This is a genomic window from Pseudomonas sp. GD03862, from assembly GCF_029840855.1.
Lineage (GTDB): Bacteria > Pseudomonadota > Gammaproteobacteria > Pseudomonadales > Pseudomonadaceae > Aquipseudomonas > Aquipseudomonas alloputida.
The window spans coordinates 1-56599 of the sequence record NZ_JAOCDI010000025.1 but is presented as its reverse complement, the minus strand read 5'-3'; the positions used below and the strand labels follow the sequence as shown (position 1 = coordinate 56599).

The window sequence follows — 56599 nt, the reverse complement described above, 5'->3', positions numbered from 1 at the left end:
GCGCCTGACGCAACTGCCCCTGCACATCCTGTTGCAGGTCATCCGCCACGATGCCTGCCGTTTCAAACAGGCCCCTGTAACTGACCGCCAGTGACATCCGCGCGCTTGATCCGTAGCGAGTGATCATCGAGGTGCCCTCCCCCTCAACCCATCTGGTTGAAGCAGACGACTTTGGGTTGGGTCATGTCCTCGTAGGCGAACCGCACCCCCTCACGCCCAAGACTCCCATACTTGGCACCACCAAATGGCATGGCATCGAAGCGGTAGTCGGAAGAGTCGTTGATCATTACACCGCCGGCCTCGATACGCCGGGCCAGGCTCAACGCCAGCGACAGGTCACGGGTGAACACACCGGCATGCAAGCTGTACTCCGGGGCATTGGCCAGCGCTATCGCCTGCTCGACAGTCTCGAAGGGCGCCAGCATCACCACCGGTGCAAAAACCTCCTCGAGCCACAGCCGGCTGACGGGGTCAACGCTTTCGAGCACTGTCGGCGCATAGACCGCCCCCTGACGCTGGTGGCCGCAGAGCAGGCGGGCACCGCCCTCAAGCGCCTGGTTGACGCGTGCTTCGATCTGCCGTGCAGCCGCTTCGGTGATCATCGGCCCCATATCGGTTTCGCGCCGGCCCGGATCGCCCCAGACCATCGCCTGGGTCAATGCCACAAAGCGTGCACGAAACGCCTCGTAGATCGAGGCATCCACGAGAATGCGCTGGGTGCCGATGCAGTTCTGCCCGGCGGCCCAGAACGCGCCCGACACACACGACTCGACCGTGGCTTCAAGGTCGCAGTCCTTGAGCACCAGCACCGGGGCGTTGCCGCCAAGGTCCATGGCAAGTTTTTTCAAGCCAGCCCCGTGCGCAATCTGTTCGCCCGTCGCGAAACCGCCCGTAAAGGAAACCATGCGCACCTCACGCACAGCCACCAGCGCCTTGCCCAGTTCGGCGCCCCCTGTGGCTACGGTGACGACGGCTTCCGGCAACCCCGCATCAACCAGGTACTGCACCAGTTTCAGGGCAGAAAGAGGGGCCAGTTCCGAGGGTTTCAGAATGACCGCATTGCCCCCTGCAAGTGCTGGCCCCAGCTTGTGCGCCACCAGGTTGAGCGGGTCGTTGTACGGGGTAATGGCCAGGATCAACCCCAACGGCTCGCGGGTGAACCAGCCCTGACGCGATTCGGAGCCTTCATAGGCATCGAAAGGCACCACCTCACCGGCGTTGCGCCGCGCCTCTTCGGCAGACAGCTTGAGCGTGTTGATGCAGCGTTTGACCTCTTTTTCGGCCTGGCGCAGGGTCTTGCCCGCTTCATCGACGATCAGGCCGGCAAAGTCTGCCGCATCCCGTTCAATGAGCTGAGCGGCGTGTTCCAGAATAGCGGCCCGGCGGTGCCGGGGCAGCGCCGCACTTTCACGCACCCCCTGATGGGCACGGGCGAGCAAGGCAGGCACCGCTTCTGCGCCGAGGTTGTCGACGCTGCCAACCAGGCTGCCATCGAAGGGGTTGTACACATCGATCAAGGCGGGTTGCTGAACAAGCACCCGGGAAACGGAAGTCAGGCTCATGAACGTTGCTCCTCAGGCCGAATGGCCGGCCGCGTGAATGGCGACAATGTCCGACAGCAGGGCAAAAGCCGTTTCGATGCGCCCCGCCCCCGGGCCGGACACGGTTACAGCCCCCAGCAACTCCGTGTCGAACGCCAGCGCATTGGTGGCGCCCGAAATACCTGCCAAGGGGTGATGGCCAGGCAGCAGCTTCGCTTCGACGCTGGCACGCACCGAGCCATCGGCTTCACGGCGGGCGCAGCCGATCAGCTTCCAGCGCTCGCCCGCCGCCCGGGCCCGCTCGATAGCCGCGCTGTCGATGGCACTGATACCGCTGCAGGCCACATCACCCACCTGCAGACAGGCGCCGAGCAACTCATTGGCGAGGATCACCACCTTCAGGCGTACGTCATGGCCTTCCACATCGGCGGTCGGGTCAGCCTCGGCAAAGCCAAGCGCTTGTGCCTGGGCCACTGCCTCGTTGAAGCCAAGCCCTTCCTCCATGCGCGTGAGCACATAGTTCGAGGTCCCGTTGAGAATGCCCTCGAAACCCACCAGGCCCGCGCCCGCCAGGGTCTGGCGCGCCATGCGCAGCACCGGTGTACCGCTCATCACGGCGCCTTCGTATTCGAACGACACATCGTTGGCCTTGGCCAAGGCCTTGAGCGCCTGGGCATGCAAGGCAATCGGCCCCTTGTTGGTGGTGACCACGTGCTTGCCCGCCTCCAGCGCCCAGCGGCAGAAGGTTGCCGCCGGCTCACCGTCCTTGGGGTTGGTGAATGTGGCCTCGGCGATGATGTCGGCACCTGATTGCTTGATCACCGCCTCATTGAACGCCTCGGCCGAACCTTGAGGGATTTGCGCCAGCGCGCCCTTCTGGGCCGGCAGCGTGGCCAGCATGGCGGCATCCAGGCCGTCGCGGTCGATCACCGACCCCAGGAACAAGTCGGTGACACCAACGATTTTCAGGCCAAAGCCCAACTCTTGCTGCCAGCGCGCATTGCGTTCGGCGATCAGTTGGGCAAGCGCGCGGTTAACGCCACCAAAGCCAACGAGTGCAATTTTGTATTCGGTCATGGTTTGCTGTCCTGTCCAGGCAGTGGGTCGATGAGGACTAGCGTAAGAGCCGTGCACTGCCAGTTGAATATGGCAATCCGCTGTATTTATTGGCCAATCTGGCCAGTGCAAAGCGCGCACCTGCGCCGGGGCAAAACGCACAACGCCGCCTGGGCGCGAACCCAGGCGGCGTTGTGCTAGCCAATGCAAAGACGCGGTTCAGACCACCGAGGCCAGGACGAACGAAGTCACCGTGTTCTCCACCCCGGGCATGGCAGCGATTTCCTTCCACACATGGTGCACCCGCTCCGGGCTGGAGGCCTCGACGCGCAACATCAGGTCGAACTCGCCGCTGAGCACTTCACACTGGATCACCTCGGGGATCTGGCGCAGCGCATCGAGTACCGCGTCACCGCGCATGCGGTCATAGCGGTAGACGAAGATCACCGCGTTGATCAACGACGCCGGCCGTCTGCCCTCACCGATGCGCAGGGTATAACCCTGAATGGCGCCGTCGCGCTCCAGGCGCTCGATGCGCTGGCGTACCGCATTGCGCGACAGGTTCACCTTCAACCCCAATTCGGCGTGGGCGATACGCGCATTGGCGGTGAGCTCGGCGAGAATGCGCTCGTCCAGGGGGTCGAGGATGCGCTTCATCGCCCAGCCTGCAACCGAGTCAACAAGGCATGAACACCGGCCAGGTCGTCAGCTGCCAACAGCGGCCCATCGCCCGCTGTGCCGACCGCGCCGGCGGGCACCTCACCGTGCCAGGCCCCCAGCTCCGCCAGCAGCTCGGCAGACTTTTCGGGGGCAAACTGCCCCAGCGTGACGATGGGCGCACCGATGTTGCGCCGGTGCAGGCGCCCGGCGAATACCCCTGTCGCGGCATGAGGGTCTACTGCGCTGCCCGTTTCGTGGAACAGCGTGACAATTTCTTCGCGAATCAGCGCGTCGTCCACGGCATAGGAGTCGAACAGCATGCGCGCATGCAACCACTGGCGGTTGCCGATGCTCAGCTCGCCGCACGCCTCGAAGTGCTCCATCAGTGCCCGGGTCGCCCCACCATCGCGGTCATACAGTTCCCAGACGAAGCGCTCCAGGTTGGAGAACAGCGAAAAGTCCATGACCGGTGACAAGGTCTGGCTGGTTGAGCCACGGCTGTAGCGGTTGCAGTGGATGAACCGGTGCAAGGCATCGTTGCGGTTGGTGGAGACGATGATCTGGTTGATCGGCAGGCCCATTTTCTGGGCAATGAACCCCGCGTAGATCTCGGCAAAACTGGCCGTGGGGATGCTGAACCCGACCGGGCGTATGCCGCCACCGAGCTGCAGCGCCGCATGGAAATAGAACACGATCTGCGCCAGCACACCGACCCAGTTGGTGGAGTTGAAGCTGACCGGAATCAGCCCGGGGCATGGCCAGTCACGCAGCAGCGCCGACACCAGCGACTGGCAATCGTCAAAGCTGCCATCCACGGCCACGCAGCTCACGCTGTCTGACGCGGCACTGCGCATCACTGCCGCGCGGTCGGCGGGCGTGCCTGCGCTGGGGTATAGCGCCAGCAAGCCTGCTGCCGGGCAATGCCGCAACGCTTCGATAGCCGCTACTGCGGTATCGCCGTTGCTGGCACCGACCAGCATGACCCGCTCGCACTCCGCCCCCAGAAAGTGCCGGACAAAGCGCGCCTGCAACTGCGCGGCAAAGTCCTTGGAGGACCGGGTAGGCCCATGGAAAAGCTGCAGGATCCACTCGTTATGGCCAAGCTGCTGCAACGGCGCAATGCCGCGGTGGCGGAACCCGCGATAGCTGTCGCTGACCAGCGCCCTGAGAGTAGGCTCGTCGAGGGTATCGCCAACAAACGGTGCCATTACCCGCCAGGCCAGTTCGTCGAAGGGCAACCACGACCAGCTGGCAATTTCCTGTGGGCTGAACACCGGCACCGAGGTGGGCACATAAAGCCCACCGTCGTCTGCCAGGCCAGAAAGCAATGCCGTGCGGAAATCGACCCGTATCTCGTTGCCGCGCGTGGATGTGTACTGCATCGGTGCTCCAGATAGCTACGTAAATTAACGATGCGCCATGGCCACCAGCCAATGGCTGAACGCCTGGGCATCGGGGGACAACGCTTCACCCAGGCCGCGTACCAGGAAAAACGACTCGCTTGCTTCGATGCGCTGGGTAAAGGGAGCAACCAGCCGCCCTTCCTGCAGCAGGTCCTCTACCAGCGACGAGCGTGCCAGCGCCACCCCCAGCCCCAGCTCCGCCATGCGCATGGTCGACACCAGCGTGTCGAACTGCAGGCCGCTGGAAGAATCGACCTGATCTGCGCCGACCCGCTCCAGCCAGTAGCCCCACCCCTCCTCGTAACCCAGCACATGCAGCAACGGCACACGGGCCAGGTCGCGCGGGTCGCGCAGCGGGCAACCGGCCAGCAGCGCGGGTGCGCACACCGGCACCAGCACGTCGCGGGTCAGGCGCTGCGCCTCTACGCCGGGCCACTGCCCGCTGCCCCAGCGGATTTCCAGATCATCTTCGGCATCCAGCTCCTTGACCCACAGGTTGCTGATGTAGCGGATGTCCACCTGCGGGTGCGAACGCCGAAAGTCGGCCAGCCGGGGTGCCAGCCAGAAGTGCAGGAACGACAGGCTGCCCCGTACCTTAAGGGGCCGACGCTGGCGTTGCCCGAAGATTTCATTGGTGCCGACGGCAAGGCGGCTGATGGCGTCCTGCACCACCGGCAGGTAGGACTGCCCTTCTTCGGTCAGCCCCAGCCCGCGCGGCAGGCGCTTGAACAACGCCACACCCAATTGGCTTTCCAGGTGGCGAATCTGCTGGCTCACGGCCCCTTGGGTAAGGTGCAGCTCTTCTGCCGCATGGGTGAAGTTCAAGTAACGCGCCGACACTTCGAAGGCTCTCAGCCAGTTCAGGGGGGGCAGGGTTTTCTGAGTCATCGGCGGCTTCTCGTGGCTAGGTTCCGGTGGCCTAGTATCACCTGCTCAGGCGGCCTCGGAACCTGGGGCGACAATTTCCACCGGGCCCGTACGGCGGCTGCGGTACTTGCACGTCAGCCAATAGGCCAGGTAGCACCAGGCAATGAAGGGCAAGCCGAAGTACAGGGCAACCCGCTGAGCTGGGTCGAAGGCAATGCCGACGCAGGCCAGTACGCAGCAGAAAATGGCCCCCAGTGGTACGAACGGGTAGCCACGCACCCGGAACTTGAGGTCCTCGAGCTTGCCGCCGCTGGCGATGTAATGACGGCGGAATGCGATCTGGCTGGCCGCGATGCTGATCCACACCACCACCACGGCCAACCCTGAAATCGACACCAGCGCCAGGTAGATGGTGTCGGGGGCAAACACACTGCTCAACAGCGAAGCCATGCCGCCAGCCATGCTCAGCACGATCGCATTGAAGGGAGTGCCGCGGCGCGACAGCGTGGCGTAACGGCGGGGCATGTTGCCTTGGTCGCTGAGGGTCCAGAGCATGCGCGAAGCGGCGTAGAGGCCGGAGTTGGCGGCAGACAGCAGCGCGGTGATGATGACGAAGTTCATGATATCGGCCGCATACGGGATACCAATCATCGCAAAGACCATCACGAACGGGCTTTCAATAACCCCGGCCTGTTCACGCGGCAGCAAGGTGGCCAGTACAAAGATGGTGCCGATGAAGAACAGCGCCAGGCGCAGGACCGTGGTGCGAATGGCCTTGGGCACGTTCTTTTCCGGGTCTTTGGTTTCGCCGGCAGCGATGCCGATCAGCTCGGTACCCGAGAACGCGAAGGCCACTGCCAGCAGGGTCATTGCAATGGACCAGAAACCGGTGGGGAACAACCCTTCACGGGTGAAATTGCCCAGCCCTGCACTGTGCGCCTGCTGGATCTCGAAGCCACCCAGAATAGCCCCGCCGCCCACCACCAGAAAGGCGATGACGGCCAACACCTTGACCAGTGACAACCAGAATTCGGTTTCGGCGAACGATCGCACCGAAATGATATTGCTGATGAACACCGCGGCGCCGAACAGCGCACTCCACATCCATACCGGCGTGTCGGGGAACCAGCGCACCATCAGGATGCCCGCGGCGGTGAATTCGGAGCCGATGGCCACCGTCCAGGTCAGCCAGTACATCCAGGCCACCATGTAACCGGTGCCCGGGCCGAGGTAACGCGTGGCGTAACTGCTGAACGAGCCGACTTCCGGCATGTGTACCGCCAGCTCACCCAGGCACATCATGACCAGGTACACCATGATTGCGCCGAGTATGTAGGCGATGACCGCGCCCAACGGGCCAGCCTGGTTAACGGTGTAGCCCGACGTGAGAAACAGGCCGGTGCCTATCACACCGCCCAGTGCCAGCATGACGATGTGGCGGGTTTGCATATCCTGCTTGAAGGTATGCGCCGAGGCATTTCTAGTTGTGGTTGTCTGCACGGACATTGTGGGTTACTCATGAAAGTTGGCGGGCAAGGACGTAACAACGACCTCGTCTTGGCAGAGCGAATCGAGTTGCCTTGCATATTGTTTTTGTTCGACTTCATGAAGTGGCACCCACCACACGGGTGGGTGCTACGCGCCAGCCTCAGGCCTGCACCGGGCTCTGGCAGGCGTCTGCGTCAGCGTGCACTTCCTTTGCGACGGCCAGTTCCTCACGCACCGATGCACAGGCCTGTGCCAGGTCCGCCAGCAGGTCATCGGTTTCCTCGATGCCCACTGAAATGCGCACCAGCCCTTCGGAAATGCCCAGCGCCAGGCGCTCTTCCAAAGTGTTCTCGACATGGCTGGTGGTGCGCGCCGGGCCATAGATGGTCTCTACCGCGCCGAGGTTGCCGGCCCGGTGGGCATACTTCAGCCGCGGCAGCAAACGGGCCACGGTCGGCATGCCGCCCTTCAGCACGAAGCTGACAATGGCGCCAAACCCGCGCATTTGCGCCTTGGCAATGGCATGCCCGGCATGCGCCGGCAAACCTGGGTAGTTCACCGCTTCAACCAGCGGCTCGGTGCTCAGGTAAAGGGCCAACGCCATGGCACTGGCTTGCTGCTGGCGCAGGCGCACTGCCAGGGTCTTGATACCGCGGATGATCAGGTAGGCCGAGAACGGGTCCAGCGCCGCACCGTTGATTTCCCGGTAGTGCCGCACCTGGGCCATCAACGCCTCCGCACCGCACACCACCCCACCCAGCACGTCACCATGCCCGGACAGAAACTTGGTTGCGCTGTGCACCACTACATCAACGCCCAGCGCCAGCGGGTTCTGGTTCAGTGGCGTGGCAAAGGTGTTGTCGGCCACCACCAGCGCCCCCACCTTGTGCGCAGCGGCGCTCAGCCGACGAATGTCCAGCACCTTCAGCGTCGGGTTGGTGGGAGTTTCCAGGTACAGCAGGTCGCAACCGGCGGCAATCTCGCGCTCCAGCGCTTCAGTGTCCAAGGTATCGCACAGGCACACTTGCACCCCCATGCGCGGCAGGAACTCTTCGAAGATCTTGTTGGTGCCGCCATAGCTGTCGCGGGTCGACACCACGCGTTTGCCGTTGGACAGGAAGGTGTGCAGCACGGCACTGATGGCCGCCATGCCGCTGCTGAAGGCGACTGCCGACTCGGCTTGCTCCAGCTCGGCCAGTTTTGCTTCCAGCGTGGCGACCGTGGGGTTGCTCATGCGGCTGTAGATGAAGCCAGGCTGCTTGCCCTGCGCCACGTCGTACCAGGCATCGATATCGTTGTAGCCATAAGCGGCGCTGACCACGATCGGGGTCTGCGTGGCGTTGTACGGGTGCTGTACCTGCTCCCCGCTCCACACGACCCGCGTCCCCACACCGGCCGCAGCATTGCCCTCGAATTTTTCGTTGTTGTTCATATCCGGTTCCCGCCCAGCTGAGTTGTGTACACCGATGCAGCATCGGCCTTCAGCGGACTATAGGGAGATGGCGGGGGCCTGAAAAACGATGGAATCCGGGTCTGACTGGCGTTTTTTTTAATGGCTGCGGGCCGGGCGCTGCAAAAGCCGCCCGGCCACGTGGGCACTTAGGCCAGGTTACGCTTCAGCTCGGCGATGTGCTCCGGGCCGATGCCACAGCAACCGCCGACCATGCTGGCACCACGCGCACGCCAGTCCTTGGCCCATGTCAGGTAACCCGGCGGATCGAGGTCTTCGCGCAGTTCGTCCAGGCCATCGTTGGCAGTGGCTTCTTTGGGCTGCGGCGGGAAGGCGTTGGCATAGGCACCGATGGCAATCTCGGCGTTGTGTCGCTCGATGACCGAGCGCGCGACATCAATGGCGGCGCCGATCACTTCCGGCTGGCTGCAGTTGAACAACACCGCAGCCACGCCCAGGGTGACTGCGGCCTCGATGGCTTCGGCCACCGGTTCACCGGAACGCAGGCGCGGAACCTCGTCGACGTCCTCGTCCTGCAGGGTGAAGGACACCCAGAACGGCCTGCCGTCTGCCGGCAAATGGCTATGAATGGCTCGCACTTCGGCCACGGAACTCTGGGTTTCGGCCAGCCACAGGTCAACATGCGGGGCCAGGCCCTGGAGCAGCGGGGTCAGCACCTCTGCCACACGCTCGGGCTGGAACAGGTCGGGCCGGTAGGACCCGAACAGCGGCGGCAGCGAACCGGCCACCCTGACCGGGTGCGCGCCGCTATCTGCCGCGTGCCGCGCAAGCTGGCCTGCGATATGGGCCAGCTGCCGCCCTTCGGCGGCAAAGCGTTCTTCACCGATGTGGAACGGCACTACCGCATAGCTGTTGCTGGTGATGACCTGCGCACCCGCATCGATGAAGGCTGCGTGCACGCCCACGACCGCCTCCGGCGCCTCGCTCAGCGCCAGCGCCGACCACTCGGGCTGGCGAAACGGTGCACCGCTGCGCTGCAGCTCTCGGCCCATGCCACCGTCCAGAATTACCATCGTTCGCTCTGCCATATAACTTCTCTGAAGGTTCTTATGAATAAAATTCATTATGGGGATTAGGTTTATAACTATTAAATACCCTATCACCCATTTGCCCAACATATCAGGTATGTACATGCGATTTTCTTCTCTGCTGGGTGCGGGCCTTGTACTGCTCGCAACTGCCACCCAAGCCTTTGCTGGCGCCACGTTGGAGCGGGTTGAATCGCGCAAGGAAATGGTCAACGTGCTGATGGAAAGCTACCCGCCGTTTTCCTTCCTCAATGACCACAACCAGCTCGACGGTTACGACGTGGACGTGGCCAAGGCAGTGGCCGACAAGCTCGGCGTCAAACTGCGCCTGGAAACACCGTCCTGGGACGTGATTGCCGCTGGCCGCTGGAGCGGGCGCTACGACATCTGCATTTGCTCGATGACCCCGAGCAAGGCGCGCGCCGAGGTGTTCGACTTCCCCGTGGAGTACTACGCATCGCCCGCCGTGATCGTGGTCAATGCCTCGGATGAGCGCATCCATGGCGCCAAAGACCTGGAAGGCCGCAAGGTGGGTTCGATCAGTGCATCGAGCTACGAAAGCTACCTGAACAAGAACCTGGTCATTGAAGGCAAGGAAGACCAGAAGATCGACTACCCGTTCGACTTCGTGCAGGCTGCGCCCTACGACACTGAAAACGTCGCCTTCCAGGACTTGGGCCTGGGCACTGGCGTGCGCCTGGACGCCATCATCACCAACCTGGTGACCGCGCAGCCGCGCCTGCAGCAAGACAAGCGCTTCAAGCTGGCCGGTGCGCCGCTGTATGAAGAGCCCAACGCGGTAGCCATCGAAAAAGGCGACCCTGAGTGGGATGCCAAGGTACGCCAGGTGTTCGCCGAGCTGAAGGCTGATGGCACCCTGGCCAAGCTGTCGCAGAAATGGATTGGCGCCGACATCAGCAAATGAGCACCTTCCCTCCCTCCCCCAAGCCCGTGGCAAAGCCTGCGGGCGCCGGCCTGTTCGGCTTTCGCACCCGGTTACTGCTGACCTGGCTGGCGCTGTTCGGGCTGTTTGTCGCCTTCTTCCTCAGCTTTGACCTGAAGTTCGCCATCATTCTGGAGAAGTTTCCCAACCTGGCCGGTTTCAAGCTGGGGCCCAATGGTTTTCTGCAAGGCGCCGCACTGACCCTGTTCCTGTGCCTGTGCTCGATGGTGGTATCCGTGCTGCTCGGCTTTGCCGCCGCGCTGGCACGGTTATCCAACAGCGCGGTGCTGGTGGGTGTGGCCAGCTTCTACACCTCGTTCTTCCGTGGCACGCCGCTGCTGATCCAGATTCTGCTGATCTACCTGGGGCTGCCGCAGGTGGGCCTGGTACCCGGCGCCATCAGCGCCGGCATCATTGCCTTGTCGCTGAACTACGGGGCCTACCTGAGCGAGATTTTCCGCGCCGGCATCCTCGGCGTGGCCCGTGGGCAACGTGAAGCAGCATTGGCGCTGGGCATGCGCACGCCGCAGATCTTCTGCCACATCATCCTGCCCCAGGCCATGCGGGTGATCATTCCGCCCACCGCCAACCAGTTCATTTCGATGCTCAAGGACTCGTCGCTGATTTCCGTGATGGGGGTTTGGGAGGTGATGTTTCTGGCGCAGTCGTATGGGCGTTCGAGCTATCGCTACCTGGAAATGCTGACCACCGCAGCCGTGATCTACTGGGTGCTGTCGATACTGCTGGAGCTGCTGCAGGCGCGCCTGGAACGGCATTTTGGCAAGGCTTATCAGCGCTGAGGGCTGCACGGCTCGTGCAAAACCGACAGGCCTGACCGCGCCCCATGCAGGAGCGGCCAGGCTACGCGTAAGTGAAAATAATCAGCGCGGTTGCCAGCAGGATGTGAATGACCAACAGACTCACCAGCAGTCGTCTCATGCTTGAGGGGAAACGTTTGACTTCATCGAAGTCAATCACCCCCCTGCGCACGAAGAGGCTCGGTATAGCCAGCACCATGGAGATCAAACCCGTACGCATAACCTTGCCCAGAAGGCCTGCATGTTGAAACGTGATTTTATTGCCGGTCACGAAGCTACAGCGCGTTAGCAACGACTCGTAGTACTCAGTGTATTTGTGTGCGATGAAACACTGTACGACCATCGCCAGCATCATGGGGGCAAGAATCAGAATCGCAATTAGCCCAGGCTCAACTTCATTCATTCCGATACTTCCTTGAGATGCTGGCCCGAGCATCTGGCTTCCAGCAGCTTACAACTCGCGCGGTCGAGAAACTTGGTGAACGTGAAGTTAGTCAAGGTGGTACGTCCCGATGTTGCACCGCCCATGCCTACCTCTCCTTGGTAATGGTGGGTCTGAACCCCAATGAACGGGTGTGACAGGTACGGAGGCAAAGTGTTCCCCCACTGCCCGAGCCGCCACACCCGATGCATGACGCTTCAAGCTCTACAACGCCTTCATCTCTGCAATATCCCGCGCCACCTGGTCGGCAGAGTGGTCGAACATCGCCTGTTCCTGCGCATCCAGCGGCAACTCGATAATCCGCGCAAGCCCCTTCTCTGCCAGTACACAGGGCACACCCATGGCGATATCCGTTCGCCCATACTCGCCCTCAAGAATCGCCACCGCCGGCAAAATACGGTTCCGCCCATTGGCGATCGCATCGACCATCTGCGCAATGGCCACGCCCGGTGCATCGCAGGCGCTCCCCGTCTTCTTCAACCCCAGAATCTCGCCGCCGCCCTTACGGGTGCGCTCGACAATCTGTTCGATCTGCTCGCTGGACAGGAAGTGCGACAACGGCACCGAGCCAATCTGGCAGTAGCGCATCAGTGGCACCATGCTGTCGCCATGCCCGCCCAGCACCAACGCCGTGATATCCCGTGCAGAAAACCCGGTTTGCTCGGCGATGAAGCACTTCATGCGCGCGGTATCCAGCACCCCCGCCTGCCCGAACACCTTGTCGCGCCCCTGACCGCTCACGCTCCAGGCGCGGTAGGTGAGCACATCGACCGGGTTGGACACCACCAGCACCGTCGCTGTCGGCGCGTGGTGCTTGATATCCGCCATGATGCTGTCGAGGATTGGCAGGTTGGTACTCAATACATCCTGGCGCGACTGGCCGGGCTTGCGCGGCACGCCCGCCGTGATCACCACCAGCTCGGACCCCTCCAGCATCTCGGCTTTGGCCCCGCCGTGAACATGGGTATCGGACCCTGAATCCACAGCCGCCTGCCAAACGTCCAGCGCCTTGCCCTGCGCCAGTTCACCCTGCACGTCCATCAACACCAGCTCACGGCACAACTCATCCCGGGCGATGATCTGCGCCGCCGCCTCGCCGACCAGGCCGGCACCCACAATCGTTAATTTGTTCACCAGACACCTCCCAGCGGCGCGCGCCACCAGGAACACGCCTGCGTATAGAGAGAAGTATTGCCTGCCGGGGCTAAATGGCCACCCAAGACGATGCGACGACCTTCACTTGACAGTATTCCATGGCAGCGCGAATACTTTGGCCAGATTCATATAGATGACCATACAACAAGGTGAATCAATCAGTGAACATGCTGCCCAAGCGCCCCGTCGCCACACCACCGCCCACCGGCCTCAGCGCCACGCCTCCCTGCTGCCCATCTTCCGTTACCAGGCGCCCGCCTGTGAGCGGCAGCTAGCGCAAAGCCGCGTCCCCTTCCTCGAAACCGTAGCAGCAGCCGCAACGGCAGCCACCTGGGCATGCCCCGTGGAAACGCCCGTCACGCCTTCAAACCCTGAGTGCAGCCGAGCGCCAGCCCAACCGAGATTCCTTGAATGACTCCCTTAGATATACAGCTATTACTGACAGCATTGGCCAGTGTTCTGGTGCTGGTGGCGCTCATCGTTTCGCGCCTGAAAATGCACCCGCTGCTGGCCTTGCTGGTGGTGTCCATTGGTGTGGGCTTCGCGACGCATATGGCGCCAGGCAGCATCGTCTCCCACCTGCTCACCGGCGCCGGCAAGACACTGGGCGCAGTGGGGGTGGTGATTGCGCTGGGTGCGATGCTTGGCAAGATCCTGGCTGACGCAGGCGTCACGGAGCAGGTCGCGGATGTCATCCTCAAGCGCACCTCCGACCGCATGATCCCTTGGGCCATGATGCTGGTTGCCTTCGTCATTGGCATCCCCATGTTTTTCGAAGTCGGCCTGGTGATCATGCTGCCGCTGATATTCAGCGTGGCGCGCAAACTGGAAAGCAAGGCGCGCTTCAAAGGCTCGGCGTATGTGTATGTAGGTGTGCCGGTCATTTCGGCGCTTGCCGCCATGCACGGCATGGTACCGCCGCACCCAGGCCCCCTGACCGCCATCGCCGTGCTCAAGACCTCGGTTGGGCCCACCATGCTCTATGGCTTCCTTGCTGCCATTCCGGCAATGATCCTGGGCGGCCCGCTGTACGGCATGTTCATTTCACCGCGCATGACCACGCGGCCCGATCAGGCATTGCTGGACCAGTTCACACTGGCTGAAAAAGCCGATGGCCAACCCCGCCCCGGGGTAATGGTCGGCATGCTGGCCGCATTGCTGCCGGCCATCCTGATGCTGGTGCATGCCGTCGCCGAGATGCTGCTGCCCAAAGGCAATGCGCTGCTGGAGATGGCCAGTTTCCTGGGCAACCCGCTGATCGCCATGCTGCTGGGCGTGCTGTTCGCCGGCGCCAGCCTGGTGCTCGCGCGCGGCGGCGACGCCGAACAGCTGCGCGATGCACTGGGCAAAAGCCTCAAGCCGATCGCCTCGATCATCATGATCATTGCCGGTGGCGGTGCCTTCCAGGAGATGCTGACCAGCGCCAAGGTTGGCGATGCCATTGTGCACCTGACCCAGCAATCTGCCTTCCCTCCCCTGATTCTGGGGTGGCTGATCGCGATGTTGCTCTCGGTGTCTACCGGTTCCGCCACGGTCGGTATCGTGGGTGCTGCAGGCTTGCTGGCACCGCTGGCAGGTGCAGACCCCAGCCTCAACCTGCCTTTGCTGGCCTTGTCCATCGGCTGCGGTTCGCTGTTCTTCAACTATGCGAACCATGCAGGCTTCTGGATGGTGAAAGAATCCTTTGGCATGACCATGGGCGAAGCCACCAAGACCATTTCGGTGGTGCAGTCTATTGTGGCGGTGGTCGGGCTGATGGTGGTGTTGATGTTGAATGCGGCCATCACCATAGGTTGAACTCGAGTCAACGGGGGCTGCGCAGCAGCCCCAATCTGGCCCCCCTCGAGCAACGATCTGGCCTAACGCTGCAGATCCTGCTCGCTTCGTTCCATTACCTTCCCACACTGCTCACTGGCCAGCCGGCTGATGATCCGGATCGCCTGATGGATACCGGCCGTGTTGCGAAAGCTCAGCCGCGGGTTGTGTTCGCACTCGAGCATTTCGTCGTGCTGGACCAGGGCCTCGCCTAGCAGTTCGAGGGTCCAGGCGTAGCTTTGGATGGTGGAGAGGCGTTCTTGGTCAGACATGGCGGGCCTCCGGTTGGGTGGAGACGAAGCGGGGTTGGTTGAGGGTGAAGTAGCTGAGGGCCGTAGCGGAACGGCGGGGGAGAACGGATGCGAGGATCCTGCTTGGACTTGAGATAAGCATGCATGAGGCTCCAAGTTTTAGTTGGAGCTGCCACGATCCTTCCTACGGGATTGGGTGGCAGCTGTGTGCGGGGTAGGAATACCGGGAAACTTGGAAACCCGGCCAGGCCGAAGCCTGCCCACACACAGCCGCCATGACACAGCACGGCAGACGCAAAAAAAGCGCCAGCTGTGGTGCAGGGGCGCCTAGTGCGTGCGCCAAGTTTACCAACGGGTTCCTACGCCCGGTCACGGGATTTACCGCGACGGAGAGATTTAGCCTCACATTGGTTGGTCGGGCAATAGGATAACTTGTAGGAAACGTCTACGAATGACGTATGAATCGCGCCGAATAGGATGACAACCTTTAAAAACCAATGACTTCTGCGCCTGTAGCAATGAGCTAAGGATTAATCGCTAACCTGCCAGAGCAGCCGTGGTTTCGACTTCAACGTAGCTTGACTCTCCACCTCCCTGTGCCCCCGACAACCAACCCCATACGAAATAGAGTGGGGTGCGCCCTGCATCATCCACCCCTACCCGGCCACGTGACCATCCGGCGAGAATTTCGCCGTCATGAGTGATGCAGTGGTAAAGCAGTTCGATAGTATCGAGGCCTGTTACCCGGCCTATCTGGTGGCCGGTACGGATTCGGCCACCCTGCTAGGTGCTCGTGATAGCAATACCTTCGACCTGGTAATGGAAAACCGTGCCAGTACCTGACCCTGAGTATTGTTGGCAACCGCGAAACGACGATTGTGCAGCCGGTCTTTGACTTGGGCGAAGGTGCTTTCCATGGCGGTGTATTCTCAATGTGGGATGCCGAGACTAAGACTCTTACTACCACGGCTGCAACAGAACGGCACTGGAGTGAGGTATTTGAGCCAGGAGTCGCGTCGAATATCTGCCTGACGTCCCCCCCAAAAAATAGCTGGCAGTTGCCGAATTTCAACGGAATTCCGTAATGAACAAACCACGAGAAAGCGGGTTTAAGGGGGTCTAGAGATTTTGGTCGCTCTCAGTGAACGCTGAATTGGTGCGGAGACAGACGGACGGTTGTTGGCCGTGAGGGCCCGGTTTTCGCGGGGCTGGAATATGGTGGATTTTTTGATGTACCTCATAGGGTATCTATAAAAAAATCAGCTAGTTATGGCGCTCAGTGGAATCGAATCGGGAATTGCGGAGGATCGAGTGAGAGCTACGCCCACCCGCGTCTAATGCTAGGTGACGAACGGCAGAAAACGTCCCATTGCTGCGCAAACAACCAGAACGTACGCTCGGCGTTTCGATGGAGCTAGGAGCGACTCAGTACTGGATCCGATTGAGGTAGCTATTGATGTAGATCTTCAGCAGAACTGCTGGGTAGAGTCTGGCGACCCGTTGCAGCGGGATCGACACCCGCTAAGCCGAGTTCTACCAAATCGAGTTCATAGAAAACGTTGACTACCCGAACTGGGTTTTCGTCGTTGAGATAATCGTGCACGCACTCAGGCAGCAGTGTCACCTGCGTCCGAGCCATCCTCAATGAATCGCTTCATGATCGTCCTCACCACAATTTAGACGATTAGGCAGCTAGACAACCGTAGGTGTTTTCACACAGAACAGGGCATTTTGATATCATTGCCTTTCCCGCCTAACTGAGACAACCAAATGGAAAATGGACAAAAGAAACTCAAGGATCTTTTTGACGGAAGAAAGGTATTCAGCATTCCTGACTATCAACGGGCGTATGCGTGGGACAAAACCCGCCAGCTTCCGGACTTTCTTGAAGACATAGAGAACCAGTCGCTAGGCCGCGACTATTTTTTGGGAACGATACTCTTCCAAGAAAGAGACGAAAAAATGCAGGGCTATGACGTCATCGACGTTGTGGATGGCCAGCAGCGCATCACCACGATTATCATTTTCATGAAAGCCTTGCTGGGTGCGCTTGAAAATCGACTGAGCGCTGATGAATTCGCAGACAAAGGGCTCGATCTGGTCATAGATACCTATATCAAGAGCCGTAACCGCAGCAAACTCAAAGCCATTTCTCCAGATAACGATTTTTTCCAGAAGTACGTCCTAGAAGATCAAGATGGGGCGGACTACATCACCACACCATCGCAGCGGCGGTTGTACAGCGCTAAACAATTCTTTGCCGAGGCGCTCGCGAAAAAGTCAGTCGACGAACTACTTGAGTTGAAGACTAAACTGGACTCACACACCAAAGTCCTGACTTACTCAGTAAAAGACACAGCAGAGGCAACGCTAATCTTTGAGACCACCAATGATCGTGGCAAAGGACTGACGAACCTAGAAAAGATCAAGAGCTTTCTTATGTACAAGACCTACCTCGCCACCGGAGAGGACGTGGACTCACATTTACACTCCATCCAGGAGCGTTTCACGGAAATCTATCGGGAACTTGAGCAGTTCGACGAGAAATTGTCAGAGGACTCGGCTCTTCAGTACCACTGCATCGCGTTTGAGCGATGGAGCGATAAGAGCGATTATCAACAACCCGTGAATTACATCCGCAGCAAAATCAACCCTCTCATAAATGCTAATAAAAAAGATGAAGCTCTGAGCTTCATTGATAGATTTAGCAAAGAGTTGAAGGAGAGCTTCACCATCCTCAGGTTGCTCATGCAGTCGCAGAGTGAGGGTTTTAGGGATCTGGTCTGCCTTGATCGGCTCGGCACATTCTATCCGCTGCTTATTAAAGCTTACAAACTAGACACTACGCCGAACAAGGCCAATTTTGATCTTACTTGTAGGCACCTGGAAATATATAGCTTCCGGGTCTTCTCCATTCAACAAACGCGTTCAAATACCGGCCAGCCAGCCCTATTCGGTGCGGCACGGGACTTTTCTGGCAAGTTCACCCCACTATACGGAAAGCTCTCCGATCTAATCAGGTATCATAGCCCTGATAAATTCTTTAAAGAAAATTTGCAGTACACTAATTTCTATCAGTACATGCACTCCAAGGACATGAGCTACTTGTTCTGGAAATATGAAAACCATCTCCGCCAGAGTGAGCAACCTATTTGCGCCGACATGTCTGAGCGAGAGTACAGGGACGCCACCAAACGCACTAGCCTAACAATAGAACACATCGCTTCGCAGAAGCCTGAAACGCTAGGAATTGTCCGTGATTCCTCTATTCTACCGAAATTGACCGAAGACTTTCTCGAAGATCACATACACCGGCTAGGAAACTTAACTTTCGACCCCTTATCCGCCAACTCGTCTAAAGGCAACAGTAATATTCAAGTAAAGAACTCCAATTACTTCAAGAAAGCCCCCTACAAGACTCAAAACGAATTGGACGAATTTATAATTAATGGGAAGTGGAGCGGGAAATCGATTGATGCACGCGAGAAGAAAATCATCAAATTCTGCCTACAGCGCTGGAATCCCGAATATCTTGAACTCCAATGAGTTCGTCGTCGCTTAGGGAACATCTTTTTCAAGGCAGGAATAAAATCCCTGACACTTCGTTGGCCTACTAAGTAAAGGCAACTGAAAGGATCAACTGTACGATTCTAACCGTCGCGTATGCAGCTACTTAGCCGCGCCTTACTAACGAGCGACCTGATCGACCACAAACTGCCGGCTATCATTGTAAAAGCCGGCAGTTCTTGACCATCAGCCGATCCCGGCCAATCGTAGCTATGGATCCAGGCTGTGTGAAAACCCCCGCTGCTTTTCGATGATCGCGCTCGTACGTGAAATCTGAAAAGAGATGGCGGCTCAGCAGACCCAAATTTTGCGTAGACGCGCGATTTTTAGAATGTTTTTTGAACAGCCACATCGGTCGGGAGGTTTTCACACAGCCTGGATCGAAAACAGCCGCTCGCGGTTGGCCGTTAGCGACCCAGGCTAGGGCCTGCCATGGATCGGTTAGCGCGCCTGAATATGGCTAGCCATCCTTACTCAAATCAGGAGGTACTGGTTCATATTGCCCTAACTATAAATGGTCAAGACGAAGTAACTGGAGTCACCACCCCACCAACCATTCGCAAACGCCCGCTGTTGACCAGAACAACAATTCTCTCGTCAATAACCCCAGCAATCTTCGCCGTTGCCCGTCCAAAGCCTAGAAGCGCCAGCGCTCCTGAGATAACGTCTTCCCGACTCATAGAGAATCCTAAGGTGACCGTTTCTACAAGTGCCTGATCAAGCTCTTCCGGGGCGACCCATTCCACCTTGCGTTCCGAGGATTCAAAATGGGCCCGGCTACGGGTATGGATGGCATTGTTCTCAGCTGAATACATGAAGCCACCTCGTCCGTGGAACAACCTGTGCTGCACGCCAAGACGAATAGCCTGCTCGACCGCGTTAGTAATCCTCGAACCAGCCCTTGTCACACCGAACGCCTCCATGAGCCGGCGAGTGACTTCGGTTGTGTGCACCGGAGCTTCGACCTCCACCACAGTACGAATCATCTGCATTAGGTGCTCTGGCTTTTCCTGATGCAGCTCATTCAGCGTGGCTACGGGTGCCAGGCGAGCTTTCACGTACTGCCTGCTTGCACCCGGCATAGCTTCGACAGCCGGCGCGCCCCGGAAAATCTCATGCTTCGGTTGTGGCGCTACCTGGGGAACCGCAAGCCGCCCCTCCGCGATCCTGGCACGAGCCGCTTCAATCGCTGCAACGACGCGCGTGATTTCCTGCTGAGGATTGCGGAACCAGTCCGTGCTCCAGATCCGATGGAAGTTCCAGCCCAGCCCCTCCAGAACACCTTGACGTAGGCGATCACGATCACGCGCCGATCGTGAACTGTGATAGGCAGCGCCATCGCATTCAATCGCCAGGACATAGCGCCCCAAATACTCGGGATCCTTAACGGCAATATCAATGAAGTAACCAGCAGTTCCTACCTGCGGCTCTACCACGTAGTTTCGGTCTCGCAGTGCCTCGATCACTTCAAGCTCGAACGGCGAGTCCGCTGCTTTACCGGTCTCGCATGCGACTTCCAATTCGCCTGTCTCGGCATACTTGAGGAAATTCTTCAGGGCCCTGACGCCCCGGGGAGCATTGGAGTCGAGTTCAAGCTCTTCGGCCTTGAAGTTGCAAAACACGCGCATCGCAAGTTTAGCCCGGGTGATCAGAACGTTCAGGCGGCGGTGGCCGCCCTCCCTGTTTACTGGGCCGAATTCCTTGGCGATACGGCCTGACTCATTACGCCCATACCCGATGCTGATGAATATCTTGTCACGTTCATCACCCTGAATGTTTTCCAGGTTCTTGACGAAGAATGGCTCACTCCCCTGGGCGGTAAAGAACGCTTCCGCTTCCGGCGCCTGACGACGCAGCAACTCTATTTCTACCTGGATCAGATCACGCTGCGCCCCGCTGAAGGCTGCCACTCCCAGCGACAGCTCTGGCGATCGGATCGCGTGTTCCATGACAGCTTGTGCAACAGCCTTGGCTTCCCCCTTGTTCGTGCGGGTACGGCCCCGGTCGTAGAAGGCCTCAGGCAAGTAGTCGAAGCTGATACCTGTGGCATCAGGATGCTGACCCGCAGATGGGAAGACCACCAGTTTGCTGTCGTAAAACTCGACGTTAGAAACCGCAATCAACGACTCATGTCGGCTCCTATAGTGCCAGCGCAAATAGCGCTCCTGGCTACCAGCGGCCTTAAACATGCTCAAAATACTTTCAATGTCGGCGGTAGCGCCCTCTTCGTCGTCCATCTCGACATCACGACTGAAGAAGTCGGTAGGCGGCATCTGGCGGGTGTCACCCACAACAACAACCTGCTTGCCGCGCATGATGGCGCCAAATGCATCGACGGCTTTCACCTGTGAAGCTTCGTCGAACACCACTACGTCGAACTCGACTTTGCCTGGTGGGAGGAAGTTGGCAATCGACATGGGGCTCATCATGAACACAGGTTTTATTTGCTGGATTGCCCGCCCTGTCTTCTCGATCATTTGCCGGATCGGCATATGGCGGCGCTTCTTGTTCAGCTCGGCTCGCAGTATCGCCATCTCACCAGGCTGGTTGATATTGGGCATTCCCTCCCACGTCTGTTTGGCCAGAGACGTCTGTGCGTGATTAAGGGAGGCAAGATCGAGCGACTTGAAACGCGCGATCTGATGCTCATGCTTGATCCGGTCAAACTGCTGAAGTGCCGGGCTATGGGCATACACCGATTGCACCAGGCCTGTGTACCAAGAAAGATCCAGAATGGCAGTCAGGCTTTCGTGCTGGTCGCTCCTGATGGCAATGCCAAGCAAATCGCCCAAGTTCGCGGTGAGCATCTGTCCCGCGAGCACGTTGAATCGCGAAATCTGGTAGAGCGCGGTGAGGTTGCCCTGCCATTCCTGCAGACGCGCCTCTAGGTTAGCCAGAGAGAGTTTCCTGACATCAGCCTTAGCGTTCTCCTCCTGCATGCCGGTCACTTCCAGCGAATCACGAATCGCTTTGTCCAGCCCGCTGACATGCTGCTCTACGTCAGCGACTGCATCGCCCAACCCTGTGGCATCAGCGTGTCCGGCAAGGAAGGCAATAATGCCCTGCGGAATCTGTCCATGGCCCAGGTCGTCATGCAACTGGATCACCCAGGCACTCAGGCGCTCAAGCACGGGCCAATCGGTCTTCTGCCGTTGCCACTGGGCGCCAAACAGCGCACTACCCAAGGCTTCGTGCTGGTCATACACCTTCTTGTTCTGCTGGTAGGTCAAGACCGCGTCGACCAGCTCCAGCATGCCTGCATTGCTTTTCGGCAATACCTCGCGGACAACCCCTTGCAATCGAGTACGTGACGCGCGAAAACGCCCCGAAAAGACTCTCCACCATTTGTCGCCGTAGGCCTGCAAGTTCTGGCGAACCTCTAGGAGATCCTGTTCCCAAGCCGCGTCGATCAAATATTTGTCGAACTGATCACGACAGGCAGACATCCTCTCGCCCGCCTCGAGCAATTCGCGAATGGAGTCGCGACGCGACTGCCATTCCCCCGTGGAAATCTTGATGCCCTCAAGGCGCGGGGCCTCCGCCGCACGGCGTGCAGCGCGGCAGACTACATCGACGTCTGCCAAGGAGGCCGGCTGGGTCAGCATCAGTCGGTCGGAGAGCGCGGTAGTGGCGGATTGCAAGGCTTTGAGGTGAGAGATCGCAGACTGCAACGTGTCATTGGCAGTGCTTTGTTCGATGGGAGAGAAAAAGGTCCGCTGGCTGCCCCAGAACGGGCTGCGATCCGGCCGACCCATCGCGTTTAGGTGGAGCACCAGTTCTTCGACCAACTCTCGCTGCTTTTGCTGTTGGGTGAAGCTCCAGCCGGCCATTGGCCCAAACGGGATCACAGGTAGCCCCGGATGAACTCGCTTCAGCTTTAAAAAGCGACCAAGTACATCGAGAAAGGGCAATCCACTCGCCCCGGCTGGCGCACTGACGGCTTCGCAGTAAGCATTAAGGGAGTCCTGCAGTTCTTTCAAACTGGCCAGGTCTCCCTCTGAGCCTTTGGTCATTGGCCGCCCTTGGTTCAGGGTTCGCCCCAACTCCTTGAGCACAGACTGCTTGGTGGATTTGTGGGAATGCAGCTCAAGTACCGCGTCGCCTAGATGGCTTTCATCCAAGCGGCGCTTCACCACCTCTAGGGCCGCCATCTTCTCCGCAACAAACAGGACCGTTTTCCTCTGCCCGATCAGCTCGGCAATGATGTTAGTAATTGTCTGGGACTTGCCGGTACCAGGTGGGCCCTGAATGACTAGATTGGAGCCGTCGCGCACTTCCAGGATTGCTTCGGTCTGGCTGCTGTCGGCATCCTTGACGAAACGGACTTCACCCGGCTTTATCACCGAGTCGATATTCACGCCCTCTGGATATGCCGCGCGCAGATCGCCGAAGCCCGAGCCCAGCAAGCGCTTCATCACCGGGTTAGCATCGGGTTGCTTGTCTTCTGGCCAACTTTTCGGATCGAGATCCTTGAACATCAGGAACTTGCCGAACGAGAAAAAGCCCAGTGCAATTTCGTTACTGGCGACCTTCCATCGCGATTGCTTGCTGACCACAGCAGCAACATCGCTGAAAAAGCGATCCAAGCTGTTGTCGTCAGCATCGAAGCTGTCTTCGTCAAATGCACACGAGCTCAGATCCAGGCCAAAGTCAGTCTTGAGCTTGGCGACCAGGGATAAGTTCGGCATCAGCTCGTCACCGGAGTACCTCAGTTTGAACGCATCCTTGGCCCCGCTGCGTTCAAGGGTGACAGGCAGCAGGATCAAAGGCGCCTTGCGCAGGTTTTCAGAGCTGTCGGCCTCGTACCAATGCAGGAAGCCAAGGGACAGGAACAGCGTGTTGACGCCCTGCTCCTCTATAAATCCTTTGGCCTCGGTATGGATTTTCAATAACTGAAGGAAAAGCCGATCATCTTCGATGGTGGTCTGCAAACGCGTATCGAGATGACGGCGAGCCTTGCCCGTTTCATCCTCGCCTGCGTCGCCCGTGGCGACATTCCAGTCCAGGCTATCGAGTTCATACAACAACTCCTCATCGCAGGGAGAATTACTATCTTCCTCCCCCTCCTCTGCCGACTTGGAGGCCTTAACCAGTTCCGCCAGTTTCTTGCGAGCCATTGGCGCAAAGGTCATGGCTTTTTCCTGACGATAGAGGGTCTTGAAGACCTCCTCGGACTGCTCATCGACCACCATCAGGGTTTTGGCGGTCTTGCGGAAATTGAGCATGTTGTTGCGAAGCCCGATATCCAGAAGCTCTTTGCGACTGCTCTGTAGCTTCTGGCCGATCACTGCATTCATAGGAAAACCTGCTATCTGAATTCGCACACCAACGGCTTTGGTCGTGTCTGCAGACTGGAAGGATGCTAATGGAAAACTGTTCCACGTTTGCGCCATCACCGGAGGCCTGGCGGGCAAGTCTAGTGAGCAGTCATCCGAAAGTTTGAGCCTAGTGCGTACAACTCATTGGATGCAACGATTGCTCAGCTTGGCTTGCTAGAGTCACGAGAATCAGGGAAAGGATGCCAGTGTGTGAGCCAGTCGAGTGATCACTCTGAAGCGCCTTTCACTAGGACTCTAATATCCTTTTGCTAGCAAAATATCTGCAGCATGAATACAGGTAAAGAAATAAGTGATTTGCGCTCACAGCATCAAGCTTGGTGTGGACAACTCCAGCCCTCCCGGTCAATCTGCCGCGCATCATTGATACCGGGGCCCAGTTCGGAACGGCACCACTTCACGAATGCCAACCATCGGTCACAGTGCGCGTTGACCGTGCCGTAATGGCCGCCGCCGAACATGTCTTTCAGTGCCGGCGGCCCTGCGTGACTCAATTGCCTGCCGTAACCGAAATTACGGCCATCGCGTCTACCCACTAATGCCATGTCGGTTACCTCATCTTCATTTCTCCGATCCTCGCCCCACGTCATCCCGCCAAGAATGCTGAGTGTTATCAGGGATCAAGGCCCCTGCGACCTGTGGGGAATGTCCTCTACGCGGGACTGGCGGCTCCTTACGTCCCAGGCTGTGTGAAAACCTCCCGACCGATGTGGCTGTTCAAAAAACATCCTAAAAATCGCGCGTCTACGCAAAATCTGGGTCTGCTGAGCCGCCATCTCTTTTCAGATTTCACGTACGAGCGCGCTCATCGAAAAGCAGCGGGGGTTTTCACACAGCCTGGTCCGGGAGCAAGGGCATCTCATGATCTGGCCTCCTTAACACCGTTGCCGGTGGGCGGGTGGAGGCAGTGCTGGCTGACTAAACCAGCGCCTGAAGATCCTGGGCCGGGTGAACGCAGCAATGCGATGACTGGGGCATGCCTGACTGTCAGTCAGGTGCAGTCCATTCCGTGGTCTGTGGCACCATCATCTACATGGCTGTTGCTGGTGGCATCGGCGTTTGTCACGCCGATTGTCACGAGGGGAAATGCCGCAAAGCCATGTGCGATCAGGGCCGCAGCAGTGGTAGAAGTGCCCGTCTCTTTCCACAGAAAGACACGGGAACAGGTTGGCGCAAAAGTCGGCCAAGCGGATAGGTTGCTGCAGGGCAGCGAGATACGGTCTGTTTGGTGCGCAAGCGCCTATGATCGTTACAAGCATGAAGCCGTCGTGGTTGGAACTACTGCGAGCAACCAGACTTAATACCGCAACCAATCAGAGGAAAATGGGATGAGACTTTATTTGCATCCCACATCAATCTCACTATTCCTGACTGCTTTTCCGTGCCCGTGGCGATGCCGGCCTCGACACTGCCTTCTTCGCTTTGGCTGCCGGAGGGCTTTTCCCTCGTTTCGGTCCGGCCACCACGCAGGAACTGGCCAGCGGCGCGCCCACCGCGATTGACCCACCAGCCTTCAACTGGCCGACAGTGTTGCCGACGAGCGTTGCAGTGGGCTTATCTTTGGCAGTCATCACCATACCCATCCGCACGCCAAAGAGACGCAGCACGCCCTCCAAAGTGCTGAGCTTCGGATTCGACTTCCCGCTTTCCAGTTCGTACAGGCTTTTCGTGGACATCTTGCACATGGCCGCGAAGGTCTTTTGATCAAGCCCGGTGACTTCGAGCCGCAGACGGCGGATGGATGTCCCAATTGGATCGAACCCCGCCGCGTTGCGCTTGACGATATCCTCTACGAGCTGGGCGCGCTCTTCAGGCTGTAGTTTTTTCATCGCAGTCCCCACTCCACGAGTCGTTTATCCAGGTTATTCACAGGTAGAGAGGCTGCATTGCGCATCGATTCAGGCGCATCGGTCAGCAGATCGGGCAACGCCCTGAATGCCTCAGCCGCATGCATCAACCGTTGCAGCAGGACATCGGGATCAGTGTAACCAACAAGCTCAGCGCAGTTGTCGCGCCAACTAGAAGACCCCTTGCGCTCCGCCGCCCACTTCGTCGTCCGTGTGATGCCCTCTTCATCCTGGATCATTGACGCGAGGTCATAGATTGGCGCCAAACGAAACCTCCCACCCACACGCATGATTCAGGTGTTGCGGCCGTGGTTATCGGTGTTCCCTAGAATGCGGTTCAGCAGATCGAGATGATGTAGTCGTCGTAGGCGACAAGGCAGCTTCCATCAGCAACACGCTCAGGGTTCTCAACCGAGAGTGTCGCTGCCTCGCGCCATGCACCATCGGAGAAGCCCGGAGCGTGAGTCTGAGCGGCATCGCGACACCATTAATCAGCATTTGAATGCCGATTAAACTAGTGCGCACGACTGGAATCGGCAATATTTTGCCGATTAAAAGCTTAAGCACGGGCAAAACCGGCACCACACTACCGATTATGCATTCACAGCGCGCCGGTGGGTGCTAGAGGTCGTTGCTGCGTCTGGGAAGCAGGAACTGCATGTGACTCGGTCTTTGGGTTATAGGACTATGTTTTATTGCGTTGGGTAGGTGGTGGATGGCACGGGCTTCGCCCGTGTTCGCGGGTAAACCCGCTCCTACAGGGGGGTGGAACGGCTAAGTCCGAGGTTTGCAGGCCTGATGAGAAAAGACAGGCATAAGAAAGCCCGCACTTGGAGGGCTTACATTGATGGCCCGATAGCAATAAATCACCATCGGCCAAATTGTCTGGTGCGGAGACAGACGGACGGTTGTTGGACGTGAGGGCCCGGTTTTCGCGGGGCTGGAATTTGGTGGATTTTTTGATGTACCTCATAGGGTATCTATAAACAAATCAGCTAATTAAGGATTTCAGTGGAATCGAATCGGGAATTACGCTGGATCCAATTAGAACTACGCCCACCCGGTTAAAATGCTAGGTGAGGAACGGCAGAAAACGACCCAAAGCTGCCCTTTGTGAATGGCGATCTTGGTCCAGAAGTGGGGCCCGATCGGTGCCTCGCACAATAGGGGACAGACCACGCATCATAATTTAAGGGCTCCATGGTAATAAGCCTTCAAGCCCCCTCGCTTGTATATATTCGAGGAATGGAATCGTGGCCTGCCCCCTTTCTTTTTCTGTCTTCTTGCACTCTTAGGTATCTCCAGGGTGCTCACGTTGACTGTGCGCTCACTTATTTAACTACTGAGCCGCTTTGCATCCGGCCGCCTATATTCTTATTCGAAAATCGCAACAAAATTAAGTATCACCCAAGTATTTAAATTACCCACATCCCTCCCGATACCACTACCCCATCAGGAAGCGGTCAAGAGGGATCCGCTAAGTGGGTGCTCCCATGTCAGGGAAAACTTAGAATATGGATGATCGGCAATACCTTCCGCACTGTATTCGCTCGCATAATGATTGGACATAGGCTGAAAACTATGATTGAAGCCACCTAACAACAATCCGAGCGGACAACAGCAAACGTCCGTACAATTTTAACCCGCAGGCATAATCTCTTGCTTACCCAAAGTTTCCGCAATAGAAATATCGTAAAAGCTAGCGATAATTTCGTGAAAATTACCACGCGACTGTAGGCTTTTATGAAGCTTTTTGACATACTTCGCGGTGACATCAGACTTCAGCGAAAAATCATCGTTGAAATGAGAAATCCCCAGCTTCAGCAACTCTGGAAGATTTTTTCCGTGCTGCTTGATCAACGACTCAAACGCGGAGTTTTTTCCAAGATAGGCATTTGTGGTTGCTAGGAAAAACAACTCATAAAGACTCCGGTCATCACCAGATACTTCCACCACTTCCAACACCCCCTCACCAATAGCATCTTCAAAATAGTTATAGCCATAGGTATGGCTCATCCCATGAGCCAAGAGATATATGAGCTGGACCGGAGGTAGACTTGACAGCGGATTCTTCCCCTGAAGCGCATCGTCCAGAATTCTAGCTGCAAGTCTAAAGCTGCCGCTCAACCCTTCTTGGATGACTTTATAGGGAGTCAGGTGCCCAGCCAAAAGATATTGCCCGGTTTGAAAGACTTTAACAATTTCTTGCTGCGGAGTAAGATTAGCTACCCCAAAAATTTCCCGCATCAAGTCTGGACAGTCCCGTTTCAGACCAACCAAGAAAAAGTAAACCGTACACCAATATGGATCAAAGACCCTGTCATGAACCAAAGCCGCATTCTCACGCAGCATCTTTTTGGCTGAGAAATATTCGGCAAATGTCCTATGCTTAAATGATAGCGCTAGATTTCTGTTGTTATATTTAAAAACCTCCCTCTTAGCCAGAAACTTATCAAATATAATAGCAGGATCCATTTTCAGGTTTCTCTCCGCTATGTAGCGCTCAAAGAACCCGAGAACTTCACGAGATGAAACATCGCTGAGCCCGTTCTCGATTACATATGCTCCAAGATCCATACAAACGCTATCAATCACCTCGTACTCTTTTTGGGATTGTAGTCCTTTACTCATATCCCATCGCCCTAAAACCAATTCACAATACTTAGAGTAGAGTTCAGTCATAGTAGATGGAAGCTCTGCAGGGTCCTCCTTAACTATCCTCGCCAGTAAAATCGCAGAGATGGGCGTTTTGGGCAAATGCCTGAACAAAGCGGACCTTTCCATGCCGGCAGTAAGCCGTTCGAGAGCGACCGGATTATCGCAAGCCTTTTCAATAAAGGTTAAAAGTTGCTTTGTGGTTAGAGGAATAAGCTGGAATCGAGAAAAAAATCTGTCAATTTCATTTTTTTCTTTCAGGTCTTCGATTGGGCGACTGGTAACTACTACTTTAACATTGTTTTTTGACCTAACATTTGAACTAATAGCGCGAAGGCGATCTTGGCGAGCTTCCTCGCTAAGCGGAACTTCATCAAGCCCATCGATAAAGATAACGTAAGTATGCTTTTCAGGATCAGTTTGAGACTCATCAACAACCTTGGCAATTATTTTATCAATATCGCCGTGATAAGCTTCCAGATAATCTTTGAAAGTCATACCCACTGGAATAACTTTCTCGTTATTGATTATGGCAGGCTCAGTCATGCGCTCAATTGCCCGCTTTACAAGATTGGACTTACCCGCCCCCATAAATCCTTCGAGGAAAATAGCTTTTTCGTTTTTAATAGCATCATGAATTGTAGATTGGAGGTCTTTACTTTTTCTTCCCTGATCAGGCCTTACTTTTCTTCCGACGCGAACAACCCGCTGCTCAATATTAATATCTTCCTGAAATTCCAAAATTGCCGAGTTTCTAGTTAGCCCTTCAGAAAAACTGCGAAGCTTCCTTATGTATTCCCCAAGACTGATGCTGATATCAGTCCAGTACTCAGCGTAAAACCTATCAATAAGCCCCGCAATTTTCTCTCCATCGAAGAAAATAATTTTGGTCTGCTTAAATTTATGATGAATCTTTTGCTGAGCATGCTCGGTAATGGCGTCATTTGTGATTATCCATATCTCGCTTAGAAATATCTTTTTCTTACCATTATCGAATGTGCGCTCCATGCCGCACTCATCAATTTGTCGCTCTATATCTTGAAAATCAAGTTTGATTTTCCCAATCTTAACAATGACGCCGACGTAGGTAGTGATATCTACAACATCATCGACTTTTTCCAATACAAAATCCGCCCCCTTTTCACCAGGCCCTTGGTTATATTCTAAATTCCTGATGTATGGCAACCTATGCAATAATACCCGTAGCAGCGGATGAAAATCTTGCACTTCTCGCTCAAGCTTTTTGAGCCGATTTAATTTTTGTACGTCCATGCGAAGGGGGCCTTTTTTAATGAAAATGCCTTTTACCGTGATGGCGCATTGATGGCCATATGCAATCATATCGCAACTCCGTGGCAGCTTGAAAGGCTCTCCGCACTTAACCATGACTGTATATATGTACAGCCAAAAAAACATTTCAACCTCTCCCGGCTTAATTTTAGTCGCGCCCCAAACTAAATGCTGGGGAGCGCGCACTTAACGAGTAAACAGCAGGGTTGCTGACTCAGCGCGATCACTCAGTCAATTGGCGATCCGAATACCCATGTTTTTTGCAATCGGCTAACCAGCAACCGCACGGTCAGCAAGTAGTAGTAACGCGTTGCCTCGCTGCGGTTACCGAGGCGATGATCGAGAAACCAAGCCACATGCTTTCTCTGCCAACCCCAAGGAGTTTCAAGCTGCCAGCGCTTTGTAATCTCAGCCTGGATGATTTTCGCCTGTCGCACATGACGTTGCTGGGTTGCGTGCGACCCCGTCAGCACTCCAGTCAAGTACAGTTCCATGTCGAATTGCTTACTCATGTTCGCCCTCCGACGTAGGCAGCGACCACATTGATCCGACCGTGCCCCAGCTCGTAGCTGATTTGCTTCCGGGCCTCACGATCAAGGTTCCTGTTTACCTGGCAACATTGGCCGCCGTTGATAGGCGCGCTATGTTGGGTGATTTGCTCATAGCGCTCACATGCATATGCCGCTCGTAGCTCATGGAAGCCTTTCAGGTTGTGTGCATGCAGGATGTCTCGCGCAGGGCGGATGATTTCTTGCAGGACATTCAGGTAGGCTTGGTGGGGTGCGATCAGGTTGCGGCTACCCACAGGCGACACTTGCCTTGCAAACTCAATGGCACCTCGAACATGCTCGTCCACCGCAATCCAACGTGGCGCCGAGGCGCCGGCGCGGCCGCCTTTAGTGCCGTCTTGGATATTGATCTTGTCGAAGACTTCAGCCTCACGGCTCAGCCGTGGCAAGTCGGCTAGGATCGCCTCACGCAAGCGCATGCCGGTGGCTCGCGCCAACAGAGCGATTGCAGCGGCCCGTTGCTGATGATTGCGGCAAAGCGCATTGACGATCTCATTAACCTGATCGCGGTCTTGGCCTTGCGGAGCCGATTGGCGAACTCCGGTGCGCTGCATTCCCAACGCCTTGCTCGGACTGGGCAATTTCACACACTGATCACCGCGCAGCGCCGCCATTGTCCTGTTAACGCTGGATAGGCGGTTATGTGCGGTGCTGACAGCAAGGTCACCGCGCCTTACCACGTCACGCAGGTACGCCGCATAGTCCGCCAATACCTTCCGATCAATCTGCCGCGCATCATTGATACCGGCCCCTTGTTCGGAGCGGCACCATCTGACGAATGCCTGCCACCGATCACAGTGTGCCTTCACCGTGCCGTAGTGGCCGCCGCCGAACATGTCTTTCAACGCCTGCGGCCCTGCATAGCTCAGTTGCCTGCCGTAGCCGAAATTGCGGCCATCCCGCCTACCTACCAATGCCATGTCGATCACCTCATCGCCTGTTCTCCGATCCTCGCCCCACGTCATCCCGCCAAGAATGCTGAGTGTTATCAGGGATCAAGGCCCCTGCGACCTGTGGGGATGTCCTCTAGCGCGGGACTGGCGGCTCCTTACGTCCGGGAGCAAGGGCATCTCATGATCTGGCCTCCTTAGCACCGTTACCGGTGGGCGGGTGGAGGCAGCACTGGCTGACGAGATCAGCGCCTGAAGATCCTGAGCCAGGTGCAAGCAGCAATGCGATGACCGGGGCATGCCAGACTGTCAGTCAGGTGCAGTCCATTCCTTGGTCTGCGGCACCATCGTCTACATGGCTGTTGCTGGTGACATCGGCGTTTGTCACGCCGATTGTCACGAGGGGGAATGCCGCAAAGCCTTGTACGATCAGGGCTGCAGCAGTGTTTGAAGTGCCCGTCTCTTTCCACAGAAAGAGACGGGCACAGGTTGGCGCAAAAACTCGGCCAAGCGGAATAGGTTGCTGCAGGGCAGCGAGGTACGGTGTGTCTGGCGCACGAGGGCCATATGTATAAGAGCATCCATCACCTGGGAGGTGACCGGGCGAGCTGCCGGATGCGAATCGCCTTTGGGGAGAACCACCGCGAGAGCGGCGTGGCCTTGAAGGTTCGGGCCACCTGGGGTGCTGTCATCGACAGCGCTTGCATGGCCAGTTCTACGCCTGTGGATAAACCCGGTCAAGGGTCGAAACTCCGGGCTGTTGAGGACGGGAAAAGCGGTTATTCACCGGTGGAATTCCGTGGTAAATCCCGGACATCGTCGTGGCTTATAGCTCTTCAAAGTGAGGTCCATCCAAACAGGGCGGCTTTGCAGCCCTGTTTGGATGGACCCGCGTGAAAGAGCAGCCAGCGCCGATCTTGCAGACTCACCCGCGATTGAATGCGCCATGACCATTTGGCAAGGCGGTGACGTTGTCGCCTATTGGGTGGGCAAACTCATGCGGGGTGACATGGCCCGATCTGTTGGCATCGATGTAATTGCTCCACCACGCCATGATCAATCGACGCTGCTCCAGAAATTGGGCCTTGTGGATGTAAGCAGCGCGCACGCGGTTACGCTCCTGATGGCTCATCTGCCGCTCAATCGCCGCATCCGTCCATAGCCCTGATTCGAGCAAGGCACTACAAGCCATGGTCCTGAAACCATGCCCGCACACGTCCTTGGTGGTGTCGTAGCCCATATTGCGCAGCACCTGGTTAACCGTATTCTCCGACATGGGTTTCCAGTACCTGTGGTCGCCGGGCAACACGAGTTCAGAGAAGCGATTCAAGCTGCGCAGCCGTTCAAGGATTTCGATCACTTGAGGCGACAGCGGCACTATCTGAATGTCCCCACTCATCTTGGTCCCGCGTGTGGAATAGCGGACGCCTTCAATCGGCTTACGGGTATCGGGGATCTCCCACATCGCACGTTGCAGGTCGAATTCATCCCACCGTGCAAAGCGCAGTTCGCTGGAGCGCACGAACACATGCAGCGTCAGTAGCACTGCGAGCCGGGTCAGCTCGCGACCGGTGTAGTTGTCGATTCGGCTCAACAATTCAGGAAGGCGGTTCAGCGAGAGTGCTGGACGGTGCACAGTACGGGGCGCTTGAATCGAGCCGGCCAGATCGAGCGCCGGATTTTGAGTGATCTGCCGCGCCCGCTTCGCACCCCGCATGATCGTGGAGAGATAGTTCTGCACACGCAGCGCGACATCCATGGTGCCGCGATCCTTGATCCGCTGGGTGACCTCAAGGAGATCATGGGTGTCGAGTTCAGCGATAGGCCGCTGACCAATCAGTGGAAACACATGGGTGCGCAGCCTGCTCAGTACCGTCTTGGTGTGGCCCTCGGTCCAGCGCCGGGACATTTCGGCGTGCCACTCCAAAGCGACGGTTTCAAAGAGAAGACTCGCACGCTGGGCAGCGATCTTGGCCTTCTGCTTCTCTTCCATCGGATCAAGGTTGTCGAGCAACAGGGCCTTGGCCTCATCGCGCTTGGTCCTCGCAACGGCCAACGAAACGATGGGGTACTTACCGATGATCAGCGTGCCTTCCTTGCCGCTGGGTTTGAAATACCGCAGCCGCCAAGTCTTCGAACCACTGGGTGCGACGTACAGGTACATGCCCCCGCCGTCGAACAGTTTGTAGGCCCGATCACGCGGTTTGGCCGTGCGGCATTTGAGGTCGCTGAGCGGAGTGGCTAGGCGTGGCATAGGGGTACGTTCTCCATTCAGGAAAGACGCTGTACCCCAAAAATACCCCCGGTTATTGGGGATTTAGTTGGTTCCCGACAGAGGGTCGTGGAAACGAAAAACCGGCCAGAAGGCCGGTTTAGAGGGCTTCCAAAGCATTCAGCGGAATGCAGTGGAGTTGGATGTGGTGCCGGAGACAGGAATCGAACCTGCGACCTTCGCGTTACGAGTGCGCTGCTCTACCGACTGAGCTACACCGGCGTGTAGCGCAACGTACCACTGCTCACACCCGTAACGCAAACCCCTGTTTCCGCTGGTTTATTGCCCTGCCCTCAAGCCCCCTTGCACCCTTTGGGCGCCAGGTCTTCCTCGATGTCGGTCGTGCACGCCCAGCCGCTGGCCGAACGCGTCAGGATCAGGGCCTTGCCCAGCGCGTTTGCCGGCGCATCCACCAGGGTGCATACAATGCTGCCGCTGCCATCCGCGGCCTTGCCGCTCGCCGTGATCGCACAATGCGCGGTCGCCGGCTGGCCACCCAGGGCGGCTACATCCGCCACATCCTTTCCATCATTCAGCCGCAGATCCATCGCCGTCTTCAGCGCGCTGATCTCCAGCAACCCGGCCGCGGCCTTGGAGCGTGCCTGGTGGTTGGTGTACATCGGTAAGGCGATGGTCGCCAGAATGCCGATGATCGCGACGACGATCATCAGTTCGATCAGGGTGATACCGCGTTGCCCTTTCATGAACGTAGTTCCTTTTTGATTCGCTTACACATTGAGGTCAGTTGCGCCCCAACCGGCAGCGGCGCAGTAGGCCTGAACAGACACCTTTTGTCACCCCTGCCCGCACGGGCGTCATCTTCGCTGAACTACTCTAGTGAGCATCACGGACGCATGCCCTTGCATGGACGCGGCAAGCTGTTTCCAGGCTTGTCGCCGGGGCTGAACAAGGACCTTTGCATGACTTCATCTTCACTTCTCTACCGCTGGCACGGCACCGACGCCAACGGCGCGCCGGTCAGCGGCCAAACACCCGGGCGCAGCCCGGCTTATGTGCGCGCCGGGCTGATTCGCCAGGGCATCACGGTGGCGAGTTTGCGGCCGGCCAGCGGGCTGGCGTTCAGTTTGCCAAAGCGGCGCGAAAAGGCAGACCCGGCGGGGTTCAGCCGGCAGTTGGCGACGTTGCTCAAGGCCGGCGTGCCGCTGCTGCAGGCGTTCGAGGTGATGGGCCGCAGTGGTTGCGATGCGGCGCAGGCGGCGTTGCTGGAAAGATTGAAACAGGATGTGGCCTCGGGCCTGGGGTTGGCGGATGCGTTGCAGCGTCACCCGGCATGGTTCGATGCGCTGTATTGCAACCTGGTACGGGTGGGCGAGCAGTCCGGTACGCTCGACCGGCAGCTGGAGCAGTTGGCCGGCATGCTGGAACAGCGTCGGATGCTGCACAAGAAGGTGCGCAAGGCGATGATCTACCCGCTGCTGCTGTTGCTGACCGGGCTGGGGGTGTCGGCGATCTTGTTGCTGGAGGTGATTCCGAAATTCGAGAGCATGTTCTCGGGCATGGGCGCGGCGTTGCCGGCATTTACCCAATGGGTGATCAACTTGTCCACAGGGCTGAGCCGGTTTGCGCCGCTGCTGCTGGTGATGGGCTTGGTGCTGGGTGTTGCCGTGCGCCAGCTTTACCGGCAGCACGCGCCAGCGCGCCTGTGGATATCTGGGCGGGTGCTGGGCTTGCCCGTGTTTGGCAAGTTGCTGGGGCAGGCCGCGCTGGCGCGGTTTGCGCGCAGCCTGGCAACGTCCTACGGCGCCGGGGTGCCGTTGCTGGATGCGCTGGGGACGGTGGCGCGGGTAACGGGTGGCGACCTGCACGAACAGGCGGTGTTGCGGCTGCGCCAAGGCATGGCCAATGGACAAGGGCTGAATCAGGCGATGGCCGGTGAACCGCTGTTTCCCCCCTTGCTGGTGCAGTTGACGGCCATCGGTGAATCCAGCGGCACGCTGGACCAGATGCTGGAAAAAGCCGCCAGCCATTACGAGGAACAGGTCAGCCAGGCGCTGGACCAGTTGACCAGCCTGCTGGAGCCGGCCATCGTGCTGATCCTGGGCTTGCTGGTGGGTGGCCTGGTGGTGGCGATGTACCTGCCGATCTTCCAGTTGGGTAGTTTGATCTGAACATGACTTTATGGACTTTTCTGGCTGAACAGCCAGCGTATTTCCTCACCCTTGCCACGGTGCTCGGCCTGCTGGTGGGCAGCTTTATCAACGTGCTGGTGTATCGCCTGCCGATCATGCTGGAGCGGCAATGGCAGCGTGAGGCGCAAGAGGTATTGGGGCTGCCGACCACGCAGCACCCGCGTTTCGACCTGTGCCTGCCCGCCTCCCGGTGCCCACACTGCGCGCACCGGATTCGTGCGTGGGAGAACATTCCAGTCATCAGCTACCTGGCCTTGGGCGGGCGCTGTTCGTCCTGCAAAAACCGCATCAGCCTGCGTTACCCGGTAGTGGAAGTGGCCAGCGCGCTGCTGTCGCTTGTAGTGGCCTGGCGCTTCGGCGCTTCGGTAGAGGCGTTGGTGGCTCTGCCGCTGACCTGGTGCCTGCTGGCGCTGAGCCTGATCGATGCGGACCACCAGCTGCTGCCGGATGTGCTGGTGCTGCCGACCATGTGGCTAGGGCTGATCGTCAATGCCTTTGGTATCCATGTGGCCCTGGCCGACGCACTGTGGGGCGCAGTGGCCGGGTATCTCAGCCTGTGGACTGTGTACTGGGTGTTCAGGCTGGTTACCGGCAAGGAAGGCATGGGCTATGGCGATTTCAAGCTGATGGCGCTGATCGGGGCGTGGGGGGGTTGGCAGGTGCTGCCGTTGACGCTGCTGTTGTCGTCGGTAGTCGGGGCGCTTGTTGGCCTGTGCCTGCTGCGTTTTCGCCGGCATGCCTTGGGCACGGCAATCCCGTTTGGCCCTTATCTGGCAATTGCGGGGTGGATTGCCGTGCTCTGGGGTGATGAAATATACGCCTCATACATGCAACTGCTTGGATACTGATGACCACTGCGGCCTTTACCCCCTGGATTCTCGGCCTGACCGGCGGCATTGGTAGCGGCAAAAGTGCCGCTGCCGAGCGCTTTGTCGAGCTTGGCGTGCACTTGGTCGATGCCGACCAGGCGGCGCGCTGGGTTGTCGAACCTGGCCGCCCGGCCTTGGCCAGCATCGTCGAGCGCTTCGGCCCGGCCGTGCTGCAGGGCGACGGCCAGCTCGATCGCGCCGCCCTGCGCCAGCTGATTTTCGCCGACCCGGCGCAACGCAAATGGCTGGAACAACTACTGCACCCGCTGATCGGTCAGGAGATTTTCAGCTATCTGGCTAAGGCGCAGTCGCCTTATGCAGTCTATGTGTCGCCGCTGCTGATCGAATCGGGCCAGCACCACAAGACCCAACGTGTGCTGGTGATCGATGCGCCGCAGGACCTGCAAATAGCCCGAACCCTGGCGCGGGACAACACCAGTGCAGAGCACGTGCAGGCCATTTTGCAGGCGCAGTTGGGCCGTGAGGATCGCCTGCGCCATGCCGATGATGTGGTAGTCAACGACGGCGGCCTGGCCGCGCTGCATGAGCAGATTGACCGCCTGCACCACTTTTACCTGACTTTGAAAGGAGGCCAGCCATGAGCCAGCCATTGACCGTCGATTGCCCAACTTGCGGCGCGCCTGTGGAATGGAGCGAAAAAAACGCGTTCCGGCCGTTTTGTTCGGACCGTTGCAAACTGATCGACCTGGGCGCCTGGGCGGCTGAGGAGCACAAGATTGCGGGGTCGGAAGAGTCCGAAGATGAGCTGTATTCGGGGGACCTGGAGCCGCGGCATTGAGCTGATCCACAAATACAACGCGGGCCCACAACCCGCGCGGTACCTGTGGGAGCGGGCAAGCCCGCGAAGCAGGCGCCGCAGTGGATGGCACGGGCTTCGCCCGTGTTCGCGGGCAAGCCCGCTCCCACAGTGTGAGTGCAACCGCTGAGTGCTGTGCATTACCCCCGAAGAGGCCGGCACAGCCACCACACATTCACCGCTCATCTTCCTTCCACGGCGCCTGCAGGTACCGCGTCCGGTTGAAGGTTTCCAGCCACTCGGGGCAAAACACCACCAGCGCACTGATCACCATGCCGTTGATGAACGCCTCGGGGAACATCATCAGCCACAGGTAGCCAACAAAGTCGCTGAGCCACTCCGGCAGGGCAAAACGCCCGTCCAGCCACAACACGCCTAGCGCTGCGGGGACGCAAATCAGCACAGTCAGCGCTGCCGGAAAAAAACCCGAACAAAAGATGTAAACAAACAGGTTTCGGGGCTGGGCACGCTCCACCAATAGCGCGCACACCTCGGTAATCAGCACCGGCAAGCCAACCAGCAACAAACCATTCACCCCCAGCGCCGCCAGGTCCTGACGCCCCAGCGCCAGCAAGCCGAGCTGGGCCATGAACCCACCCAGCACCGCCAGCGGCCAGTCCAGCAACAGGGTGACCGCCGTCATGCCAATAAAGTGGTACGACACCCCGGTATCAAAGTCGCGCCGCACCAGCCACAGCGCAAACAGGCAGAACACCGTGCCAAACAGCAAATGCTGGCGGCGCCGGTCGGTAAACAGTTCCACCCAGCGAACCCGGCTGACCGCCCAGATCAGCAACGGCACATAACCCAGCCAGCCAAGGGTAAGGGTGGTGCCGGATAACACCTGCGCGCTGATCACCTGAACAATACCCTTTGCGGCCATGTGGATAAAACCGAGTCTACACCCATTCTCCCATTCCTTCGGCTGCGGTAGGCTGACGCTTCCATTTGATGCAGGAAGCATTGGTCATGCTGGAAGGAACCAACCCCGCCCTGCTACTGGCAGCGGCACTCAACGCCATCATCGGCGTAATTCACCTGGCCATCATCGCCGTGGGGCCGCGTTGGTACCGTTTGTTCGGGGCCGGTGAGCGCATGGCGGTGGCCGCCGAGAAGGGCCGCTGCTACCCGGCGCTGATCACCGCTGCCATCGCCTGCGTGTTGCTCGCCTGGTCGGCCTATGCGCTGTCGGCTGCCGGGGCGATCGGGCGGCTGCCCTTGCTGCTGCCAGTCATTTGCCTGATCACCCTGGTGTACTTGCTACGCGGCCTGCTGGGGCCAGTATTGCTGGCGGGCACCGGGCGTTCGCAGCGTTTTATCGTGGTCAGCTCGCTGATCTGCCTGGGCTTTGGCGTGGTGCATCTGGTCGGGCTGGTGCAGCAGTGGCCGGTGCTGGGCTGATTCTCACGCTTAAACAGCATCTTACCGTCATCGATTAGCGGCTAAGCTTGTCTGCATGGATGACTCAGACTACCTGCGCCTGCTTACCATCCAGGCCGAACAAGCCAATGCCTTTCTCTCCAACGCCCGTAAGTGGGAGCGGGAGCGTTGGGTGTGCCAGCGCCTGTTGCAGGGGCTGAACATTCCCTACCGCAGCGAGGACTTCACTCCGGCGGGGCAGGAGCCACCAGACGTGCTGTTCCGCGACGCCGCCTTCGAGGTGTTTTTCGTGCTCGACGAGGGCCGCCGGCTGAACGATGAATGGCGCGAGGAGCTGCAGCGGCGGCGCAGTGCGTTTTCCCTGGCGCAGCTGGTACGCCGCGAAGCACGCCCACGGCGCATCAGTGCCACCGAACTGCTCGGGCGCCTGGCGCCCACCTTGCGCAAGAAGGCGCACAATTACCGGGAACGCGGGCTGGAGCTGAACGAGCTGGACATCATCGCGTTCTCCAGCCTCAAGCGCGAAGTGCTCGACCTCAACACCCACTTCCCGCCGCCTACCGAATACCTGCGCCAGGGCTGGCGTTCGTTGTCGCTGGTTGGGCCAACCTTTGCCCGGGTACTGTTTGCCCACCCCGATGCGCCGGATTTCCTGCGCGGCAACCTGGGCCGCAGTATCGTCTTCGACGTAGGCATCAGTCTTTGATCCAGTGCAGCGACTGTTTGCGATGGCGTACACTCGGCGCCAGGGATAGAAAGCATTATCATTTGTTTCAAGCGCCTGCGCGAACGCTGTAGCGTTTGCGCAGTCACAAACGTCTACCTGACGAGGCCCACTATGACCAGCCGCCTGAACCCGGAAGATCAGCGTCGTGTCGATGAGTATCTGCGAGCCCCCCAGCACCAAGTCGAGCGCAGGCCCTTCCGGCCGTGGCTGCTCCTTGTGCTGGTGCTGGCCGTGACCATCGGGTTGGGTCTCATCAGCCGCCTGCTGAGTGGACTGGTGCTATGAGCTGCTTCGCGCTCGCCCTCCCCTCATGCAGTTTGCGGCCGGCCCCCAGGGCCACGAATTCCGTAAACCTTATGAGATATTCCCATGACTCATCGCATCGTGATTGTCGGCGGCGGCGCCGGCGGCCTGGAACTGGCGACCCGCCTGGGTAAAAGCCTGGGCAAGCGCAAGCAGGCCGAAATCACCCTGGTCGACACCAACCTCACGCACATCTGGAAGCCACTGCTGCACGAAGTGGCCGCCGGCTCGCTGAACTCCTCGGAAGACGAACTGAACTACGTGGCTCAGGCCAAGTGGAACCACTTCAATTTCCAGCTGGGGCGCATGAGCGGCCTGGACCGTGAAGGCAAGCAGATTCAACTGGCTGCCACCCTCGACGAAGAGGGCCGCGAGCTTCTGCCTGCGCGCACCCTGGGCTACGACACCCTGGTGATCGCCGTGGGCTCCAACACCAACGACTTCGGCACCCTGGGCGCAGCGCAGCACTGCCTGTTCCTGGATACCCGCAAGCAGGCCGAGCGTTTCCACCAGCAACTGCTCAACCACTACCTGCGTGCCCACGCCGGCGACGTGGCCAGCGAGAAAATCAGCGTAGCCATTGTCGGCGCCGGTGCCACCGGTGTAGAGCTGGCGGCCGAGCTGCACCACGCTGCCCACGAGCTGGCGGCCTATGGCCTGGACCGCATCCAGCCCAAGGACATGCACATCACCCTTATCGAGGCGGGCCCGCGCGTTCTGCCGGCGCTGCCGGAGCGCATCAGCGTACCGGTTCACAAAACCCTGGAAAAACTCGGGGTGAAGGTGATGACCAACGCCGCAGTCAGTGAAGTGACCGAGGACGGCCTGAAAACCAAGGACGGTGAAGTGATCCAGGCCAGCCTGAAAGTGTGGGCAGCCGGTATCCGGGCGCCAGGTTTCCTCAAGGACATCGATGGCCTGGAAACCAACCGCATTAACCAGTTGGTGGTGCGCCCCACCCTGCAAACCACCCGCGACGACAACATCTTCGCCTTCGGTGACTGCGCCGCCTGCCCGCAACCTGGCAGCGACCGCAACGTGCCGCCGCGTGCACAGGCGGCGCACCAGCAGGCTTCGATGCTGGCGCAAAGCCTGAAGGCGCGCCTGGAGAACAAGGCCCTGCCGACGTACGAGTACAAGGACTATGGCTCGCTGGTGTCGCTGTCGCGCTTCTCGGCGGTGGGCAACCTGATGGGTAACCTGATGGGCAGCGTGAAGCTGGAAGGCTGGCTGGCGCGGATGTTCTATGTGTCGCTGTACCGCATGCACCAGATGGCGCTGTACGGGTTCTTCCGCACGGCGTTGATGATGCTGGGCAGCAAGATTGGCCGGGGTACCGAGCCGCGCCTGAAGCTGCACTAACAGGCGCCCCATGCCCTGTAGGAGCGGGTTTACCCGCGAATGCGGCAGTGCAGCCACCATCGCATTCGCGGGTGAACCCGCTCCTACAAAGGGGCGGTGTGGCAAACAGGTGGGATTTGCACCGATGGGCGCATTTTTCGAGGCAAAAGAAAAAGGGCATCTCATGCGAGATGCCCTTTGTTCATGGTGGGTCGTGTAGGATTCGAACCTACGACCAATTGGTTAAAAGCCAACTGCTCTACCAACTGAGCTAACGACCCAAAAATGGTCGGGGTGAGGGGATTCGAACTCCTGACATCCTGCTCCCAAAGCAGGCGCGCTACCGGACTGCGCTACACCCCGAGTGTTTCAAAAAAAAGGGCATCTCTTTGGAGATGCCCTTTTCTACATGGTGGGTCGTGTAGGATTCGAACCTACGACCAATTGGTTAAAAGCCAACTGCTCTACCAACTGAGCTAACGACCCGGAAAATGGTCGGGGTGAGGGGATTCGAACTCCTGACATCCTGCTCCCAAAGCAGGCGCGCTACCGGACTGCGCTACACCCCGAGATTGGCTCCGCGACCTGGACTCGAACCAGGGACCCAATGATTAACAGTCATTTGCTCTACCGACTGAGCTATCGCGGAACTGAACTTCGGTACAACTCCGAAGACTGTGTTCGCTTCGGACTCTTTAGCTTCTTCGCTTTCGCGTTGTCGCTGCTGAGGCCGGCTATTCTACATTCTTCGTTTTGCTTGTCAACCACTTTTTTTCATTCAACTTACTGATTTGTAAGTTGTTTTGCGATTACCTATGTTGCTGGTGATTCGCTTAGTGCCTGACAACGCGGCGTATATTAGGGGCACTCTAAATTTGATGCAAGCAAAAATTTCAAAAATTTCAGGCGGTTACCCCGGGTTGGCGCAAAGGCCCGAAATAGCTGGGCTGTGCCGGCATTGGCAACAGGCAAAAAAAGCCCCGCAAACGCGGGGCTCATGGTGCAACACAATCAGCCAAAGACGATTTCGTCGCCTTCCACCTTGGCGGTGATCGCCGTACCGGGCAGGAACTTGCCGGCCAGAATCAGCTGCGCCAGCGGGTTCTCGATCCAGCGCTGGATCGCACGCTTCAGCGGCCGCGCGCCGTACACCGGGTCGTAACCCACGGCAATCAGCTTGTCCAACGCCTCTGGGCTCAGGCTCAGCGACAGTTCGCGCTCCAGCAGGCGACTGCGCAGGCGGCCCAGCTGGATTTCGGTAATACCGGCAATCTGCTCGCGGCCCAAAGGCTCGAACACCACCACTTCGTCGATGCGGTTGATGAACTCGGGGCGGAAGTGCGCCCCCACCGCATCCATCACCGCCGCACGCTGTGCCTCGCGGTCACCCACCAGTTCCTGAATCTGCGCCGAGCCCAGGTTGGAGGTCATCACGATCACGGTGTTGCGGAAGTCCACAGTGCGCCCGTGGCTGTCGGTCAGGCGGCCGTCTTCCAGCACCTGCAACAGCACGTTGAACACATCCGGGTGGGCTTTTTCCACCTCGTCCAGCAGCACCACCGAGTAAGGCTTGCGCCGCACGGCCTCGGTCAGGTAACCGCCCTCTTCATACCCTACATAGCCTGGTGGTGCACCGATCAGGCGCGCTACGGAATGCTTCTCCATGAATTCGGACATGTCGATGCGCACCATCGCCTCTTCGGTATCGAACAGGAACTCGGCCAGCGCCTTGCACAGTTCGGTCTTGCCCACACCGGTCGGGCCGAGGAACAGGAACGAACCACTTGGCCGGTTCGGGTCGGACAGCCCGGCACGCGAGCGGCGCACGGCGTTGGCTACGGCGGTTACCGCCTCGCCCTGGCCAATCACGCGCTGGTGCAGCAGCTCTTCCATTTTCAGCAGCTTCTCACGCTCGCCTTCGAGCATCTTGGCCACAGGAATGCCGGTCCACTTCGACACCACTTCGGCAATTTCTTCCTCGGTGACCTTGTTGCGCAGCAACTGGTTGTCGGTCTTGCCGTGCTGGTCGACCATCTGCAGGCTGCGCTCCAGGTCCGGGATCACCCCGTACTGCAGTTCGGCCATGCGGTTCAGGTCGCCTTTGCGACGGGCGGCTTCCAGCTCCTGGCGAGACTGCTCAATCTTTTGCTGGATCTGCGCCGAGCCCTGCACTTCAGCTTTCTCCGAAGCCCAGATTTCTTCCAGGTCGGAATACTCACGCTCCAGCCGCTCGATTTCTTCGGTCAGCTTCTCCAGGCGTTTTTTCGCCGCTTCGTCTTCTTCTTTCTTCAGCGCCTGCGACTCCACCTTCAGCTGGATCAGGCGGCGATCAAGGCGGTCGAGCACTTCCGGCTTGGAGTCAATCTCCATGCGGATGCGGCTGGCCGCTTCGTCGATCAGGTCAATGGCCTTGTCCGGCAGCTGGCGGTCGGTGATGTAGCGGTGGCTGAGCTTGGCCGCAGCGATGATTGCACCGTCGGTGATGGCCACCTTGTGGTGCACTTCATAGCGCTCTTTCAGGCCACGCAGGATGGCGATGGTGTCTTCCTCGCTCGGCTCCTCGACCAGCACCTTCTGGAAACGGCGCTCCAGGGCGGCGTCCTTTTCGATGAACTGGCGGTACTCGTTCAGCGTGGTGGCACCTACGCAATGCAGCTCGCCGCGGGCCAGGGCCGGCTTGAGCATGTTGCCGGCGTCCATGGCGCCCTCGCCTTTGCCGGCGCCGACCATGGTGTGCAGTTCGTCGATGAACAGGATGATCTGGCCTTCCTGCTTGGACAGCTCGTTCAGCAGGCTTTTCAAGCGCTCTTCGAACTCACCGCGGTACTTGGCACCGGCAATCAACGCGCCCATGTCCAGCGCCAGCAGGCGCTTGCCTTTGAGGCCGTCAGGCACTTCACCATTGATGATGCGCTGGGCCAGGCCTTCGGCGATGGCGGTTTTACCCACGCCAGGCTCACCAATAAGCACTGGGTTGTTCTTGGTACGGCGTTGCAGCACCTGCACGGTACGGCGGATTTCATCGTCACGGCCAATGACCGGGTCCAGCTTGCCCTCTTCGGCACGCTTGGTCAGGTCGACGGTGTATTTGTCCAGCGCCTGGCGCGATTCCTCGGCGTTGGCGTCATTCACTGCCGCGCCGCCACGCAGGTTGTTGATGGCATTTTCCAGCGCTTTCTTGCTCACGCCCTGGCTCAGCAGCAGCTTGCCGAGCTTGCTGTTTTCGTCCATGGCGGCCAACAGCACCAGCTCGCTGGAAATGAACTGGTCGCCCTTCTGCTGTGCCAGGCGGTCTGCCTGGTTAAGCAGGCGTGCCAAGTCCTGCGACATGTTCACGTCGCCGGTAGGGTTCTGTATTTTTGGCAGTTGGTCGAGCTCTTTCACCAGCCCTTGGCGCAGGCCATTGATGTCGAAGCCTACCTGCATCAGCAGCGGTTTGATGGAGCCGCCCTGCTGTTCGAGCAGCGCCTGTAACAGGTGCACGGGCTCGATGGCAGGGTGGTCCATGCCAACGGCCAAAGACTGGGCATCGGATATTGCAAGTTGCAGCTTGCTGGTTAAACGGTCTATTCGCATGGTGTACCTTCCTTTAAAGGGCAGGTCGGAGCGATGGACAGCGCCTGTTTATAAAGAAACCTGCCTGAGATGACTTTATAGATAAGGCTGATTCTGGAAGATTCAAGCGTAGCGGGGTTGACCAAAGTCAAGCTGTTGGATTAACGGGGGCCATTCGCGGGCATGCTCGCCCCCACAGGTACACCACCAGTTTCAACGTTTGCGGAATCTCTGTGGGAGCGGGCGTGCCTGCGAAGAGGCCGGTACAGGCTAGCGCGGGTCCAGCCAGACCAGCGATGCGAAGCGCCCACCCTGCGGGGTACGGCGATAGGAGAAGAACCGCGCATCACTGACCGTGCACAAGCCACCGCCATAAACAGCAGTCACGCCACGGGCAGCCAGGCGAATACGCGCCAGCTCATAGATATCCGCCAACAGCTTGCCTGGCCGTTCGCCGTCGACGAATGCCCGAGCTGCTTGCGGGTGCACGGCGGTAAAGGCATCACGCACTTCCAGCCCCACTTCGAACGCTTGTGGGCCGATGGCAGGCCCCAACCACACCAGCACCTCTTCTGGCGGCAGCGCCAGCCGGTCCAGCGTGGCTTCCAGCACGCCACCCGCCAGCCCGCGCCAGCCAGCATGTGCCGCCGCCACGCGGGTGCCCGCGCGGTCGCAGAACAGCGCAGGCAGGCAATCGGCGGTCATCACGGTGCAGGCAATGCCAGGCTGGCGGGTCCAGCTGGCATCGGCCTCGGCCACCACCGCCGGGTCGGCATCCGCCACCACCCGCCCATGCACCTGCTTGAGCCAGGCCGGTTGGATGGCGAACTGTTCGCTCAGGCGGCGGCGGTTCTCGGCGACCGCGGCAGGGTCATCCCCAACATGGTCGCCGAGGTTGAAGGTTTCATAGGGCGGCAAGCTGACGCCGCCCTGACGGGTGGTGACACAGGCGCGCACCGAAGCCGGGGCCGGCCAGTCGGGGAACAGCAACGCCTGCGTCAGGTCACTCATCCGATGAAGCTCTCGCGGTCCTGGTTCAGCAGCGACAGCAACCAGACGAAGTCATCCGGCAGTGGCGATTCCCACTTCATGACTTCACCGGTAATCGGGTGGGCCAAGGCGAGGAAACGCGCATGCAGCGCCTGGCGCGGGAAGGTCTTGACCGCCTCGACCATGGTCGGGCTGGCAGCGGGCGGAATACGGAAGCGCCCGCCGTACGTCTGGTCGCCAACCAGCGGGAAACCCACATGGGCCATGTGCACGCGAATCTGGTGGGTACGGCCGGTTTCCAGCTTGACCCGCACATGGGTGTGCGAGCGGAAGCGCTTGAGTACGCGGTAGTGGCTGACCGCCGGCTTGCCGCCGTCGGTTACAGCCATGCGCTGGCGCATGCCGCCGTGACGGCCGATGGGCGCGTCGATCTTGCCACCGGCAGTCACCACGCCAATCACGATGCACTCGTAGATGCGGCTGACCTTGCGGGCCTGCATCTGCTCGACCAGCTTGGTCTGCGCCTGCAGGGTCTTGGCCACCACCATCAGGCCGGTGGTGTCCTTGTCCAGGCGGTGCACGATACCGGCGCGCGGCACGTTGACGATGTCTGGCACATGGTGCAGCAGCGCGTTGAGCAGGGTGCCGCTGGCATGCCCGGCCGCCGGGTGCACAACCAGCCCGGCAGGCTTGTTGATCACCAGGATGTGGTCGTCTTCGTAGACGATATCCAGTTCGATATCTTCTGCGATCCACTCGCCCTGGGCCTCTTGTTCGGCCTCCAGGGCAAGCAGAGAGCCACCATGAACAAGGTCTCGAGGGCGCACGACTGCACCATCGACCGTCAGGCGGCCCTCTTTGATCCACGAAGTTAGCCGCGAACGCGAGTACTCGGCGAACAATTGGGCGGCGACCTGGTCGAGGCGTTGGCCGCCCAGTTCGGACGGTACCTCTGCGCTAAGTTGAATGATCTCGGACATGCTCGATTCGGCGGGCGCACAGCCTTTGGTTTCGGCTGCGAGCTTGTGGTTAAATACGGCTTCTTTTGTCCCGGGGTTGGCCGGGGCGCTCATCATAACAGGACGGCACCGCCCAAGACAGCGGCCGTCAAAGGGACGCAAGCCGCCATGCGAGTGAAACACCTGCTGCTGATCGCCATCCTCGGGCTTACCGCGGCCTGTTCCTCTAATAAAGAGGTCATTGACGAGAACCTCAGCGAGGCCGAACTGTACCAGCAGGCCCAGGCTGATCTGGACAACTCCAGCTACACCAGCGCCGTGAACAAGCTCAAGGCCCTGGAGTCGCGCTACCCGTTCGGCCGCTATGCCGATCAGGCGCAGCTCGAGCTGATCTACGCCAACTACAAGAATTCTGAGCCCGAGGCCGCCAAGTCGGCCGCCGAGCGCTTTATCCGCCTGCACCCGCAGCACCCGAACGTCGATTACGCCTACTACCTCAAGGGCCTGACCTCGTTCGACCAGGACCGTGGCCTGCTGGCGCGCTTCCTGCCGCTGGACATGACCAAGCGTGACCCGGGCGCCGCCCGCGACTCGTACAACGAGTTCGCCCAGCTGACCAGCCGCTTCCCCAACAGCCGCTACGCGCCAGACGCCAAGCAGCGCATGATCTACCTGCGCAACCTGCTGGCTTCGTACGAAATCCACGTGGCCGACTACTACCTGAGCCGCCAGGCTTATGTAGCGGCTGCCAACCGTGGCCGCTACGTGGTCGAAAACTTCCAGGAAACCCCGTCTGTCGGTGACGGCCTGGCGGTGATGGTCGAGTCGTACCAGAAGCTGCACCTGGACGAACTGGCCGCCACGAGCCTGGAAACCCTCAAGCTCAACTACCCGGACCACCCGAGCCTGGTCGATGGCGAGTTCCAGCCCAAGCAGACCGAGTCTGACGGCCGCGGCTGGCTGTCCAAGGCCACCTTGGGCCTGATCGAAACCGATACCCCGCTGCCGCCAGGCGAAACCCGCGCCAACCAGGACGTGGTCAAGCAGTTCCAGGACGCGCGCGACGAGATGCCGCGAGAGCTGCTGCCTAAAGACGAGAACGGCGACCCGATCGTGCCGGAAGGCCCGAAAGAAGCCGAGAAAGACCGTTCCTGGTTCAGCTACATGACCTTTGGTCTGTTCGACTGACCCACAGCGGTAAATGAAAGGGAGGCCAGGCCTCCCTTTTTTTATGGCCGCGTCCTAGACTGTCGGCTTCTTCAACCGACAAGCTGGACATCATGGTTCGCCTACTTTTCTGGATCGCCCTGATCGCCGCCGCGTTCTGGCTGTGGCGCAAATACAAAGTCAGCCAGCAGTCGCACCCCGAGGCGAAGCTGGATGCGCCGCTGAAGATGGTGCGCTGTGCCCATTGCGGCGTGCACCTGCCCAACGACCGGGCGCTGCAGCAGGGCAATGAGTGGTATTGCAGCCAGGCCCACCTGCAGCAGGGCCCTGGCCACCAAGGCTGAACACGATGTCTGTTCAATCCTGAAACCAATTCGAAATCTGTGGGAGCGGGCTTGCCCGCGAAGCAGGCACCACGGTGTATGGCACCGGCTTCGCCGGTGTTCGCGGGCACGCCCGCTCCCACAGTTTTTATCTGCAATTTCGTGTTCCACATATCCCTCCCCGACCCTTTCACACCATTTACGACCCCTCCCCCCCGCCAGCATTGACCCGTCCGGCCAAAATTCGCTAAATCCTATTTATCCGCATAAATATGAAAAATAGCGAAATGCTCAAACCCAAACGCAAGCGCCAGAAGCTGTCCGATGTGATCGTCGAATCAGTCAAGCGCTCGATCGTCACCGAAGCGCTGCACCCCGGCGACCGCCTGCCTACCGAGCGTGAGCTGATGGAGCATTTCGAATGCTCCAAGGGCACCGCCCGCGAAGCCCTCAAGGCGCTCGAAGTCGAAGGCCTGGTCAGCACCCGCACCGGCCCGACCGGGGGCGCCTACCTGAACGAAGTGGGCACCGAGCCAGCCAGCCGCGCGCTGCGCAACTACCTGCATTTCCAGCACCTGGACGGCGAACAGGTGTACCAGCTGCGCAAAGTCATCGAGGTAGAACTGGCGGTGTCGGTGATGGGCAAGCTGAGCGAGGCCGATTATGCCGCGCTGCAGGCCAACATCGACTTCTGCAGCGCGCCGGAAGACAGCGAAGAAGGCCAGCGTGAGCAGCGCTTGGCGGAGCTTGAATTCCACACCCTGCTGGCCGACCGCTGCCCCAACCCGTTGCTGCGTTTCATGGCGGTGTTCCTCAACGACCTGCTGCGCGACCTGGTGGTGCTGAAAAAGGCCTACCTGCCCAAGCGCCAGCAGTTCGCCGCCGCCAACATCGACTACCACAAGCAACTGCTGACCGCCTTGCGCGCCAGCGACGAACCCGCCGTACGCCGGCTGATGCACGAACACATGTGCGACGCCGAGCACCACATGACCGCGCTGGAAGGCGAGGTTGCCCGCAACTTCCTGCTGGAGTTCGATCACCACCACTGATGCGCCTGTAAAGAGGCCTGCACACAGGCCCGGCCGTACCCGCTTTGTCATTGCCACTCCTGCCTAATAACCACAAACAAGGAGTTACTCATGCAAAGACGTACCCTGCTCAAGGCAGGCCTTGCCCTAGGTGCCTTAGGTAGCCTCCCCTTGGGGGCACACCGGGCATTTGCCGACCAACCGCTGACCTTCTATGGGCTCAAGTCCATGTCGGGGGCCTTCGCCAGCTACGGCAAGTACGCCGACATGGGCTCGCGCCTGGCCATCGCCGAGCACCCACAGTTGCTCGGCCACCCGCTCAAGTACAAAGTCATCGACACCGAAGGCAACGCCGGCAAGGCGGTGCGCAAGGTGCAGGAAGCCATCGGCCAGGATGGCGCACGCTTCTTCCAGGGGTGCACCCTGTCGTCTTCGGCACTGGCGGTGTCCAAGGAAATCCACAAAGCCGGCGGCGTGTTCATGACGCCTGTGGGCGCCGATGAAATCACCGGCAAGGACTGCAATGCCTCAACCTTCCGCTGGTCGGTGCCCACCTATGGTGCCATCCGCGAAACCCTGGTGCCGATGAGCCGCCAGCTGCCCCAGGCCAAGCGCTGGTACACCATCACCCCGCAATACGTATTCGGCGATGCCCTGCTGGACAACGCCCGCAAAGTGTTCGCCGAGCTCGGCGTGGAACACATCGGCAACAGCTACCACTCGTTGCAGGAGCAGGAGTTCTCCGGCTACCTGACCAACGCCATCGCCGCCAAGCCCGACGTGCTGGTGCTGCTCAACTTCGGTAGCCAGGCCTCCAACGCCCTGCGCCAGGCGGTCAACTTCGGCATCAAGGACCGCATGAAAGTGCTGATGGTGTGGTCTGCCGGCCTCGACCAGTTCCAGGAGCTGGGCAGCGACGTGCTCGAGGGCGTGTACCTGGGTGCGCAGTACTGGCACCAGGTCGACACCCCGCTGAACAAACAGTTGGTCGCCGCCACCCGCAAGGCCTATGGCATCAACCCCAACTATCCGCTGGCCGCCGACTACATCGGCACCAAGGTGATGCTCGAAGCCATCGTCAAGGCCGGCAGCCTGGACGGGGCCGCCGTGTCTGCGGCATTGCAGGGCATGCGCTTCCAGGGCCCGACCGGCGAAGAAATGATCCGCCCGGGTGACCACCAGGTGCTCAAGGATTACTACCTGCTGCGCGGCAAGCCCCAAGGGCAGATGCGCGACGAGGACGACCTGGCCGAAGTCATCAGTTCGGGCCGCTCGTTCGTCGAGGTCGATCACACCGGTTGCGCCCTGGCCTGAAGCTGCGGCGTTAGTCACAAACACTTGTACAGGCAGCCGCCCGGCGCGCTGTCGAGGGCACGCTCATGCTCGATTTGTACCTGTTCCAACTGCTCAACGGCCTGGGCCTGGGGATGATCTACTTCCTCATCGCCGTGGGCCTGACGATCATTTTCGGCCTGCTCAACTTCGTCAACTTCGCCCACGGCGCGTTTTTCTTGCTGGGCGCCTACCTGTGCTACACCGCCGTGGCCGTCACCGGCAACTTCTGGCTGGCGCTGCTGATCGCGCCACTGGTGGTGGCCGCGCTGGCCTGGGCGGTCGAGCGCCTGTTGATCAAACGCATCTACCACCTGCCGCACACCTTCCAGATCCTCGTCACCCTCGGCATCGCGCTGATCATCCAGGAAGCGTCGGTGCTGATCTGGGGCCCGGTGGGCAAGAACATTGCCGTGCCACCCGAACTGCGTGGGGTGCTGATACTCGGCGACTTCATCTACCCCTACTACCGCTTGTTCCTGATCGGCTTCGCAGCGCTGATCGGTATTGGCCTGTGGCTGCTGCTGGAACGCACCCGTTTCGGCGCACTGGTGCGGGCCGGTAGCGAAAGCACCGAAACCGTGTCGCTGTTGGGCACCAACATTTTCCGCCTGTTCTCCCTGACATTCGCCCTGGGCGTGGGCCTGGCAGGTGTGGCGGGTGTGCTGTTTGCGCCGCTACGGGGCGCCCAGCCCTTCGTCGGCCCGGAAATCCTCGGCATTGCCTTCGTGGTGGTGGTGATTGGCGGCATGGGGTCGTTCGGCGGGGCGCTGGTTGGCGGCCTGCTGGTGGGTGTGGTGCAAAGCATGATGACCAGTCTCTGGCCGCAAGGCGCCAGCCTGATGATCTACGGCGCCATGGCAGCAGTGATTCTGGTCCGTCCCTACGGCCTGTTCGGGAGAGCCTGAGATGAGCGAGAAAAACCCATTGCCAGTCGCCAAGGGCCGCGCCCCGGCGCTGCTGTCGCTGGTAGTTGCCAGCCTGGTGGCGCTGCCGCTGTTGCTGCCCTCGGCCACCCTGGCCACCGAGATCCTGATCTTTGCCATGGCCGCACTGGCCTGCAACCTGCTGCTCGGCTACACCGGACTGCTGTCGTTCGGCCAGGGCATCTTCTTTGGCGTGGGCGCCTATGGCGCAGCGCTGCTGATGATCCACCTGCAGTGGGGCATGTTCGCCGCGCTGCTTGGCGCAGCTGTGTTCGGCGCCCTCCTCGCGCTGCTGGTGGGCGCACTGGCGATCCGTCGCACGGGCATCTACTTCGTCATGCTGACCCTGGCCTTCAGCCAGATGGCCTACTTCCTGGCCTATACCCTCAGCGGCTGGACCGGCGGTGACAATGGCCTGCTTGATGTGCCACGGCCGAATATCGAAATCGCCGGCCATGTGGTGGTCGACCTGGCCGATCCGCGGCACTTCTATGTGTTCGTCGCGGTGCTGTTCCTGTTGATCTTCGCCGCAGCCCTGCGGGTGATCCGTTCGCCATTCGGCAGCACCCTGCTGGCTATCCGCGAGAACGAGACCCGCGCCGCCGCCATCGGCTACGACACCCGCCATTTCAAGATACTTGTGTTCATGCTGTCGGGCGCCATCACCGGCATCGCCGGGGCGCTGTACGCCATGCTGCTGCACTTTGCGCCGCTGTCGAACATCGACCTGATGATGAGCGAGAACATCCTGATCATGACCATCGTCGGCGGCACCGGCTCACTGTTCGGCTCGCTGCTGGGGGCCGGCGCCATCGTGCTGCTGGGTGACGTGCTGTCGGAGCTTTGGCCACGCTGGCTGATGCTGCTGGGGGTGATCCTGATTCTGGTGGTGGTGTTCATGCGTGGCGGCCTGTGGGGCGGCCTGACCGAACTGGGCAAGCGCCTGCTGGCCACGCGCAATGCCGATGACAAACCCCAGGCCAAGACCAAGGAGACCCTGTGATGAGCGACTACCTCCTGGAAACCCGCCACCTGGAGCTGGCCTACGGGCCGTTCAAGGCGGTCGCCGGTGTTGACCTTAAAGTGCGCGCCGGCACCATCCACACCATCATCGGCCCCAACGGCGCCGGCAAGACCAGCCTGTTCCACTGCCTGACCGGCGAGCGTCAGGCCACGGCCGGCAAGATCCTGTTCAATGGCCAGGACATCATTCGCAAGCCGTCCCACGGGCGCGTGGCGCTTGGCATGGCGCGCTCGTTTCAGCTCACCAGCCTGTTCCAGAACCTTTCAGTGCGCGAGAACCTGCGCCTGGCCGCCCAGGGCCGTGATGGCCTGGGCGCGCTGAACTTCTGGCGCAGTGTCGAGCACAAGCGCAGCCACTGGAACACCGCCGACCAGGTGCTGGAGCGCCTGAAACTGAGCGCCCGTGCCGAAACCCTGGCGGGCGAGCTGTCGCACGGCCAGCAAAGAGTGCTGGAAGTGGGCATGTCGATCTGCGCCAAGCCCACCCTGCTGATGCTCGACGAACCCACTTCAGGCATGGGCATCGACGACATCCCGGTGATGACCGACCTGATCAGCGACCTTGGCCGCGACCATACCGTGTTACTGATCGAGCACAACATGAGCATTGTCATGTCGATCAGCCAGCGCATCACGGTGATGAGTCACGGCCAGATCCTGGTCGAGGGTACCCCTGAACAGGTGCGCAACGACGAGCGCGTACGCACCGCCTACCTTGGAGAGGCCGCCTGATGCTCAACGTCGATTCGATCCATTCCTACTACGACAAGAGCCATGTGCTCGAAGGTGTCTCGCTCAAGGTCGAGGCAGGCGAACTGGTAACGCTGCTGGGGCGCAACGGCGCAGGCAAGACCACCACCTTGCGCAGCATCCTTGGCATCGTCCGCCCACGACAGGGGCAGATCAGCTTCAACGGCCAGCAGTTGGTCGGCCGCGAAATTTTCGATATCGCCCGGCTCGGCATTGCTCTGGTGCCGGAACACCGCGGCATTTTCCGCCAGCTCAGCGTGGAGGAGAACCTGAAGATTGCCGTGCGCAAGGCCAGCCGCTGGCAGCTGGAGGACGTCTACAGCATGTTCCCGCGCCTGAAGGAGCGGCGCCGCAACGGTGGTTTCGCCCTGTCCGGTGGCGAGCAGCAAATGTTGGCCATCGCCCGCGCCCTGCTCAACGGCCCCAGGCTGCTGATCCTCGACGAACCCACCGAGGGCCTGGCCCCGGTGATTGTCGATGAACTGGTGAAGATCCTGCGACGGATCAAGGACGAAGGGCTGTCGATCCTGCTGGTAGAGCAGAACCTGATGGTCTGCGATGCCCTTGCTGATCGCCACTATGTGCTGGAGCAGGGCCGCGTCGCTTACCAGGGCAGTGCGGCGCAGTTCCGCGAGGACCCGAGCATCAAGAACCGTTACCTGGCCCTTAGCGCCTGACCCGACCGTGCTTACCTGTACCGGCCCTTTCGCGGGCAAACCCGCGCCTACAAAGGTGTCACCACCCTCAGCCCTGCGAGGCCTTTGTAGGAGCGGGTTCACCCGCGAATAGGCCGGTACAAGCAACCCAGAAATTTCAGGAGAGATGAACCATGAACACCCGCATCGATCCCTCGCAGCACCTGCTCGGCCAAGGCCCTCTGATCAACCGCGAGCGCCTGTGGCAATCATTGATGGACCTGGCGCAACTCGGCGCCACCGCCAAGGGCGGCGTATGCCGCCTGGCCCTGACCGACCTCGACCGCCAGGCGCGCGACCTGTTCGTGCGCTGGTGCGAAGAAGCCGGCTGCACCGTCAGCATCGACGCCATCGGCAACATCTTCGCCCGCCGCCCCGGCCGCAACCCTGCCCTGGCACCGGTTATGACCGGCAGCCACATCGACACCCAACCCACCGGCGGCAAGTTCGATGGCTGCTACGGCGTCATGGCCGGCCTCGAAGTGATGCGCACGCTCAACGACCTGCACCTGACCACCGAAGCCCCGCTGGAAGTGGTGGTATGGACCAACGAAGAAGGTTCGCGCTTCCCGCCCTGCATGATGGGCTCGGGCGTGTTTGCCGGTAAGTTCGGCCTGCAGGAAACCCTGGACAAGGTCGATGACCAAGGTCTGTCGGTCGGCGCTGAATTGCAGCGCATCGGCTACGCCGGCCCACGCGTGCCTACCGGGCATGCCGTGGGCGCCTACTTCGAAGCACATATCGAACAAGGCCCGGTGCTGGAAGACCAACGCACCACCATCGGCGTGGTCCAGGGCTGCCTGGGGCAAAAATGGTTCGACCTGACCCTTACCGGCGTCGAGGCGCATGCAGGCCCCACACCCATGCACCTGCGCAAGGACGCATTGGTCGGCGCAGCTGAGGTGGTGGCTGCGGTCAACCGCGTCGCTCACGCGCACCAACCACATGCCTGCGGCACGGTCGGCTGCCTGACCCTGCATCCAGGTTCGCGCAACGTTATCCCCGGCCAGGTACACATGACCATCGACCTGCGCCACCTCGACCCTGGGCACCTCGACGCCATGGTCAGCGAAGTGCGCGCAGCCATCGAAACCAGCACGGCGAAACATGGCCTGAGCTATCAGCTGACCCCGACAGCCGACTTCCCGCCACTGTACTTCGCCGAGCAGTGTGTGGATGCCGTGCGCCAGGGGGCGCGTGCGCTGGGCCTGAGCCACATGGATATCGTCAGCGGCGCCGGTCACGATGCGATCTTCCTCGCCGAACTGGGCCCGGCCGGGATGATCTTCGTGCCATGCGAAGGCGGCATCAGCCACAACGAAATCGAAAATGCCGCGCCCCAGGACCTGGCCGATGGTTGCGACGTCCTGTTGCGCGCCATGTTCCAGGCCGCCAACCCGGGAGCCCGTTGAAATGACCCAGAAAACCGCGATTGGCGAACTCACCGCCGTCGAACTGCTCGAACTGTACCAGCGCCGCCAGTTGTCACCCGTCGAGGTGGTCGAAGATGTGCTGGCGCGCATCGACCTGCATAACCCGGCGGTCAACGCCTTCTGCCATGTCGACGGCGAAGGCGCCCGCGCCGCCGCCCGCGCCAGCGAACAGCGCTGGCAGCGCGGCGAGCCCTGTGGCCGACTGGATGGCGTACCCGCCTCGATCAAGGACCTGACCCTGACCCGCGGCATGCCTACCCGCAAGGGCTCGCGTACTACCTCGGGTGCCGGGCCGTGGGAAACCGATGCGCCCTTCAGTGCCTTCATGCGTGAAGCCGGTGCAGTGCTGGTGGGCAAGACCACCACGCCAGAGTTCGGCTGGAAAGGCGTGACCGACAACCCGCTGTACGGCATTACCCGCAACCCGTGGGATACCAGGCTGACTGCCGGTGGTTCGTCTGGTGGTGCTGCGGCAGCCGCCGCGCTGAACCTGGGGGTGCTGCATCAGGGCAGCGATGCCGGTGGTTCGATTCGCATCCCTTGCGCCTTCACCGGCACCTTCGGCATCAAACCGACCTTCGGCTATGTGCCGCAATGGCCGGCCAGCGCCATGACCGTGCTATCGCACCTGGGGCCGATGACGCGTACCGTGGACGATTCGGTGCTGATGCTCGACTGCGTAGCGCGCCCCGATGCCCGCGACGGTTTGGCCGGCGCACCCCGGCAGGCGCCGTGGCTCAGCCAGCAGCAAGATCTGAGCGGCCTACGCATCGCCTACAGCGCCAACTTCGGTTACGTGCAAGTCGCCCCACAGATCCAGGCACTGGTGGCGCAAGCGGTGCAGCGTCTGGCGCGGCTGGGTGCGCAGGTAGAGGAAGTGGACCCGGGCTTCAGCGACCCGCTGGAAACCTTCAATACCCTGTGGTTTGCCGGCGCGGCGCGGTTGGCCAGTGCCTTGAGCGATGAGCAGAGAGCGTTGCTTGACCCGGGGCTGCGCTGGATTGCCGAACAAGGCGCACAGATCAGCCTTGGCGAATACACCCAGGCGCTAGAGGCACGGGCAGAATTGATTGCGAAGATGAATGCCTTTCATCAGCGATATGACGTGCTGGTATCGCCGATGCTGCCGTTGGTGGCGTTCGAAGCCGGACACAACGTGCCGCCTGGGTCGGGGATGGCGCAATGGATGGAGTGGACGCCGTTCAGCTATCCGTTCAACCTGACCCAACAGCCGGCGGCCTCGGTACCCTGCGGGTTCACCCGCGAGGGGTTGCCGGTGGGCCTGCAGGTGGTGGCCGGGCGCTTTGCCGATGAGCAAGTGCTGCGGGTGTGCAAGGTGTATGAGCAGCATTATCCGACCCGGCACCTGCAAGCACCGATTACTGGCTGAAATCTGTGTTGGTTTCTGCGGCCCTTTCGCGGGTGAACCCGCTCCTACACGCACCGATTACTGGCTGTAATTTG

The 56599-nt window shown here is 59.6% G+C and carries 46 protein-coding genes, 6 tRNA genes and 4 pseudogenes (1 of these 56 cut by a window edge); 22 read left to right on the top strand and 34 right to left on the bottom strand.

What is annotated here, in order from left to right; all coding sequences use genetic code 11:
- The 9 genes from N5D53_RS17010 to N5D53_RS16970 all read right to left on the bottom strand — a co-directional run.
- Positions 1 to 127, bottom strand: the 5' end (the start) of a protein-coding gene (locus N5D53_RS17010; protein ID WP_047605103.1) for a RidA family protein. 236 nt of this gene lie to the left of the window's left edge; 127 of the gene's 363 nt are visible here — the first part of the coding sequence; it begins with the start codon at positions 125 to 127; its stop codon lies off the left edge, out of view.
- 16 nt (positions 128 to 143) lie between these two features.
- Positions 144 to 1562: an aldehyde dehydrogenase family protein gene (locus tag N5D53_RS17005; protein WP_190869705.1), complete on the bottom strand. Its 1419-nt coding sequence runs from the start codon at positions 1560 to 1562 to the stop codon at positions 144 to 146.
- Positions 1563 to 1574: 12 nt separating this feature from the next.
- A complete protein-coding gene (locus N5D53_RS17000; RefSeq protein ID WP_190869706.1) occupies positions 1575 to 2618 on the bottom strand; it encodes a homoserine dehydrogenase in 1044 nt (347 codons plus the stop codon).
- A gap of 198 nt (positions 2619 to 2816) precedes the next feature.
- A complete protein-coding gene (locus N5D53_RS16995; RefSeq protein ID WP_274140047.1) occupies positions 2817 to 3254 on the bottom strand; it encodes an Lrp/AsnC family transcriptional regulator in 438 nt (145 codons plus the stop codon).
- The gene (locus tag N5D53_RS16990) at positions 3251 to 4639 is read right to left on the bottom strand and encodes a threonine synthase (protein WP_190869707.1); all 1389 of its coding nucleotides are present in this window, start codon (positions 4637 to 4639) and stop codon (positions 3251 to 3253) included. Before N5D53_RS16990 ends, N5D53_RS16995 begins: the two co-directional genes overlap by 4 nt.
- A 24-nt stretch (positions 4640 to 4663) precedes the next feature.
- Positions 4664 to 5548 (bottom strand): LysR substrate-binding domain-containing protein, encoded by an 885-nt coding sequence (locus tag N5D53_RS16985; protein ID WP_252460606.1) that lies wholly within the window; start codon positions 5546 to 5548, stop codon positions 4664 to 4666.
- A gap of 45 nt (positions 5549 to 5593) precedes the next feature.
- Positions 5594 to 7033, bottom strand: coding sequence for an amino acid permease (locus tag N5D53_RS16980; protein ID WP_014589617.1), 1440 nt, complete (start codon positions 7031 to 7033; stop codon positions 5594 to 5596).
- Positions 7034 to 7175: 142 nt separating this feature from the next.
- Entirely contained in the window at positions 7176 to 8447 is a 1272-nt protein-coding gene (locus N5D53_RS16975) for a cystathionine gamma-synthase family protein (RefSeq protein WP_190869708.1), read from the bottom strand.
- 167 nt (positions 8448 to 8614) lie between these two features.
- Positions 8615 to 9499 carry a homocysteine S-methyltransferase family protein gene (locus tag N5D53_RS16970; protein ID WP_190869709.1) on the bottom strand — a complete coding sequence of 295 codons (885 nt, stop codon included), beginning with the start codon at positions 9497 to 9499 and terminating at the stop codon, positions 8615 to 8617.
- Between the two features lie 118 nt (positions 9500 to 9617).
- Between N5D53_RS16970 and N5D53_RS16965 the strand changes: the two genes are divergently transcribed.
- Complete coding sequence (locus N5D53_RS16965; RefSeq protein WP_003247511.1) at positions 9618 to 10439, top strand: ABC transporter substrate-binding protein; 822 nt, start codon at positions 9618 to 9620, stop codon at positions 10437 to 10439.
- The gene (locus N5D53_RS16960) at positions 10436 to 11257 is read left to right on the top strand and encodes an amino acid ABC transporter permease (protein ID WP_003247513.1); all 822 of its coding nucleotides are present in this window, start codon (positions 10436 to 10438) and stop codon (positions 11255 to 11257) included. Before N5D53_RS16965 ends, N5D53_RS16960 begins: the two co-directional genes overlap by 4 nt.
- Before the next feature lie 61 nt (positions 11258 to 11318).
- On the opposite strand, the gene N5D53_RS16955 is transcribed toward N5D53_RS16960, so the two are convergent.
- The 3 genes and pseudogenes from N5D53_RS16955 to N5D53_RS16945 form a co-directional block, all read right to left on the bottom strand.
- A complete protein-coding gene (locus tag N5D53_RS16955) occupies positions 11319 to 11678 on the bottom strand; it encodes a hypothetical protein (protein ID WP_054888536.1) in 360 nt (119 codons plus the stop codon).
- A 5-nt stretch (positions 11679 to 11683) separates the two neighbouring features.
- Positions 11684 to 11800, bottom strand: a pseudogene (locus tag N5D53_RS16950) (type VI secretion system tube protein Hcp); the annotation flags it as partial.
- A gap of 121 nt (positions 11801 to 11921) precedes the next feature.
- Positions 11922 to 12851, bottom strand: a complete 930-nt coding sequence (locus N5D53_RS16945) for a malate dehydrogenase (protein WP_049586352.1) — start codon at positions 12849 to 12851, stop codon at positions 11922 to 11924.
- Between the two features lie 432 nt (positions 12852 to 13283).
- On the opposite strand from N5D53_RS16945, the gene N5D53_RS16940 reads away from it, so the two are divergent.
- Positions 13284 to 14669: a gluconate:H+ symporter gene (locus tag N5D53_RS16940; RefSeq protein ID WP_129932810.1), complete on the top strand. Its 1386-nt coding sequence runs from the start codon at positions 13284 to 13286 to the stop codon at positions 14667 to 14669.
- 62 nt (positions 14670 to 14731) lie between these two features.
- Here the strand turns inward: N5D53_RS16940 and N5D53_RS16935 are convergent, their stop codons facing one another.
- From N5D53_RS16935 to N5D53_RS16925, 3 genes and pseudogenes are all read right to left on the bottom strand, one after another.
- Positions 14732 to 14959 (bottom strand): hypothetical protein, encoded by a 228-nt coding sequence (locus N5D53_RS16935; RefSeq protein WP_014755271.1) that lies wholly within the window; start codon positions 14957 to 14959, stop codon positions 14732 to 14734.
- A gap of 516 nt (positions 14960 to 15475) precedes the next feature.
- A pseudogene (locus N5D53_RS16930) lies at positions 15476 to 15855 on the bottom strand (hypothetical protein).
- Between the two features lie 514 nt (positions 15856 to 16369).
- Positions 16370 to 16596: pseudogene (locus N5D53_RS16925) on the bottom strand (IS5/IS1182 family transposase); the annotation flags it as partial.
- A gap of 112 nt (positions 16597 to 16708) precedes the next feature.
- On the opposite strand from N5D53_RS16925, the gene N5D53_RS16920 reads away from it, so the two are divergent.
- Positions 16709 to 18484, top strand: coding sequence for a DUF262 domain-containing protein (locus tag N5D53_RS16920; protein ID WP_190869711.1), 1776 nt, complete (start codon positions 16709 to 16711; stop codon positions 18482 to 18484).
- 539 nt (positions 18485 to 19023) lie between these two features.
- Here the strand turns inward: N5D53_RS16920 and N5D53_RS16915 are convergent.
- The 10 genes and pseudogenes from N5D53_RS16915 to N5D53_RS16870 form a co-directional block, all read right to left on the bottom strand.
- Positions 19024 to 23898: a DUF3320 domain-containing protein gene (locus N5D53_RS16915; RefSeq protein ID WP_279840554.1), complete on the bottom strand. Its 4875-nt coding sequence runs from the start codon at positions 23896 to 23898 to the stop codon at positions 19024 to 19026.
- Between the two features lie 287 nt (positions 23899 to 24185).
- A pseudogene (locus N5D53_RS16910) lies at positions 24186 to 24386 on the bottom strand (integrase); the annotation flags it as partial.
- 816 nt (positions 24387 to 25202) lie between these two features.
- Complete coding sequence (locus N5D53_RS16905) at positions 25203 to 25670, bottom strand: helix-turn-helix transcriptional regulator (RefSeq protein WP_190869712.1); 468 nt, start codon at positions 25668 to 25670, stop codon at positions 25203 to 25205.
- Positions 25667 to 25927 carry a hypothetical protein gene (locus tag N5D53_RS16900; RefSeq protein WP_223843565.1) on the bottom strand — a complete coding sequence of 87 codons (261 nt, stop codon included), beginning with the start codon at positions 25925 to 25927 and terminating at the stop codon, positions 25667 to 25669. Before N5D53_RS16900 ends, N5D53_RS16905 begins: the two co-directional genes overlap by 4 nt.
- 1399 nt (positions 25928 to 27326) lie before the next feature.
- A complete protein-coding gene (locus N5D53_RS16895; RefSeq protein WP_190869713.1) occupies positions 27327 to 29684 on the bottom strand; it encodes an AAA family ATPase in 2358 nt (785 codons plus the stop codon).
- Between the two features lie 176 nt (positions 29685 to 29860).
- Positions 29861 to 30145 (bottom strand): hypothetical protein, encoded by a 285-nt coding sequence (locus N5D53_RS16890; protein WP_190869714.1) that lies wholly within the window; start codon positions 30143 to 30145, stop codon positions 29861 to 29863.
- Entirely contained in the window at positions 30142 to 31122 is a 981-nt protein-coding gene (locus tag N5D53_RS16885; protein WP_190870137.1) for an integrase domain-containing protein, read from the bottom strand. The genes N5D53_RS16890 and N5D53_RS16885 overlap by 4 nt, the downstream gene beginning before the upstream one ends.
- 895 nt (positions 31123 to 32017) lie before the next feature.
- Positions 32018 to 33346: an integrase arm-type DNA-binding domain-containing protein gene (locus N5D53_RS16880; RefSeq protein ID WP_274140058.1), complete on the bottom strand. Its 1329-nt coding sequence runs from the start codon at positions 33344 to 33346 to the stop codon at positions 32018 to 32020.
- A gap of 164 nt (positions 33347 to 33510) precedes the next feature.
- Positions 33511 to 33586, bottom strand: a tRNA-Thr gene (locus N5D53_RS16875).
- Positions 33587 to 33657: 71 nt separating this feature from the next.
- Positions 33658 to 34068 carry a pilin gene (locus N5D53_RS16870; protein ID WP_014589604.1) on the bottom strand — a complete coding sequence of 137 codons (411 nt, stop codon included), beginning with the start codon at positions 34066 to 34068 and terminating at the stop codon, positions 33658 to 33660.
- A 216-nt stretch (positions 34069 to 34284) separates the two neighbouring features.
- On the opposite strand from N5D53_RS16870, the gene N5D53_RS16865 reads away from it, so the two are divergent.
- Genes N5D53_RS16865 through yacG form a run of 4 tightly spaced genes read left to right on the top strand, consistent with a single transcriptional unit; the run spans position 34285 to position 37182 of the window.
- Positions 34285 to 35493 (top strand): type II secretion system F family protein, encoded by a 1209-nt coding sequence (locus tag N5D53_RS16865; protein ID WP_190869716.1) that lies wholly within the window; start codon positions 34285 to 34287, stop codon positions 35491 to 35493.
- Between the two features lie 2 nt (positions 35494 to 35495).
- A complete protein-coding gene (locus tag N5D53_RS16860) occupies positions 35496 to 36362 on the top strand; it encodes an A24 family peptidase (RefSeq protein ID WP_190869717.1) in 867 nt (288 codons plus the stop codon).
- Positions 36362 to 36985 (top strand): dephospho-CoA kinase, encoded by a 624-nt coding sequence (coaE, locus tag N5D53_RS16855; RefSeq protein ID WP_190869718.1) that lies wholly within the window; start codon positions 36362 to 36364, stop codon positions 36983 to 36985. The genes N5D53_RS16860 and coaE overlap by 1 nt, the downstream gene beginning before the upstream one ends.
- A complete protein-coding gene (gene yacG, locus N5D53_RS16850; RefSeq protein WP_010951889.1) occupies positions 36982 to 37182 on the top strand; it encodes a DNA gyrase inhibitor YacG in 201 nt (66 codons plus the stop codon). The genes coaE and yacG overlap by 4 nt, the downstream gene beginning before the upstream one ends.
- 193 nt (positions 37183 to 37375) lie before the next feature.
- Here the strand turns inward: yacG and N5D53_RS16845 are convergent, their stop codons facing one another.
- On the bottom strand, positions 37376 to 38083 hold the full coding sequence (locus N5D53_RS16845; protein ID WP_020190540.1) for an energy-coupling factor ABC transporter permease: 708 nt from the start codon (positions 38081 to 38083) through the stop codon (positions 37376 to 37378).
- Positions 38084 to 38169: 86 nt separating this feature from the next.
- Here N5D53_RS16845 and N5D53_RS16840 point away from each other — a divergent pair, with 86 nt between their 5' ends.
- The 4 genes from N5D53_RS16840 (at position 38170) to N5D53_RS16825 (ending at position 40972) form a co-directional block, all read left to right on the top strand.
- The gene (locus tag N5D53_RS16840) at positions 38170 to 38601 is read left to right on the top strand and encodes a hypothetical protein (protein ID WP_049588119.1); all 432 of its coding nucleotides are present in this window, start codon (positions 38170 to 38172) and stop codon (positions 38599 to 38601) included.
- Between the two features lie 55 nt (positions 38602 to 38656).
- Positions 38657 to 39286: a DUF1780 domain-containing protein gene (locus N5D53_RS16835; protein WP_003247546.1), complete on the top strand. Its 630-nt coding sequence runs from the start codon at positions 38657 to 38659 to the stop codon at positions 39284 to 39286.
- A gap of 132 nt (positions 39287 to 39418) precedes the next feature.
- Positions 39419 to 39592, top strand: coding sequence for a DUF3094 domain-containing protein (locus N5D53_RS16830; RefSeq protein WP_008091951.1), 174 nt, complete (start codon positions 39419 to 39421; stop codon positions 39590 to 39592).
- Positions 39593 to 39676: 84 nt separating this feature from the next.
- Positions 39677 to 40972 (top strand): NAD(P)/FAD-dependent oxidoreductase, encoded by a 1296-nt coding sequence (locus tag N5D53_RS16825; RefSeq protein WP_003247549.1) that lies wholly within the window; start codon positions 39677 to 39679, stop codon positions 40970 to 40972.
- 184 nt (positions 40973 to 41156) lie between these two features.
- Here N5D53_RS16825 and N5D53_RS16820 read toward each other — a convergent pair.
- The 8 genes from N5D53_RS16820 to rluD all read right to left on the bottom strand — a co-directional run bounded on the left by N5D53_RS16820 (position 41157) and on the right by rluD (position 46476).
- Positions 41157 to 41232: transfer RNA gene (locus tag N5D53_RS16820), tRNA-Lys, on the bottom strand.
- A 5-nt stretch (positions 41233 to 41237) separates the two neighbouring features.
- Positions 41238 to 41314, bottom strand: a tRNA-Pro gene (locus N5D53_RS16815).
- A 47-nt stretch (positions 41315 to 41361) separates the two neighbouring features.
- Positions 41362 to 41437, bottom strand: a tRNA-Lys gene (locus N5D53_RS16810).
- 6 nt (positions 41438 to 41443) lie between these two features.
- Positions 41444 to 41520: transfer RNA gene (locus tag N5D53_RS16805), tRNA-Pro, on the bottom strand.
- Positions 41521 to 41524: 4 nt separating this feature from the next.
- A tRNA-Asn gene (locus N5D53_RS16800) sits at positions 41525 to 41600 on the bottom strand.
- Between the two features lie 362 nt (positions 41601 to 41962).
- The gene (clpB, locus tag N5D53_RS16795) at positions 41963 to 44527 is read right to left on the bottom strand and encodes an ATP-dependent chaperone ClpB (RefSeq protein ID WP_190869719.1); all 2565 of its coding nucleotides are present in this window, start codon (positions 44525 to 44527) and stop codon (positions 41963 to 41965) included.
- Positions 44528 to 44776: 249 nt separating this feature from the next.
- On the bottom strand, positions 44777 to 45517 hold the full coding sequence (gene pgeF, locus N5D53_RS16790) for a peptidoglycan editing factor PgeF (RefSeq protein ID WP_135199178.1): 741 nt from the start codon (positions 45515 to 45517) through the stop codon (positions 44777 to 44779).
- Entirely contained in the window at positions 45514 to 46476 is a 963-nt protein-coding gene (gene rluD / locus N5D53_RS16785; protein ID WP_003247554.1) for a 23S rRNA pseudouridine(1911/1915/1917) synthase RluD, read from the bottom strand. The genes pgeF and rluD overlap by 4 nt, the downstream gene beginning before the upstream one ends.
- A gap of 147 nt (positions 46477 to 46623) precedes the next feature.
- On the opposite strand from rluD, the gene N5D53_RS16780 reads away from it, so the two are divergent.
- The 10 genes from N5D53_RS16780 to N5D53_RS16735 all read left to right on the top strand — a co-directional run bounded on the left by N5D53_RS16780 (position 46624) and on the right by N5D53_RS16735 (position 56525).
- The gene (locus tag N5D53_RS16780; protein ID WP_004577276.1) at positions 46624 to 47643 is read left to right on the top strand and encodes an outer membrane protein assembly factor BamD; all 1020 of its coding nucleotides are present in this window, start codon (positions 46624 to 46626) and stop codon (positions 47641 to 47643) included.
- A gap of 92 nt (positions 47644 to 47735) precedes the next feature.
- Entirely contained in the window at positions 47736 to 47966 is a 231-nt protein-coding gene (locus tag N5D53_RS16775; protein WP_014589594.1) for a PP0621 family protein, read from the top strand.
- A gap of 266 nt (positions 47967 to 48232) precedes the next feature.
- Positions 48233 to 48997: an FCD domain-containing protein gene (locus N5D53_RS16770; protein ID WP_003247561.1), complete on the top strand. Its 765-nt coding sequence runs from the start codon at positions 48233 to 48235 to the stop codon at positions 48995 to 48997.
- A 90-nt stretch (positions 48998 to 49087) separates the two neighbouring features.
- Complete coding sequence (locus tag N5D53_RS16765; protein WP_119714179.1) at positions 49088 to 50290, top strand: ABC transporter substrate-binding protein; 1203 nt, start codon at positions 49088 to 49090, stop codon at positions 50288 to 50290.
- 65 nt (positions 50291 to 50355) lie between these two features.
- Positions 50356 to 51216, top strand: coding sequence for a branched-chain amino acid ABC transporter permease (locus N5D53_RS16760; RefSeq protein ID WP_003247565.1), 861 nt, complete (start codon positions 50356 to 50358; stop codon positions 51214 to 51216).
- A gap of 1 nt (position 51217) precedes the next feature.
- A complete protein-coding gene (locus N5D53_RS16755; RefSeq protein WP_190869720.1) occupies positions 51218 to 52237 on the top strand; it encodes a branched-chain amino acid ABC transporter permease in 1020 nt (339 codons plus the stop codon).
- Complete coding sequence (locus tag N5D53_RS16750; protein ID WP_010951882.1) at positions 52237 to 52989, top strand: ABC transporter ATP-binding protein; 753 nt, start codon at positions 52237 to 52239, stop codon at positions 52987 to 52989. Before N5D53_RS16755 ends, N5D53_RS16750 begins: the two co-directional genes overlap by 1 nt.
- A complete protein-coding gene (locus tag N5D53_RS16745; RefSeq protein ID WP_020192256.1) occupies positions 52989 to 53684 on the top strand; it encodes an ABC transporter ATP-binding protein in 696 nt (231 codons plus the stop codon). The genes N5D53_RS16750 and N5D53_RS16745 overlap by 1 nt, the downstream gene beginning before the upstream one ends.
- 152 nt (positions 53685 to 53836) lie before the next feature.
- Positions 53837 to 55114, top strand: coding sequence for a Zn-dependent hydrolase (locus N5D53_RS16740; protein WP_223843566.1), 1278 nt, complete (start codon positions 53837 to 53839; stop codon positions 55112 to 55114).
- A gap of 1 nt (position 55115) precedes the next feature.
- Positions 55116 to 56525, top strand: a complete 1410-nt coding sequence (locus N5D53_RS16735; protein WP_190869721.1) for an amidase — start codon at positions 55116 to 55118, stop codon at positions 56523 to 56525.
- Positions 56526 to 56599 lie beyond the last annotated feature (74 nt).

What these genes read in the sequence shown, in the direction of transcription:
- N5D53_RS17005 (WP_190869705.1), bottom strand. Translation starts at nt 1,562, where the DNA reads ATGAGCCTGACTTCCGTTTCCCGGGTGCTTGTTCAGCAACCCGCCTTG.
- N5D53_RS17000 (WP_190869706.1), bottom strand. Translation starts at nt 2,618, where the DNA reads ATGACCGAATACAAAATTGCACTCGTTGGCTTTGGTGGCGTTAACCGC.
- N5D53_RS16995 (WP_274140047.1), bottom strand. Translation starts at nt 3,254, where the DNA reads ATGAAGCGCATCCTCGACCCCCTGGACGAGCGCATTCTCGCCGAGCTC.
- N5D53_RS16990 (WP_190869707.1), bottom strand. Translation starts at nt 4,639, where the DNA reads ATGCAGTACACATCCACGCGCGGCAACGAGATACGGGTCGATTTCCGC.
- N5D53_RS16985 (WP_252460606.1), bottom strand. Translation starts at nt 5,548, where the DNA reads ATGACTCAGAAAACCCTGCCCCCCCTGAACTGGCTGAGAGCCTTCGAA.
- N5D53_RS16980 (WP_014589617.1), bottom strand. Translation starts at nt 7,033, where the DNA reads ATGTCCGTGCAGACAACCACAACTAGAAATGCCTCGGCGCATACCTTC.
- N5D53_RS16975 (WP_190869708.1), bottom strand. Translation starts at nt 8,447, where the DNA reads ATGAACAACAACGAAAAATTCGAGGGCAATGCTGCGGCCGGTGTGGGG.
- N5D53_RS16970 (WP_190869709.1), bottom strand. Translation starts at nt 9,499, where the DNA reads ATGGTAATTCTGGACGGTGGCATGGGCCGAGAGCTGCAGCGCAGCGGT.
- N5D53_RS16965 (WP_003247511.1), top strand. Translation starts at nt 9,618, where the DNA reads ATGCGATTTTCTTCTCTGCTGGGTGCGGGCCTTGTACTGCTCGCAACT.
- N5D53_RS16960 (WP_003247513.1), top strand. Translation starts at nt 10,436, where the DNA reads ATGAGCACCTTCCCTCCCTCCCCCAAGCCCGTGGCAAAGCCTGCGGGC.
- N5D53_RS16955 (WP_054888536.1), bottom strand. Translation starts at nt 11,678, where the DNA reads ATGAATGAAGTTGAGCCTGGGCTAATTGCGATTCTGATTCTTGCCCCC.
- N5D53_RS16940 (WP_129932810.1), top strand. Translation starts at nt 13,284, where the DNA reads ATGACTCCCTTAGATATACAGCTATTACTGACAGCATTGGCCAGTGTT.
- N5D53_RS16935 (WP_014755271.1), bottom strand. Translation starts at nt 14,959, where the DNA reads ATGTCTGACCAAGAACGCCTCTCCACCATCCAAAGCTACGCCTGGACC.
- N5D53_RS16920 (WP_190869711.1), top strand. Translation starts at nt 16,709, where the DNA reads ATGGAAAATGGACAAAAGAAACTCAAGGATCTTTTTGACGGAAGAAAG.
- N5D53_RS16915 (WP_279840554.1), bottom strand. Translation starts at nt 23,898, where the DNA reads ATGGCGCAAACGTGGAACAGTTTTCCATTAGCATCCTTCCAGTCTGCA.
- N5D53_RS16905 (WP_190869712.1), bottom strand. Translation starts at nt 25,670, where the DNA reads ATGAAAAAACTACAGCCTGAAGAGCGCGCCCAGCTCGTAGAGGATATC.
- N5D53_RS16900 (WP_223843565.1), bottom strand. Translation starts at nt 25,927, where the DNA reads ATGATCCAGGATGAAGAGGGCATCACACGGACGACGAAGTGGGCGGCG.
- N5D53_RS16895 (WP_190869713.1), bottom strand. Translation starts at nt 29,684, where the DNA reads ATGATTGCATATGGCCATCAATGCGCCATCACGGTAAAAGGCATTTTC.
- N5D53_RS16890 (WP_190869714.1), bottom strand. Translation starts at nt 30,145, where the DNA reads ATGAGTAAGCAATTCGACATGGAACTGTACTTGACTGGAGTGCTGACG.
- N5D53_RS16885 (WP_190870137.1), bottom strand. Translation starts at nt 31,122, where the DNA reads ATGGCATTGGTAGGTAGGCGGGATGGCCGCAATTTCGGCTACGGCAGG.
- N5D53_RS16880 (WP_274140058.1), bottom strand. Translation starts at nt 33,346, where the DNA reads ATGCCACGCCTAGCCACTCCGCTCAGCGACCTCAAATGCCGCACGGCC.
- N5D53_RS16870 (WP_014589604.1), bottom strand. Translation starts at nt 34,068, where the DNA reads ATGAAAGGGCAACGCGGTATCACCCTGATCGAACTGATGATCGTCGTC.
- N5D53_RS16865 (WP_190869716.1), top strand. Translation starts at nt 34,285, where the DNA reads ATGACTTCATCTTCACTTCTCTACCGCTGGCACGGCACCGACGCCAAC.
- N5D53_RS16860 (WP_190869717.1), top strand. Translation starts at nt 35,496, where the DNA reads ATGACTTTATGGACTTTTCTGGCTGAACAGCCAGCGTATTTCCTCACC.
- coaE (WP_190869718.1), top strand. Translation starts at nt 36,362, where the DNA reads ATGACCACTGCGGCCTTTACCCCCTGGATTCTCGGCCTGACCGGCGGC.
- yacG (WP_010951889.1), top strand. Translation starts at nt 36,982, where the DNA reads ATGAGCCAGCCATTGACCGTCGATTGCCCAACTTGCGGCGCGCCTGTG.
- N5D53_RS16845 (WP_020190540.1), bottom strand. Translation starts at nt 38,083, where the DNA reads ATGGCCGCAAAGGGTATTGTTCAGGTGATCAGCGCGCAGGTGTTATCC.
- N5D53_RS16840 (WP_049588119.1), top strand. Translation starts at nt 38,170, where the DNA reads ATGCTGGAAGGAACCAACCCCGCCCTGCTACTGGCAGCGGCACTCAAC.
- N5D53_RS16835 (WP_003247546.1), top strand. Translation starts at nt 38,657, where the DNA reads ATGGATGACTCAGACTACCTGCGCCTGCTTACCATCCAGGCCGAACAA.
- N5D53_RS16830 (WP_008091951.1), top strand. Translation starts at nt 39,419, where the DNA reads ATGACCAGCCGCCTGAACCCGGAAGATCAGCGTCGTGTCGATGAGTAT.
- N5D53_RS16825 (WP_003247549.1), top strand. Translation starts at nt 39,677, where the DNA reads ATGACTCATCGCATCGTGATTGTCGGCGGCGGCGCCGGCGGCCTGGAA.
- clpB (WP_190869719.1), bottom strand. Translation starts at nt 44,527, where the DNA reads ATGCGAATAGACCGTTTAACCAGCAAGCTGCAACTTGCAATATCCGAT.
- pgeF (WP_135199178.1), bottom strand. Translation starts at nt 45,517, where the DNA reads ATGAGTGACCTGACGCAGGCGTTGCTGTTCCCCGACTGGCCGGCCCCG.
- rluD (WP_003247554.1), bottom strand. Translation starts at nt 46,476, where the DNA reads ATGTCCGAGATCATTCAACTTAGCGCAGAGGTACCGTCCGAACTGGGC.
- N5D53_RS16780 (WP_004577276.1), top strand. Translation starts at nt 46,624, where the DNA reads ATGCGAGTGAAACACCTGCTGCTGATCGCCATCCTCGGGCTTACCGCG.
- N5D53_RS16775 (WP_014589594.1), top strand. Translation starts at nt 47,736, where the DNA reads ATGGTTCGCCTACTTTTCTGGATCGCCCTGATCGCCGCCGCGTTCTGG.
- N5D53_RS16770 (WP_003247561.1), top strand. Translation starts at nt 48,233, where the DNA reads ATGCTCAAACCCAAACGCAAGCGCCAGAAGCTGTCCGATGTGATCGTC.
- N5D53_RS16765 (WP_119714179.1), top strand. Translation starts at nt 49,088, where the DNA reads ATGCAAAGACGTACCCTGCTCAAGGCAGGCCTTGCCCTAGGTGCCTTA.
- N5D53_RS16760 (WP_003247565.1), top strand. Translation starts at nt 50,356, where the DNA reads ATGCTCGATTTGTACCTGTTCCAACTGCTCAACGGCCTGGGCCTGGGG.
- N5D53_RS16755 (WP_190869720.1), top strand. Translation starts at nt 51,218, where the DNA reads ATGAGCGAGAAAAACCCATTGCCAGTCGCCAAGGGCCGCGCCCCGGCG.
- N5D53_RS16750 (WP_010951882.1), top strand. Translation starts at nt 52,237, where the DNA reads ATGAGCGACTACCTCCTGGAAACCCGCCACCTGGAGCTGGCCTACGGG.
- N5D53_RS16745 (WP_020192256.1), top strand. Translation starts at nt 52,989, where the DNA reads ATGCTCAACGTCGATTCGATCCATTCCTACTACGACAAGAGCCATGTG.
- N5D53_RS16740 (WP_223843566.1), top strand. Translation starts at nt 53,837, where the DNA reads ATGAACACCCGCATCGATCCCTCGCAGCACCTGCTCGGCCAAGGCCCT.
- N5D53_RS16735 (WP_190869721.1), top strand. Translation starts at nt 55,116, where the DNA reads ATGACCCAGAAAACCGCGATTGGCGAACTCACCGCCGTCGAACTGCTC.